The sequence below is a fragment of the Rathayibacter sp. AY1F3 genome (assembly GCF_002931975.1).
Taxonomy (GTDB): Bacteria; Actinomycetota; Actinomycetes; order Actinomycetales; family Microbacteriaceae; genus Rathayibacter.
This window is the reverse complement of record NZ_PSVF01000001.1, coordinates 56,619-113,189: the sequence shown is the minus strand read 5'-3', so window position 1 is coordinate 113,189 and position 56,571 is coordinate 56,619. Positions and strand designations below refer to the sequence as shown.

Here is a 56,571-nt window from a genome sequence, read left to right as displayed (position 1 = left end):
GGCCGAGGCGCTGCACCGCGGCGACCGGGTCCCCGCCCGCCGCGCCCTCGAGCGCAGCGGCGACCACGACGCGCTGGCCACCCTCGCCCGCCTGTTCCTCCTGGCCGATCCCGTCTCGGCCGACGACGCGGACGAGGCGTTCGGCGCTCTCGCGCTGGAGGGGGCGGTGGAGCTCGGCCTGGTGCGCGTCGAGGCCGGAGCCGTCGTCACCGCGGCCCTCGACCTGCGCCCCTACGACGTGGTCGACCAGCGCGGCGCTGCCTCCTGGTGGATCGCCTCCGACCTCGGGGAGCTCGCCCTCGGCCGCGCGCTCGACGAGGACCACGTGCTCGGCGTCGGCGGCGCGAGCCTCACGCTGACCGGCCTGATGATCCAGCGGCCCGTCGGCCGCGTGCTCGACCTGGGGACCGGCTGCGGGATCCAGGCGCTGCACGCCTCCCGCCACGCCGAGCAGGTGGTCGCCACCGACATCTCGGAGCGCGCGCTCGCGCTCGCCTCCTTCACCGCGGCGCTCAACGGGATCGAGAACATCGAGTTCCGCCTCGGCAGCCTCTACGAGCCGGTCGCGGGGGAGCGCTTCGACCAGATCGTCACGAACCCGCCGTTCGTCATCACGCCGCGAGCCGAGGGCGTCCCCTCCTACGAGTACCGCGACGGCGGGCTGGAGGGCGACGAGATCGTGCGCCGCGTGATCCTCGGAGCAGCCGAGCACCTGGTGCCCGGCGGTGTCGCGCAGCTCCTGGGGAACTGGGAGTACCGGGGGGGCGCGGACGCCTTCGACCGGATCGCGGACTGGCTCGCCGACGCCCGCAGCCCGCTGGAGCAGGCGCTCGAGGCGGGGCCCGAGGGGCTCGACGCCTGGATGGGCGGGACCGCCTCTCCGCTGGACGTCTGGGTCGTGGAGCGCGAGCGTCAGGATCCGGCGGTCTACGCCGAGACCTGGATCCGGGACGGCGGCACGACTCGCGGCCCCGCGTTCGACGCGCTGGTCGAGGCCTGGCTGACCGACTTCGAGCGGCGCGGGGTGACCGGCGTCGGCTTCGGCTACGTCACGCTCCGCCTGCCCGAGCAGCCCCGCCCGCCGATCCGCCGCCTCGAGCGCATCACCACGCCGGTCGCGACCGCGGGCCTGGGCGGCCACCTCGCCGCCTGCCTCGACGCGGCCGAGGCCCTCGCGTCGCTCGACGATCGCGCTCTGGCGGGTCTCGCCCTGGTCGTCGCCGGAGACGTCACGGAGGAGCGGCACTACTGGCCGGGCAACGACGATCCGACGGTGCTGCGGCTGCGGCAGGGCGGCGGCTTCGCCCGGGTCGAGGAGGTCGACACGGCGCTGGCCGCCGTGGTCGGCGCCTGCGACGGCGAGCTCTCCGTGGCGGCGATCGCGGCGGCGGTCGCCTCGCTCCTCCAGGTCGAGGAGGAGGCGGTGTCCGACTCGGTGCTGCCGCGGGTGCGCGAGCTGGTGGCGACGGGGCTGCTGCGGCTGCCCCAGGGGGAACGCGGCTAGAAGAGGGTGGCGGAGTCCTCGACGGGGGGCGCGGCGGCCGCGGCGGGCGCGGCGGCGGCCGTCGGCCATCCGGGTCCGGCGTCGACGGGCTGCCGGCGCTGGTAGGCGGTCGCGGCGCTCCGGGCGCGGACGTCGGCGGCCTCGTTCATCCGGTGGTTGGCGTGCCCCTTCACCCACTCGAAGGTGACGGCCCGGCCCTGCAGCTCCTCGTCGAGCGCCTTGATGATCTCGACGTTCATCACCGGCTTGCCGTCGGCCTTACGCCAGCCCTTCCGCTTCCAGCCCGGCAGCCACTCGGTGCAGGCCTTGATGGCGTACTGGCTGTCGCAGAGGATGTGCAGCGGCTCCTCCTCCTGCGCGGTCGCGCGCAGCAGCTCGAGCACCGCGGTGAGCTCGCCGATGTTGTTCGTGCCGTGCGACCAGCCGCCCGCGGCCCAGCGCTCGTCGTCGACGTACCAGGCCCAGCCGGCGGGGCCGGGGTTGCCCAGTGCGGACCCGTCTGCGGCGGCGATGATGCTCACGTGCGTCTCTCCTCGTGCTCTCGGTGCTCGCGCCGGTGCGGCGCCCTCCGAGGGTAGTCGGCGGGCGGGGCGGTCCGCGGCGCGCGGCGCGGAGTCAGGCGGAGGAGGAGCGGCGCGCGATCGTCACGCGCGTCGAGTACGGCATCGCGACGGTCCCGCTCCCGCCCGACTCCTCGTCCACCACGGCGTCGACCGCCGCGAGGACCGCGGCGCGCTCCTCCTCGGGCATCGCGATGATGTAGCTGCGGGACGCGAACATGTCCCGCACCCCGGCTCGGTCCAGCTCGAAGGACCACTCGAAGGCCGCGAACGCCACCCGCTCGAGAGCGGAGCCGAGCGGCGGCCGGAGCGTCTCGAAGCGCTCGGCGGTGGAGGCTCCGGCGACCTCGCCGAGCCGGCGCACCCAGGGGACCGACTCGTCGCGGATGTTCCACACCAGCGCGAGCACGCCCTCCGGCACCAGGACGCGGCCGACTTCGGCTCCCGCGCGCTCGGCGTCGACCCAGTGCCACGACTGCGCGGCGGTGACGAGCTCCGCGGAGGCGTCCGCGGCGGGGATCGCCTCGGCCGTCCCCTCCTCGGGGCGGACCCCCGGCAGATTCGAGGCGAGCCGCGCGAGCATCTCCGCGTCGGGCTCGACCGCGGTCACGGCGAGGCCGCGGGACGCGAGCGACGCGGTGAACTTGCCCGTTCCCGCGCCGAGGTCCAAGGCGCGCAGCCGATCGGAGGCGTCGGCTCCCGCCGCGCGGGCCCGCTCCGGGAGGAAGGCGCCCGCCACTCGCGCGGGGGCGTGCCCCACGATCCAGTCGACGGCGTCGTCGGGGTAGCCGGGCCGCCCGCGGTCGTAGGCGTCGACCGCGCTGCCGAAGGAGCGTCCGAGGCCGCTCATCGCTTCTCCGCCGCTCGCGCGAGCACGTCCACCGCGTAGCCGTAGCCGGCGATCCCCGCGCCGACGATCACGGCGATCGCGACGTCCGAGAGGTAGGAGTGCTGCCGGAACGGTTCGCGCCGGTGCACGTTGCTCACGTGGACCTCGACCATCGGCAGCTCGGTCGCGAGGACGGCGTCGCGGATCGCGATCGACGTGTGCGTGTACGCCCCGGCGTTGAGCACCACTCCCGAGACGGAGCCGCGAGCCGCGTGCAGCCGGTCGACGATCGCGCCCTCCGAGCTGCTCTGGAAGGTCTCGACCGTGAAGCCGTGCCGCTCGGCCGCCTCCGCCGCCAGCGCCTCGGCGTCGACGAGGGTGTCCGAGCCGTAGAGCTCGGGCTCGCGGGTGCCGAGCAGGTTCAGGTTCGGGCCGTTGAGGACGAGGATCGGCAGCTTCACGCTCCGACCCTAGCGCCGGCCGTCCCCGCGAGCGGGAGCGGCGGCAGCGCCGCGCGCAGGAGGATCAGCTCGCGCGCATGGGCGTCCAGACGCCGGTCCTCCTCGGTTCGCAGCTCGAGAGGCGGGACCGGCTCGGCCGCCCCGTCGGAGCCCCGCACCACGAAGACGCTCCGGCACTGCGTGGTCAGCTCCAGCTCGCCGGTCCGCGGGTCCCCGGAGCGCACGTGCACCGCCAGGTGCATGCTCCGGGCGCTCGTGTGGATGAGGCGCGCCTCCACCTCGACGAGGTGCCCGATGCTCACCGGACGGTAGAAGTGGATCCCGCCGGAGTAGACGGCCACCGCGTCGCGGCCGGTCCAGCGCTGCGCGACCGCGTCGGCCGCCTCGTCGATCCAGCGCATCACGATCCCGCCGTGGGCGTTGCCGCCCCAGTTGACGTCGCCCGGCGCCGCGAGGAAGCGGAACACGATCCGCGGACCGGTGCCCTCCTCGGTGTACTCCTGGGCGCGCATCACGTCGTGCAGCCGTCGGCGGCCCTCGATGCGCGCGGCGGCGCCCTCGGCGAGGGACAGGTCCTCGATCGAGCGGGGCCGCCACTCCGGGACCGACCGCGGCCTCTTCTCGTCGTCGACGGCCACGAACACGAGGAGGCAGTGCGTGGCGTCCTCGTAGAGGCCGGTCCGCGGATCCGCCTGCGCGACCTGCACCAGCACGTGCATGCTCGTGCGCCCGGTGTGGATGACGCGGGCGGTCGCCTCGATCAGGTTGCCGACCGAGATGGGCCGGGTGAAGTGGACGTTGCCGACGTACGCCGTCACGCAGTAGCCGCCGCTCCAGCCCACGGCGCAGGCGTAGCCGGCCTTGTCGATCCACTCGAGGACGCGGCCGGCCTGGGCGCTGCGGCCGTCGGCGGTGGCGTCCTGCGGGGCGGCGAGGAAGCGGAGCGTGATGCGGTCGGTCATAGTGCCCGTCGTCGTGGGAGCGGAAGGGGGGAGTGGACCCGCGGGGGTGCGAGGAAAGGGGGATGATCCGCCCGCGGGCCACAGGGGTGTCCGGCAGGAGCCGGCTCGGTCAGGGGGATCAGGCCGCCAGCGGCAGCTTCTCGGCGAGGAGCCGGAGCCGCAGGGCCTGGAGCTCGGCGGACAGCTCGGGCGGCAGCCGGTCGCCGAACCGCGTGAAGAACTCCTCCGTGAGCGCGCACTCCTCCAGCCACGCCTCCACCGGGACGGAGAACAGCTCCTCCTTCTGGGCCGCGGAGAGCAGGAGCCCGTGCGTGTTGATCGCGACCGGCAGGTCGCCGAGGGGGCTCCGCCGCGCCTCCGCCAGCCCCTCCAGGCGGCGGACGAGCCACTGCAGCACCCGCGCGTTCTCGCCGAAGCCGGGCCAGAGGAACTCGCCGTCCGCGTCCTTCCGGAACCAGTTGACCTGGAACACGGCCGGCGCCGCATCGCCGAGCTCGGCGCCGATCGCGAGCCAGTGCGCGAAGTAGTCGGCCATGTTGTAGCCGCAGAAGGGGAGCATCGCGAACGGATCGCGGCGCAGCTCCCCGACCGTGCCCTCCGCGGCCGCGGTCTTCTCGGAGGCGACGGTCGCACCCAGGAAGACGCCGTGCTGCCACGAGGTGGCCTGCGTGACCAGCGGGACGTTGCTCGCCCGTCGGCCACCGAAGACGATCGCGTCCAGCGGCACGCCCTCGTGGGCGTCCCAGTCGGCGGAGAGCGACGGGCACTGCGCGGCCGGCGCGGTGAAGCGGGAGTTGGGGTGCGCGGCGGGCGTGCCGGACGCCGGCGTCCACGGCTGCCCGCGCCAGTCGGTCAGCCGCTCCGGGACCTCGTCGGTCAGGCCCTCCCACCACACGTCGCCGTCCTCGCGGAGCGCGACGTTGGTGAAGATCGTGTTGCCCCAGAGCGTCTGCACGGCGTTCGGGTTCGAGCTCTCCCCGGTGCCGGGAGCGACGCCGAAGAAGCCCGTCTCGGGGTTCATCGCCCAGAGGCGTCCGTCCTCCCCGCGGCGCATCCAGGTGATGTCGTCGCCCAGCGTCTCGACCCGCCAGCCGGGGATCGCGGGCTGCATCATCGCGAGGTTGGTCTTGCCGCACGCGCTCGGGAAGGCGGCGGCGACGTGGTAGCGCCGTCCCTCGGGCGAGACGATGCGGATCAGCAGCATGTGCTCGGCGAGCCAGCCCTCCTCGCGCCCCATCGCCGAGGCGATGCGCAGGGCGAAGCACTTCTTCGCCAGCAGGGCGTTGCCGCCGTAGCCGGAGCCGTACGAGACGATCTCGCGCGTCTCCGGGAACTGGGTGATGTACTTCACGGGGCTGCACGGCCAGGCGACGTCCTCGCGGGTGACGCCGTCCGCGTCGCGGAGGGGCAGCCCCACGGTGTGCACGCCGCGGACGAACGGGGTCTCCTCGGTGAAGGCGGCGAGCGGCTCGGAGCCCACGCGCGCCATGATCCGCAGGTTCAGCACCGCGTAGGCCGAGTCGGTGACCTGGACGCCCAGCTGCGAGAGCGGACCGCCGACGGGCCCCATCGAGAACGGGACGACGTACATCGTCCGTCCGCGCATCGCTCCGTCGAGGAGGGGAGCGAGCTCGGCCCTCATCGCGGCGGGCTCGCGCCAGTTGTTGGTCGGTCCCGCGTCGGCCTCGTCGGTCGTGCAGATGAAGGTGCGGTCCTCGACCCGGGCGACGTCGTCCGGGTCGGTGCGGGCCAGGAACGAGCCGGGCCGCCACTCCGGATTGAGCGGGAGGAGCGTGCCGGAGGCGACGAGCCGCTCGGTCAGGCGGTACCACTCCGCGGGGGAGCCGTCGCTCCACTCGATCGCGTCGGGCTGGAGGATCGCGGCGGTCTCGCGCACCCAGCGGCGGAGGGCGAGGGGCGCCGGCGGCACGACGGGCGCGGGGACGGACGTCGGCGCGGTCATGGTGCTCGGCTCGAGTCGGACGGTGTTGCTGTAGATGCTCATGCTGGCTCCGCTTTCGGTGGTCGTCGTCGACGGGGGTGGGGAGTCGCCGGCCGCAGCCGGGAAGAGGCCGGCCGGGCCGGGAGGGGCGCTCAGTGGCGCCTGAAGCCAGCATGGAGGAGGATCAGGAGGTATTCCCGGCGCTCAGGCGGTCAAGAAACCGCCTTTTTGCGCTTCCGTCACAACCGACCGCTGGAGCTCGCCGTGACCGATCCCTCGACGCCCGCCCCGGGCTCCGACGCCGTGCTGCTCGGGCAGCGCCTGCGCCACTTCCGCACCCGGCGCGGACTGACCCTCGGGCAGCTCGCTGAGCGCGTCGACGTGTCGGGGAGCCAGCTCTCGCTGATCGAGACGGGGCGCCGCGAGCCGCGCCTCTCCCTCCTGCAGCGCCTCGCGGCCGCGCTCGGCGTCGAGCTGGCGGCGCTGCTCTCGGACGAGCCGCCGAGCGAGCGGGCCGCGCTCGAGATCGAGCTGGCGCGCGTGCAGAAGGGGTCGCTGTACCGCTCGCTCGGCCTGCCCGAGTTCAAGGTCAACAAGGGGCTGAGCACGCCCGTGCTGGAGGCGTTCCTCGGCGTCTACCGCGAGCTCGCCCGTCGCCGGAGCGAGGCGAGCGCCACGCCGGAGGAGGCACGCCGGGCCAACACCGCCCAGCGGCTCCAGCTGCGCGAGCGCAGCTCCTACCTGCCCGAGATCGAGGAGGTGGCGAGCGAGATGCTCCGCACCGTCGGGCACCGCGGAGGAGCACTGACCCACAGCTCCGTCTCGAAGATGGCCCGGCACCTCGGCTTCGAGATCATCCACGTCGGCGACCTGCCGCACTCCGCCCGCTCGGTGATCGACCTCGCGAACGGCAGGATCTACCTCCCGCCCGCCTCGATCCCCGGGGGCCACGGCCTGCGGGCGCTGGCGCTGCAGGCGATGGCGCACCGCCTCCTCGGGCACGAGCGGCCGGTGACCTACGCCGACTTCCTCCGTCAGCGCCTCGAGATCAACTACTTCGCCGCCGCGTGCCTGATGCCGCTGGAGCCGGCGGTCGCGTTCCTCCAGGAGGCGAAGCGCGAGCGGGACGTCTCGGTGGAGGACTTCCGCGACGGCTTCGGCGTCACCCACGAGGCCGCCGCCCTGCGCTTCACGAACCTGCTCACCTCGCACCTCGACATCCGGATGCACTTCCTGCGCGTGCTGGGGGACGGCTCCATCCAGAAGGCCTACGAGAACGACGGGCTGCCGCTGCCGACCGACGTCACCGGGGCCGTCGAGGGCCAGGTGGTCTGCCGCTACTGGTCGGCGCGCTCCGCGTTCACCCGGACCAACCGGACGACGGAGTACTACCAGTACGTCGACACCCCGGCGGGGACCTTCTGGTCGGCGTCGCAGACCGGCACGACCGCCACCGAGGAGTTCTCGATCACCGTGGGCGTCCCGTTCGCCGAGGCCCGCTTCTTCCGAGGCCGCGACACCGACCGCCGCGAGCTCTCCCGCTGCCCCGACGAGTCCTGCTGCCGACGCGCCCCGTCGGAGCTCGCCGCGCGCTGGGACGGCAACGCCTGGCCGAGCGCGCGCCTGCACGCGCACGTGCTCGCGCCGCTGCCGTCGGGGACCTTCCCCGGCATCGACGACGCCGAGGTCTACGAGTTCCTCGACGCGCACGCCCGCGAGTCCTGACCGCTCCCGCGAGACGCCGCTCCGGTGCGCCTGGGTCGGCGTGCCGCGTACCCGAGCGCGTCCCGCAAAAGGGCGGGAGTCGTCAGTCCGAGATGAGGGCGCGGGCCGTTCCCTCGTCGAGGATGAGGTCGGTGATGAGGCCGGCCGCCAGGGCGCCGCGCAGGCCCGGCAGCTTCGAGGCGCCCGACACGACGCAGATCCGGCGCGACGCGCGGCGCACCGTGGAGAGGTCCGGACCGCTTGCACGTTCGTTCATGGGGATGTCGTCCCAGCTGCCGTCGGACCGGTAGAACACCGTCGCGACGTCGCCGACGACCCCGGAGCCGCTGAGCGAGGTGAAGTCGCTCGGCTCCAGGTAGCCGCCGATGTAGACCTTCGAGGGGACCGCCGCGAACGGCGACCCGAGCCCGAACAGCGCCACGTCCATCCTCTGCTGCAGCTCCAGGACCCGTCGGGTGGAGCGCTCGCGCCACACCGCCTGCTTGGTGGTTGGGTCGTCGAAGAACGCCGGCACCGGGAACTGCTGGACCTTCGCCGCGTAGGCGTCACCGAAGCGGCGGAGGATCTCGCTCGAGTAGTTGATGCCCGTGGTCTCGGTGTTGCCGGCGCCGTTCAGCTGCACGATCTGCGTGTTGTGCGTCTCCTTGGCGATCAGGTGGCGGCTGATCGCGCTCATCGTGGAGCCCCAGGCGATGCCGACGATCATGTTCGAGTCGATGAACTGCCCGAGGATCCTCGCTGCGGACAGGGCGACCCGCTCGAGCCGGTCGATCTCGCTGGTGTGGTCCGGCACCGGCACGATGTGCGCCGTGATGTCGAAGTGGGACCGCACCTCGGCCGAGAGGGCGCTCGCCCGGTCGAGGGGGGAGCGGATCTGGATGTCGACCAGGCCGGTCGCGCGGGCGTGCGAGAGCAGGCGCGAGACGGAGGAGCGCGACGTGTGCAGCTCGTGCGCGATCGCGTCCATCGTCAGATCCTGCATGTAGTACAGCTGGGCCGCACGCAGCGCGTCCCGCGTCTTGTCGGGATGGGTCGCGTGGGTCGTCTCATCGAGTTCGACGACCGGTCTCACCGGGGTCATAGCGCTCCCTGCACGGATTTCCACCCGTCTTGACCGGATGTGTTGTCGGGTCAAGGATGACTGTATTCCTCCGCGAAATCAATCGGTCATCTCCCCGGTGCACGCTGGTGCGGAGGCCTCGACGACACCCCTACGACACGAAGGCGAGTACGAAGTGGCACAGTCCGACGGAACTCCCGGAAACTCCGCTCTGCGCGAGAGCGTCGCTGCTCTCCGCGACAACCCCCGCGCCACGGTCCTGGTCATCGGCGGTGGCATCAACGGCATCGGGACCTTCCGCGAGCTCGCGCTCAACGGCGTCGACGTCGCCCTCGTCGAGCGCGGCGACTACGTCTCCGGTGCCTCGAGCGCCTCGAGTCACATGATCCACGGCGGCATCCGCTACCTCGAGAACGGCGAGTTCCGACTCGTCAACGAGGGCGTGCACGAGCGCAACGGCCTGCTGAAGATCGCTCCCCATTACGTGAAGCCGCTGCAGACGACGATCCCGATCTACTCGACGTTCTCGGGCATCCTCGCGGCTCCGCTGCGCTTCCTGACCCACAAGTCGGGCAAGCCGCAGGAGCGCGGCGCGCTGCTGATCAAGGTCGGCCTCACGATGTACGACTTCTTCTCCCGCGACGGCGGCACGGTCCCGCGCCACCAGTTCCACGGACGCAAGCGCTCGCTGAACGAACTCCCCAAGCTCGACCCGAAGATCAAGTACACCGCCACCTACTTCGACGCCTCCGTGCACGAGCCCGAGCGCCTCGCGCTCGACGTGCTCCACGACGCGCTGATCGGCGGCAGGAAGGCCCGCGCGGCCAACTACGTCGAGGCCGTCGGCGCCGACGAGAAGGGTGTCGTCCTCCGCGACCGCGAGTCCGGCGAGGAGTTCACCTTCGCGGCGGACGTCGTCGTCAACGTCTCCGGACCGTGGACCGACTTCACCAACACGGCCCTCGGCACGACCACGAAATTCATGGGCGGCACCAAGGGCTCGCACATCGTGCTCGACAACCCCGAGCTGGTCGAGGCCTGCGAGGGACGCGAGATGTTCTTCGAGCACAGCGACGGACGCATCGTCCTCATCTACCCGCTCAAGGGCCGCGTGATGGTCGGCACGACCGACATCGACGCCGACCCCACGAAGCCGGCGGTGTGCACGGAGGAGGAGATCGACTACTTCTTCGAGCTCGTCAACCACGTCTTCCCGGCCATCCGCGTGGACCGTTCGCAGATCGTCTTCAAGTTCTCCGGCATCCGCCCGCTGCCCCGCCACGACGACGAGGCCCCGGGCTTCGTCTCCCGCGACTACCGCATCGAGCCCTCGACGCTCCCCGGCAACGGCTCGCCCGTGCTCAGCCTGGTCGGCGGCAAGTGGACGACGTTCCGCGCCCTGTCGGAGCACCTCTCGAACGAGGTCTTCAAGCGGATCGGCGTGACCCGTCGCGTCTCCACCGTGAAGACCCCCATCGGAGGCGGCAAGGGCTTCCCGCGCACCGACGCGTCCCGCGCGCAGTGGATCAGCCAGCACCGCTCCGGGCTCTCCTCGGCCCGCACGGGCCAGCTGCTCGAGCGCTACGGCACCCGCGCGCAAGAGGTCATCGAGGCCCTGGCCGACGGACACGACGAGGCGCTCGACTTCGACAAGGACTTCACCACCGGTGAGATCCGCTACCTCGCCCAGCGCGAGAGCGTGGTGCACCTCATCGACCTGGTGATGCGCCGCACCAACCACGCCTTCACGGGCGGCCTGAGCCGCGAGCTCCTCGAGGAGCTCGCCGAGCACACGGGCGCCGTGCTGGGCTGGGACGACGCCGCCCGCGCGTCGGAGGTCGACGCGACCATCGCGCACCTCAAGGAGTACAACGGCGTCGACGTCGGGGGCACCTCGGTGCAGACCCCGACGGCCGTGCCCGCCTCCTGATCGGCGATCAGGCGCGGATCGACGGAAGCCCCGGACCGAGGATCACCTCGACCGGGGCTTCCGTCGTGACAACGCACAAACGTGCACGCGCCGTTCCTTGTCGCTAGGACAGGGCGCCGATAACTTCACACCGTCGGGCATCGAAGCCCGCCGCGGACGCCTGTGCGCGTCCGTCTTACGAAAAGGAAAAGGTCAACGTGGACAATCTCGGAGTGGTCTTCCTCGCCGAAGTCGTGGGAACGGCCATGCTCGTGCTCCTCGGCTGCGGTGTCGTCGCCAACGTCGCGCTCGTGAAGAGCAAGGGTCTCAACGGCGGAACCCTCATGGTCAACATCGGCTGGGGCTTCGCGGTCTTCGCCGGTGTGATCGTCTCGTACAACTCGGGGGCGCACCTCAACCCCGCCGTCACCCTGGGCCTCGTCGCGAGCGGAGCGACCGAGTTCGGTTCCGGCGTGCCCGTCGACATCGTCTCGATCCTCGTCTACATCCTCGCCCAGATGATCGGTGCGATCCTCGGTGCCGTCTTCTGCTGGCTCGCCTACAAGCAGCACTTCGACGAGGAGCCCGACGCGGCCAACAAGCTCGGCGTCTTCTCGACCGGCCCGGCGATCCGCTCGTACGGCTGGAACTTCGTCACCGAGGTCATCGGCACCTTCGTCCTCGTCTTCGTCGTCATCGGCTTCGGCGGCGGACGTCAGGGCGACGGCGGTCTGGCCGCGCTCGGCGCGCTGCCCGTCGCCATCCTGGTGATCGCGATCGGCGCCTCCCTCGGCGGCCCGACCGGCTACGCCATCAACCCCGCCCGCGACCTCGGCCCCCGCATCGCGCACGCTCTGCTGCCGATCAAGGGCAAGGGCTCGAGCGACTGGAGCTACGCCTGGGTGCCCGTCGCCGGCCCGATCGTCGGTGGAGTGCTCGCGGGCCTCGCCTCGCTCGTGCTGCTCCCGGTCCTCTAGACCGCCGCGCTTCCTTTCACCCCCGTTACGAAGGAGTAATCATTCATGGCTGACTACGTCATCGCTATCGACCAGGGGACCACGTCGTCCCGCGCGATCATCTTCGACAAGAAGGGATCGATCGTCTCCACCGGCCAGAAGGAGCACGAGCAGATCTTCCCGCGCGCCGGCTGGGTCGAGCACGACCCGATCGAGATCTGGAACAACGTCCGCGAGGTGATCGGCCAGGCTCTCTCCCGCGCCGACCTGACCCGCCACGACATCGCCTCCGTCGGCATCACCAACCAGCGCGAGACCGCTGTCGTCTGGGACAGGACGACCGGCAAGCCCGTCTACAACGCGATCGTCTGGCAGGACACCCGCACCCAGTCGATCGTCGACCGCCTCGCCGGCGACGAGGGCGCGGACCGCTTCAAGTCGATCGTGGGCCTCCCGCTCGCGACCTACTTCTCCGGCACCAAGATCGTCTGGATCCTCGAGAACGTCGAGGGTGCTCGCGAGAAGGCCGAGGCGGGCGACCTGATCTTCGGCACGACGGACACCTGGGTCCTCTGGAACCTGACCGGCGGCATCGACGGCGGCGTCCACAAGACCGACGTCACCAACGCCTCCCGCACCCTGTTCCTCGACCTCGAGACCCTCGAGTGGCGCGACGACATCCTCGAGGCCTTCGGGGTCCCGAAGTCGATGCTCCCCGAGGTCTGCTCCTCCTCCGAGGTCTACGGCCACGTCGAGTCCTCGTCGCTGCTGCGCGAGGTCCCGATCGCCGGCATCCTCGGCGACCAGCAGGCCGCGACCTTCGGCCAGGCGGCGTTCGACCCGGGCGAGGCGAAGAACACCTACGGCACCGGCAACTTCCTGATCTTCAACACGGGCACCGAGATCGTCCACTCGAAGAACGGTCTGCTCACCACCATCGGCTACAAGCTCGGCGACGGCGAGGTGCACTACGCGCTCGAGGGCTCGATCGCGGTCTCCGGCTCGCTGATCCAGTGGCTGCGCGACAACCTGGGCCTCATCGGCTCGGCCCCCGAGGTCGAGGCGCTGGCCGCCACGGTCGAGGACAACGGAGGCGCGTACTTCGTCCCCGCCTTCTCGGGTCTGTTCGCCCCCTACTGGCGCTCCGACGCCCGCGGAGCCCTCGTCGGCCTCACCCGCTACGTCAACAAGGGCCACATCGCCCGGGCCGCGCTCGAGGCGACCGCCTTTCAGACCCGCGAGGTCCTGGACGCGGTCAACGCCGACTCCGGCGTCCCCCTGCAGGAGCTCAAGGTCGACGGCGGCATGATCGCCAACAACCTGCTCATGCAGTTCCAGGCCGACATCCTCGGCGTCCCGGTCGTCCGACCGGTCGTCGCGGAGACCACCGCGCTCGGAGCGGCCTACGCGGCCGGTCTCGCGGTCGGCTTCTGGGAGAACCTCGACGACCTGCGCCAGAACTGGCAGGAGGACTCGCGCTGGACCCCGCAGATGGACCAGGACGAGGCCGCCCGCCAGTACCGCCTCTGGAAGAAGGCCGTCACCAAGACCTTCGACTGGATCGACGAGGACGTGCAGTAGCCTCCTCCGCGGCAGTCCCTGCCTGCCGCGGCGCGGTCGGCTCATCGAGGTGGTCGCGTCTCGGGGAGCGGGTTCCGTCCGGTTAGGGGACAACGCTGACACGCGTTCTCCCCGTTCGCCTCGTGCGGCGAGCGGATGATGTGCGTCCGTTCACGGTGAAGCGCCCTGTCCGACCCTCGGGTCGGGTGGGGCGCTTCGTCGTTCCGATGACGGCGCAGCGAAGTTTCGCGATGGGGTGGTTCCGGGGAACCTCATGCTGGTTGCGTAGTCGCCGTAGGCGGCGTATCCAGACCCGGCTGTTCGGATCCGCATGCTGGTCGCGTAGTCGCTGCAGGCGCGTGACGTGACCCCACCCGGGCGGGGCCTCAGTCCGCCGACAGCCCGAGCTGCGCGTCCAGCTCGTCCAGGGAGCCGATCCGGCGCACGCCCAGCTCGACCGCCTCGGGCGGCAGCTCGCGGCCGTGCTCGGGACCGCCGACGCGGTCGAGCCAGACGCCGCGCAGGCCCGCAGCGGCCGCTCCGACGGCGTCGGTGCCGAGCCGGTCGCCGACGTAGAGGGCCTCCTCCGGAGAGACCCCGAACCGCTCGCAGGCGATCGCGAAGATCCGCGCGTCCGGCTTGGCGACGCCGACGTCGCCGGAGGCGATCACGTGCTCGAAGCGACCGGAGAGGCCCGTGCCCTCGATCTTCCCCCGCTGGAAGTCGAGCACGCCGTTGGTGATGACGCCGAGGCGGACTCCGGCGGCGTCGAGCCGGTCGAGGACGGGCAGCGCGTCGTCGTGGAGGGTCCAGGCGGCGACGTAGTGCTCGAGGTACCCGCGGAACCAGGAGCTCGCCTCCTCGGGAGTCAGCCCGACTCCGGCCTCCGCGGCGAAGTCCGTGGCGCGCGCCCGGCGCTGGCCCTCGTAGTCGAGCTCGCCCGCGAGGTAGCGGTGGTAGTGCTCCTCCTCGAGCAGGTGCCAGCGGCGCTGCACGTCGGCCGGCTCGCCGGCGTAGGCGGCGCCGAGCGAGGCGGCGTACGCGACGATCCCCTCCCGCACAGCGCGGGCATGGGCGAAGAGGGTGTCGTCGAGGTCGAAGAGCGCGAGCCGCAGCACGGCCGCCTCAGCGGACGCGGCGGAGGAGGCCGACGGAGTCGTAGACGGCGGCGAGCGTGCGCTCCGCGGTCTCGGACGCGCGGTCGGCGGCGAGGGAGAGGACCCGGTCGAGCTCGGCCGGGTCGGCGAGCAGCTCCGCGGTCCGCGCGCGGATCGGGTCGAAGGTGGCGGCGACCACCTCGACGAGGCCCTTCTTGAGGTCCCCGTAGCCGCGGCCCGCGTACTCCTGCTCCAGCGACTCGACGGAGCGGTCGGCGAGGACCGAGTAGATCGTCAGCAGGTTCGAGACGCCGGGCTTCGCCGCCCGGTCGAAACGCACCTCCGACTCGGTGTCCGTCACGGCGCGCATGATCTTCTTCGCGGTCGCATTCGGCTCGTCGAGCACGCTGAGCAGGCCCGCGTCCGACTCCGCCGACTTCGACATCTTGGCGCCCGGGTTCTGCAGGTCGAAGATCTTCGCGGTCTCGCGCACGATGTGGGGCTCCGGCACGGCGAAGGTCTCGCCGAAGCGCGAGTTGAAGCGCGCGGCGAGATCGCGGGTGAGCTCCAGGTGCTGGCGCTGGTCCTCGCCGACCGGCACCGCGTCCGTCTGGTACAGCAGGATGTCGGCCGCCATCAGGATCGGGTAGGTGAACAGGCCCACCGAGGCGGCCTCGGCGCCCTGCTTCGCCGACTTGTCCTTGAACTGCGTCATCCGGCTGGCCTCGCCGAAGCCGGTCAGGGTGTTGAGGACCCAGGCGAGCTCGGCGTGAGCGGGCACGTGGGACTGGATGAAGAGGGTCGAGCGCGCGGGGTCGATGCCCGCGGCGATGTACTGCGCGGCGGTCGCGCGGGTGCGCTCGCGGAGCTGCTGCGGGTCCTGCGGGACCGTGATCGCGTGCAGGTCGACGACGCAGAAGTAGGCGTCGAAGTCCTCCTGCATCGCGACCCACTGGGTCAGCGCGCCGATGTAGTTGCCGAGGTGCAGCGACCCGGAGGAGGGCTGCATGCCGGAGAAGATGACGGGCTTGGCGCCCGGGGTGCTGGGAGTCATGGGTGGCCTCGAGGGGTCGGTTCGCGGGGGAGAGGGTCAGAGCTCGTAGTCGACGACCACGGGGGAGTGGTCGGACCAGCGGGTGTCGTAGGAGGCGGCGCGGTCGACCTCGTAGCTGCGGGCGAGGTCGGCGAGCGCGGGCGTGGCGAGCTGGTAGTCGAGGCGCCAGCCGGTGTCGGTGTCGAAGGCCTGGCCGCGCTGCGACCACCACGTGTACGGTCCGGGCACCTCGCCCGCGAACCGGCGGCCGAGGTCGACCCAGCCCAGTCCGGCACCGGCGTTGTAGTCCGGGTCGCCCTCGGCGCCGACGAAGCGGTCGACGTAGGCGCGCTCCTCCGGGAGGAAGCCGGCCTTCTTGACGTTGCCCTTCCAGTTCTTGATGTCGAGCGTGCGGTGGCCGACGTTGAGGTCGCCCATCACCACGGCGAGCTCGCTGTGCGCCAGGATCTCGGGCAGGCGCGACTCCATCGCGTCGAGGAAGCGGTACTTCTCGACCTGCTTGGGAGTGCCGACCTCGCCGGAGTGGACGTAGGTGGAGACGACGGTGAGCGAGCGGCCGCCGACCTCGTAGTCGGCCTCGAGCCAGCGTCCGGCCGAGTCGAAGTCGTCGGCGCCGAACGTCACGCGGTGGATCGTGGCGCGCCTGCGCGAGGCGAGAGCGACTCCGGCGCGCCCCTTGGCGGTCGCCTCGTCGTGCAGCACGTCCCACTCGTCCCCGAGGAGCCCCGTGAGGTCGTCCGTGGAGGCGCGGACCTCCTGCAGGGCCAGGACGTCGACGTCGCGCGCGGCGAGCCAGTCGCCCATCCCCTTGCGGTAGGCGGCGCGGACGCCGTTCACGTTGACGGAGGCGATGCGGAGGGTGCTGCGAGTCACCGGAGCAGTCTATTCGGAGCCGCGGAGCGGGCCGCCCGGCCGCGCTCGCACCCCGGAACGCGGAAGCCGGCGGCCGCCTCGCGCCACTCCCTCGGAGAGGGGGAGGAGCGCGGAGGCGACCGCCGGCGGGACCGCTCAGGACGGTCGGTCGGAGGGGATCAGGCGGGGACGGCCTGCGCGGTGGCGGGCTCGGGCACCTCGGCGACCACTGGGGCGCGCTTGATGCTCTTCGCGATGATCACGCAGACGGCCGTGACGACCATGCCCACCAGAATGGCGACAAGGTAGAGGATCGGCTGCCCGACGAGCCCGGTGACCCAGACTCCGCCGTGCGGGGCGCGGAGGGTGGAGCCGAAGAGCGCGACGAGCGCACCCGTGACGGCCGAGCCGACCATGGCGGACGGGATCACGCGCAGCGGGTCGACCGCGGCGAACGGGATGGCACCCTCCGAGATGAAGGACGCGCCCAGCAGGTAGGCGGCCTTGCCGTTCTGGCGCTCGGCGTCGGTGAACAGGCGCTTGCGGAGCGTCGTGGCCAGGGCCAGACCCAGCGGCGGGGTCATGCCGGCGGCCATGACGATCGCCATCACCTTGAACTGCACGGAGTTCGGGTCGCCGTCGGCGGGGACGGAGGCGAGGCCGGTGGTCGCGAAGGCGTAGGCCACCTTGTTGACCGGACCGCCCATGTCGAACGCCATCATCAGGCCGAGGATGATCCCGAGGATGATCAGGTTGCCGCCCGAGAGGCCCGAGAGCCAGGACGACAGGCCCTCGCTCAGTGCGCGGAGCGGCGCTCCGAGCACCACGAACATCAGGAAGCCGGTGATGAAGGTGGCGATCAGGGGGATGATCACGACGGGCATCAGCGACTTGAACGCCGCGGGGAGCTTGATCCGCGAGATGTAGAGGGCCGCGTAGCCGGCGATGAAGCCGGAGGCGAGGCCGCCCAGGAAGCCCGCGCCGACGGTGACCGCGACCGCGCCGCCGAGGAAGCCCGGCGCGATGCCGGGACGGTCGGCGATGCCGAAGGCGATGAAGCCCGAGAGCACCGGCACCAGGAACGCGAAGGTCGCGCTTCCGATCAGGAACATCACTCCGGCCCAGTCGGTGATGTTCGCGACGTTGAAGCCGTCGTCGATGATCTGCTGGGCCGTGAAGTCGACGATCCGGTAGCCGCCGAACAGGAACGACAGCGCGATCAGCAGACCGCCCGCCGCGACGAACGGGATCATGTAGGAGACGCCGGTCATCAGGTTCTGGCGGATGCGCGTGCCGACGCCGACCTTCTTCGGCGCGGCGGGGGCCGCGGCCGGAGTCGAGCGGGCGGGGGCGGACGCGGCGGAGCCGGAGCCGCGGAGGGCCAGAGCGCGGTCGAGGACCTCGTCCGGCTTGGACAGGGCCTCGGCGACGCCCACCTGGAGGATCGGCTTGCCGGCGAAGCGGTCCTTGCCGCGGACCTCGAGGTCGGCGGCGAGGATGACGACGTCCGCGGCGGCGATGTCGGCCGCGGTCATCTCGTCCGAGCCGGCCGCGCCCTGGGTCTCGACGTGGATCGGGTAGCCGCGCTTCTTCGCGGCCTGCTCGAGCGCCTCCGCCGCCATGTACGTGTGGGCGATGCCCGCGATGCAGCTGGTCACGGCGACGAAGCGCGGGCCGGAGGCGGGGCTCGCGGCGGGCGCGTCCTGCACCTTCGCGACGGCGCGGTCGATGACGTCGGCCGCCTTCGCGAGCGCCTCCGACGTGCCCACCTCGAGGGTGGGCTTCCCGGCGAAGCGCTCCTTGCCGCGGACCTCGAGGTCGGCGGCGAGGATCACGACGTCGGCGTCGGCGATGGTCCGGTCCGACATGGGATCGGAGCCCGCGGCGCCCTGGGTCTCGACCTGGATCTCGTACCCCTTCTTCTTCGCGGCCTGCTCGAGGGCCTCGGCCGCCATGTAGGTGTGCGCGATGCCGGCGATGCAGCTGGTGACGGCGACGATCCTCATGAGACGACGACCTCTCGGGCGATGATGTCCGCGACCTCCTGGCCGCTGGCGGCGGCGCGGAGGGAACCGGTGAAGGACTCGTGGATCAGCTTGCGGGCGAGCTGGGCGAGGATCTTGAGGTGCGCCTGGTCGGCGCCGTCCGGAGCCGCGATCAGGAAGATCAGGTCGGCCGGGCCGTCGGGGGCGCCGAAGTCGACGCCCTGCTTCGCGATGCCGACCGCCACGCTGGGCGAGACGACGTGGGAGGAGCGGGCGTGGGGGATCCCGATGCCGCCGGGCATGCCGGTCGCCATCTGCGACTCGCGGTCGCGGACGTCGGCGAGGAAGCCGTCGAGGTCGGTGACGCGGCCGGCGTCGGCGAGCGTCTTCGCGAGCTGCGCGGTGGCCTCGTCCTTCGTGGCGGCGGTGAGGTCGACGATGACCGTCGACGCCTCGGTGAGAGCAGTCATGCGCTCAGTTCTCCAATCGGGAGGGTGGGGTCGGGGTTCTCGACGACGGAGACGTCGTCGAGGCGGAGGGAGTCGGGACCCGGGGCTTCGCTGCCCGGGAGCTGGACGGCGGCGGTACCCCACGCGACTGCTGTCGCGAGGCGCTCCGCCTCCGTGGCGTCGACGGCCGAGAGGTAGCCGGCGAGCGTGCTGTCGCCGGCGCCGACGGTGCTGAGGGGCACGACGGCGGGGGCGCCCGCCCACCACGACGCGTGCGCCGTGACGAGGAGGGCGCCGTGCTCTCCGAGACTGACGAGCGCTCGCGCGTCGGGCAGCTGCAGGAGTTCACGGGCTCCGGCGACGACGTCTCCGACCATCGTCAGGGAGCGGCCGAGGAGCTCCTCGAGCTCCTCGAGGTTGGGCTTCACCAGGGTGGCGGTGCCGGCCGCGATGATCGCGGTCAGGGGCGCTCCCGAGGTGTCGACGGCGAGGGGGACGCCGAAGTGCAGGGCGAGGCGGCCGAGGGCGGGGTAGAAGTCCGCTCCCAATCCCGGGGGGACGCTGCCGCAGGCGACGAGCCAGCGGGGCGAGGCCGAGACGTGCTCGCCGATCAGCTCGGAGAGGGCGTGAGCCTCCTCCTCCGTGACGGCGGGGCCGGGCTCGTTGATCTTGGTGGTGCGGCCCGTCCGGTCGTCGACCACGGTGATGTTGGTGCGGATCGGGTGGGCGATCGCCGCACTGGCCGAGCGGACTCCGGCGGCCCGGAGCATCGTGGACAGGTCGACGCCGGTGGAGGCGTCGGCCGGGTAGACCGCGGTCGCCTCGACGCCGTTGCGCGCGAGGGCACGGGCGACGTTGACGCCCTTGCCGGCCGGGTCGCGCCGCACGTCGTGCGCGCGGTTGACCTCGCCGACGGCGAAGCCGCTCGTGGAGAGGGTGACGTCGATGCTCGGGTTGGCGGTGACGGTGACGATCATGCGCGGACGACCTCCGGGCCGGCCGACTCGATGTCGTCGGCGAGCTCGTCGTCGACATCGGCGTCGGTGATGACGGTGTCGACCGCGGACAGCGGAGCGACGTGCCCGAAGTCCTGCCGGCCGAACTTCGAGTGGTCGGCGAGGACCACGACCCGGCGCGCGGAGGCGATGATCGCGGACTTGACGACGGCCTCGTCGAGATCGGGGGTGGTGAGCCCGCGCTCGAGGCTGAGGCCGTTCGTGCCGATGAAGGCGACGTCCACCGAGACCGTGGAGAGGGCCTGGGCGGCCCACGGTCCGACGGCGGCCTGCGTGACTCCGCGCAGGTGCCCGCCGATGAGGTGGAGGTCGATGTTGGGCCGGCCGACGAGCGCCATCGCGACGGGGAGGGAGTGGGTGACGACCGTCAGCCGGCGGTCCAGGGGGAGCAGCTCCGCCAGCCGCACCGTGGTGGTGCCGGCGTCGATGGCGATCGAGCCGCCGTCGGGCACCTCGGCGAGGGCCGCGGTGGCGATGCGGTCCTTCTCGCCGGCGAGGTGTCCCTCGCGGGCGGCGACCTCGGGCTCGATGCCCAGGCGCTCGACGGGGATGGCGCCGCCGTGCGCACGGCGCAGCAGGCCCCGCTTCTCGAGGCTGGTGAGATCGCGGCGGATCGTCTCCGGCGTCACGGCGAGGGAGAGGGCGAGGTCGCGGACCTCGACGCGCCCGTCGGTGCGCGCGCGGTCCAGGATCGCCTGGTGCCGCTCCGGTGCGTACATGTGGACTCCGTCGTCTCGCCGTGGGTGGTGCGCCGGATCCGCGGTGTCGTTGCCGACCTCGGATCTGCGTTTACCTCTTTTTAGACCCGTCCGGGAGGGAAGTCAACAGAAACGGACAGAATCGGCAGGCGGAACCGGGCGCGGCGTCACCGGGAGGGACGGGAAGAGGTCCGCCGAGTCAGGCGGCGAGCTGCTCGAGCTCCTCCTCGAGCTGCGCGAGCTGGCGCTCCAGGCGCCGTCGTTTGAGGAGGGACGCCTCCGGCAGCGCGGCGCGAAGCCGCTCGCGCTCGGCCTCGGCGAGGGTGCGGCGGGCGGTGCGCAGCTGCTCCTCCCGCTCCTTCTCGCGCTCCTCCGGCGTGAGCTTGCGCGCCGAGATCCCGGCGTCGCTCATCCCGACGGAGATCCACGACGCGGCGATCAGGATCACCTGGCAGACGAGGTTGAACCAGATCAGCAGACCGATGAGGACCGCGAACGAGGCGAGCAGCGGATTGCGGGAGGCACCGCCCAGCAGCTGCGTCCCGAGGACCTTGAGCGCGCCGAGCGCGATCCCGCCGAGCAGCGACCCCGCCCAGAGGTTCTTCCAGGGGATCGAGATGCCCGAGAGGATGCGGAAGGAGCCGGCGAGCGTGCCCGTGTCCAGGGCGAGCATGATCAGCAGGCCGACCGCGCTGCCGGCGAGACGGGCCGGCATCGACTCGCTGCCGATCCCGAGGAAGCCGAACGCCACGTCCACCAGCGAGGTCGAGAACACGGAGAGACCCGCCGAGACCAGCAGCACCGCCCCGAAGACCAGGGCGAGCCCCGCGTCCTTGAGCTTGAGCAGGACGAAGAGGGTCGTGGGTCCGGGGAGCGAGAAGAGCAGCCGGACCGCCTGGCGCAGGCTCCCCAGGAAGTTCAGCGCCGTCCAGAGCAGGCCGGCGGCCGCGATCGCACCCGTCCAGCCGAGGATCGACGAGTCGAGCAGGTCGTCCACCGACACGAGCGCGTTCTTCCCGCCGATCAGGCCGGGGACGGAGCGGGTCACCAGATCGAGGAGGGAGTCGCGCAGCACCGAGTCGTCGCGCACCCAGAAGCCGAAGACGGCGAAGAAGACGAAGAGCGCCGCGAAGACCGCGAACAGGGCCTGGAAGGCGAGTCCGGAGGCGAAGAGGGGCCCGCCGGTCTCGGAGTAGTGGAGCATCACCCGCACCGGCCGCGTCCGCATGACCCGCTCGAACAGGCCCGGGATCCCGCGGGGAGTGTCGGCCGCCTCGGTCATTCCTCCAGCGTACTGAGGCCTCGCGGCGCGCCCGTGCACGCGCCCGCCTGCACGCAGGAACGCGTCCGGCCCGCCGGATCCGAGGATCCCGGCGGGCCGGACGCGTTCGCGAGGGGGATCAGGCGCGGCCGCGGATGACGGCCTGCTTCACCTCGGCGATCGCCTGCGTGATCTGGATGCCGCGCGGGCACGCCTCCGTGCAGTTGAAGGTCGTGCGGCAGCGCCACACGCCCTCCTTGTCGTTGAGGATGTCCAGGCGCGCTCCACCGGCGTCGTCGCGCGAGTCGAAGATGAAGCGGTGGGCGTTCACGATCGCCGCGGGGCCGAAGTACTGCCCGTCGGTCCAGAACACGGGGCAGGACGACGTGCACGCGGCGCAGAGGATGCACTTCGTGGTGTCGTCGAAGCGGGCGCGGTCGGCGACCGACTGCACGCGCTCCTTGCCCTTGGGCGCCGGGGTGTTGGCGACCAGGAACGGCTGCACCTCGCGGTAGGAGGCGAAGAACGGCTCCATGTCGACGACGAGGTCCTTCTCGAGGGGCAGACCCTTGATCGCCTCGATGTAGATCGGCTGCGAGATGTCGAGATCCTTGATCAGCGTCTTGCACGCCAGGCGGTTGCGGCCGTTGATCCGCATCGCGTCGGATCCGCAGATGCCGTGCGCGCACGAGCGGCGGAAGGTCAGCGATCCGTCCTGGTCCCACTTGATGCGGTGCAGGGCGTCGAGGACGCGGTCGGTCGAGTACATCTCGACGTCGAAGTCCTGCCAGCGCGGCTCGGCGTCCACCTCGGGGTCGAAGCGGCGGATGATGAACGTGACGGTGAACGCCTCCGGGGCCGCGGGGGCGGCGGGCGGCTGCTCGAGGGTAGCGGTCGACATGGCTAGTACTTCCTCTCCATCGGCTGGTACCGGGTGATCACGACGGGCTTCCAGTCGAGCCGGATGTGGTCACCGGCGTCGGAGGAGTGGGCGTCACCGGAGAGGTACGCCATCGTGTGCTGCATGTAGTTCTCGTCGTCGCGCTTCGGGAAGTCGTCGCGCATGTGGCCGCCGCGGCTCTCCTTGCGGTTGCGCGCCGAGTAGACGACGACCTCGGCGAGGTCGAGCAGGAAGCCCAGCTCGACGGCCTCGAGGAGGTCGGTGTTGAAGCGCTTGCCCTTGTCCTGCACCGAGATGTTGCGGAACCGGTCGCGCAGGCGCTGGATGGTCCCGGTGACGGCCTCGAGGGACTCGTCGGTGCGGAACACCTGGGCGTTCTTGTCCATCTCGTCCTGCAGCTCCTTGCGGATCGAGGCGATCCGCTCGGTGCCGGTGGCGGAGCGGAGCGAGGCGAGCATGTCGCGGATCGCGCCGGCCGGGTCGGCGGGCAGGGGGGTGAAGTCGACCGTCTTGGCGTAGTCGGCGGCGTTGTTGCCGCTGCGCTTGCCGAAGACGTTGATGTCGAGGAGGGAGTTGGTGCCGAGGCGGTTGGAGCCGTGCACCGAGACGCACGCGCACTCGCCGGCGGCGTAGAGGCCGGGGACGACGGTCGTGTTGTCCGAGAGCACCTCGGCCTTGACGTTGGTCGGGATGCCGCCCATCGCATAGTGCGCGGTCGGCATGACGGGGACCGGCTCGACGACGGGGTCGACGCCCAGGTAGGTGCGGGCGAACTCGGTGATGTCGGGGAGCTTGGTCTCGAGGACCTCTGCGCCCAGGTGGGTGCAGTCCAGCAGCACGTAGTCCTTGTGCGGTCCGGCGCCGCGGCCCTCCGCCACCTCCTGGACCATGCAGCGGGCGACGATGTCGCGCGGCGCGAGGTCCTTGATGGTGGGGGCGTAGCGCTCCATGAAGCGCTCGCCCGAAGCGTTGCGGAGGATCGCACCCTCTCCTCGCGCTCCCTCGGTGAGGAGGATGCCGAGCCCGGCGAGGCCGGTCGGGTGGAACTGGAAGAACTCCATGTCCTCCAGGGGGAGGCCCTTGCGCCAGATGATGCCGACGCCGTCGCCGGTGAGGGTGTGCGCGTTGGAGGTGGTCTTGTAGATCTTGCCGAAGCCGCCGGTCGCGAAGATGATCGCCTTCGCCTGGAAGACGTGCAGCTCGCCCGTGGCCAGCTCGTAGGCGACGACGCCGGAGGGCTTGGCCACTCCGTCGACCTCGGTCATCACCAGGTCGAGGACGTAGAACTCGTTGTAGAAGTTGATGCCGAGCCGGACGCAGTTCTGGAACAGCGTCTGCAGGATCATGTGGCCGGTGCGGTCGGCCGCGTAGCAGGCCCGGCGGACGGGCGCCTTGCCGTGGTCGCGGGTGTGGCCGCCGAAGCGGCGCTGGTCGATCTTGCCCTCCTCGGTGCGGTTGAAGGGCAGGCCCATGTTCTCGAGGTCGATGACCGCGTCGATGGCCTCCTTCGCGAGGATCTCGGCCGCGTCCTGGTCGACGAGGTAGTCGCCGCCCTTGACGGTGTCGAAGGTGTGCCACTCCCAGCTGTCCTCCTCGACGTTCGCGAGGGCGGCGGCCATGCCGCCCTGCGCCGCTCCGGTGTGGGAGCGGGTCGGGTACAGCTTCGAGATCACGGCCGTCCTCGCCTTGGGGCCGGCCTCGATGGCCGCGCGCATCCCGGCACCGCCGGCGCCGACGATGACGACGTCGAACTGGTGGTAGTGGACGCCGTCGGGTCCGACGGTCTGCGCGAAGGCGCTCTGGTCGGCGCCGGTGTGGGAGTGGCCTGGTGTGCTCACGGGGTGGGTGCTCCGTCGTACGGGGATGGGAGGGGGAGGTGCCGGGACGTGATGCCGCGGACCGGAAGGGGCGCGGGCCCCTCTCCGATCCGCGGCACCGTGGTCACGCTGCGCAGAAGGAGGGCAGCAGGTCCGCGGCGGTGCCGGCGGGGCACGGGTCGAACGCGAAGACGACCCAGGTGCCGAGCGCGATCAGCGCGACGACGGCGACGAGGATGCCGCCCTTGAAGGCCTTGGCCAGCAGGGGCGAGGTCGCGTAGTCGTTGACCAGCGTGCGCATGCCGTTGCCGCCGTGGATCAGCGCGAGCCACAGCATGAGGACGTCCCACCACTGCCAGAACGGGTTCGCCAGCTTGCCGCCGACGAAGCCGAAGTCGATGGCCTTGATGCCGTCGCCCAGCAGCAGGTTGTAGATGAGGTGCCCGAAGATCAGGACGATCAGCACGACGCCGGAGGCGCGCATGTAGATCCAGCCCCACTTCTCCCAGTTGGTGCCGGAGGAGCGGGTCGGGGTGTGCGGGGTCCGCGGTGCGGCGACGGTGCTCAATGCGCACCCCCCTCGCTGAAGACGTTGATCAGGTGGCGCGGCGCGAAGCCGAGCATCAGCACGACCCAGAGGCCCATGACGACCCAGAAGAGGACGCGCTGGTTGCGGGTCGCCCAGCTCCAGAAGTCGACCAGGATGATCCGCAGGCCGTTCAGCGCGTGGAACGCGATGGCGCCCACGAGCCCGGTCTCGCCGAGTCCCATGATCGGGTTCTTGTACGTGCCGATGACCGCGTTGTACGCCTCGGGGCTCACGGCGATGAGAGCGGAGTCGAGGACGTGGACGAGGAGGAAGAAGAAGATGGCGACACCGGTGATCCGGTGGAGCACCCACGACCACATGCCTTCGCGACCGCGGTACAGGGTGCCGGCCGGACGCCGGATCTTCCCCTGCTTCCGGGGTGCGAGGGTTTGAGCAGCTTGAACTGACACGAACAACCCTCCCTGGTTGTGCTCCGACGGCCTGACCTGTTCCCACGTCGCGTGGACGGGGACGGGGCGGGGAGCGACGAGAAACTCGCCCTCCGATTCTAAGCGCGCTCGCAGGCGGGCGCGGCTTAGGCGAGCCTTAGCTGCGGGGCAGGGCGAGGGCGGGCGCCCCCGCGGTCGCGTAGTGCGCGAGGAGCTCGTCGGTGAGCGCGCTCCAGGTGCGGTGGAGCACGCGGCGGCGGCCCGCCTCGCCGAGCCGGGCGCGCAGTGCGGGATCTCGGACCAGGCGCTCCACCTGCCGGCGGAGGTCGGAGTCGCTCTCAGGCGCGTAGAGCAGGCCGTCCACGCCGTGCTCGATGAGGTCGGTGGGGCCGCCCGCGTGCGGCGCGACCACCGCGGTGCCGGACGCCTGCGCCTCCTGCACCGTCTGGCCGAACGTCTCCTCCGTTCCGGTGTGCACGAAGACGTCGAGCGCGGCGAAGACCGCCGGCAGCCGGTCGCCGTCGAGCCGGCCGAGCATCCGCGCCGCCGGGCCGAGGGCGGCGGCGACCCGGGCGGAGGAGGGGCCGTAGCCGCCCACGACCAGCTCCGCGTGCGGGAGGGAGGCGAGTGCCGCCATCCGCTCCACTCTCTTCTCGGGGGAGAGGCGCCCGATGTAGCCGACGAGCGCGTCGTCGGCGCCGAGTCCGGCCCGGACGGCCTGCGCGTAGGGGGAGGAGCGGCGGCGCGGGTGGAAGCGCTCGCTCTGCACGCCGCGGCCCCACAGCGCGGTGCGCTCGATGCCGGCGGCGGCGAGGTCGTCGAGGGCGCTGGTGGAGGGGGCGAGGGTCAGGTCCGCCCCGGCGTGGATCTGGCGGATCACCCGCCAGGCGAGGGCGCGGGCGCCGCGGATGCCGTAGCGGGCCGCGAATCGCGCGACGTCCGTCTGGTAGATCGCGACACTCGGCACGCCGAGCCGGCCGGCCGAGGCGATGGCGCGGGCGCCGAGGAGGAAGGGCGAGGCGATGTGCACCACGTCGGGCTCGAAGTCGGCCAGCTCCCGGGTGAGGGCCAGCGTGGGGATCCCGACCGGGAAGTCGCGGTAGGCGATCGCCGGGTGCTCCACGACGCGGTGACCCGCGTAGTGGCCCGGCGCCCCCGCGGCCGGACAGACGACGAGCGCCTCGATCCCGCGCTCCGCGAACTCGTCGAGCACCCGCAGGACGCTCGTGGTCACGCCGTTCAAGGACGGCAGGAAGCTCTCGGTGACGACCGCGACTCTCACGCCCCGGACGCTACGGCGGCGGGATGAACGGCGGCGCGCGCCCGGGTGAACGGACGGTCGCGCTCGGGCTCCCTTGTATCCTGCGGACATGACATCACCTGAGACCGATGGCCGCGCCCCGCTCGACCGCTTCTACAGCGTGATCCCCGCCGGCGGGATCGGCTCGAGGCTGTGGCCGCTCTCCCGGGCCGACGCCCCGAAGTTCCTGCACGATCTGACGGGGTCGGGACAGACCCTCCTCCGCGACACCTGGGACCGCCTCGCGCCCATCTCGGGCGCCGACCGGATCATGGTCGTGACCGGGCGCGCGCACCGCGCCGCCGTCGAGGAGCAGCTCGAGAGCCTCGAGGACCTCAACGTCGTCCTCGAGAGCGAGCCGCGGGACTCGTCCGCCGCGATCGGCCTGGCCGCCGCCATCCTCGAGCGCCGCCAGCCCGGCGTGATCATCGGCTCGTTCGCCGCCGACCACGTCATCAGCGGTCAGCAGCTGTTCCACGACGCGGTCGCCGAGGCCGTCGTCGCGGCGGACGCGGGCTACATCGCGACCATCGGCATCACGCCGACCGAGCCTGCCGTGGGCTTCGGCTACATCCGCACGGGGAAGCACCTCGGGATCGACGGGGCGACGCACACGCTCGCCGTCGACTCCTTCGTCGAGAAGCCCGACGCCGACACCGCGCGCGCCTACCTCTCCAGCGGTCAGTACCTCTGGAACGCGGGCATGTTCATCGCCCGCGCCGACCGCCTCCTCGAGGAGCTCGGCCGCGCGAAGCCGAAGCTGCTCGCCGGCCTGCTCGAGCTCGCCGCCGCGTGGGACACCCCGGAGCGCGGCGCGGTCGTCGACCGCATCTGGCCGGGCCTGGAGAAGATCGCGATCGACTACTCCGTCGCCGAGCCGGCCGCGGCCGCGGGCAAGCTGGCCGTCGTGCCGGGCCACTTCTCCTGGGACGACGTGGGCGACTTCGCGTCCATCGCGAAGCTGCACTCGAGCGGACTCCGCTCGGACCTCGCCATCCTCGGCGAGGACGCGCGTGTGCTCGCCGACTCCGCGACGGGCATCGTCGTCAGCGGCGGCAACCGCACCATCGCCCTCATCGGAGTGAAGGACATCGTCGTCGTGGACACCCCCGATGCGCTCCTGGTGACCACGACCGAGAACGCCCAGAAGGTCAAGGGCGTCGTCGACGCCCTGCGCCTCTCCGGCCGCACCGACGTCCTCTAGCCCTCCGTCCCACCCGTCGAAGCGCGGCCCTCCCCTCGGAGGCGCCGCGCTTCGCCGTTCCGCCCCTCGCCTCATGCGCGTGCGGCGGTCCCGATACGCCGTTCGCGCGGCCACTCGACCACCCTCGATGAGGGCCTCGGCCGTCGCCCTGGGTGCTGGTGGCTGGGTCTCGATACGCCGCTTCCGCGGCAACTCGACCACCATGGAGGAGCATCGCGTCGAGCCCGACCGCGCGCAGCGCGGAGCTCCTCCGAACGCCTTCGACGTCCGGCAGCAGGGGAGAGGGCCGCGAGCCGGAATCGCGTGCCAGCGATTCAGGCCAGCCCGACGCGACCCGCTCTGCGGAACGCACCCGTCGCGAAGCCGACCGCGCCGTGCCGCTCCGCGGCTCGGAATCGAGCCCAGCCGACCGCGCCGAGCCGCTCCGCGGCTCGGAATCGAGCCCAGCCGACCGCGCCGAGCCGCTCCGCGGCTCGGAATCGAGCACAGCCGCCCGCACCCCGCGACACGCTCCGCGTGTCGCGAAGATCAACACTGTGTAACGCTTCCTGAGGTCTACCGTCCGGGCGGCTGAGCGGCTTGTCACATTGGGTAACGTGTGGGAATCGACGCCCTGCTGCGCTCGTCGCGCGGGGCCGCATTCCTGGAGGACGACATCTTGACTATCACCTCGCGTAAGGCCGCGTTCGGCGGTCTCGCCGCCCTCGGCGTCACCGCGCTTCTCGCCGGTTGCGCCTCCGCCCCCGAGGAGAGCGGCTCCAGCGCCGCCGCCGGTGGCGACTTCCTGCCCTGCATGGTCTCCGACGCGGGCGGGTTCGACGACAAGTCGTTCAACGAGCTCGGCTACAACGGCCTCGTGAAGGCCTCGGAGGACCTCGGCGTCACGCCGAAGACCGTCACCTCGGAGTCCGAGACGGACTACGCCCCGAACCTGACCAGCCTCGTCGACCAGGGCTGCAACCTGATCATCACCGTCGGCTTCGCGCTGGCCGAGGCCACGTCGGCCGCGGCCGAGGCGAACACGGACATCGACTTCGCGATCATCGACGACGCGTCGATCGACCTGCCGAACGTCAAGCCGATCACCTTCGACACCTCGCAGGCTGCGTTCCTCGCCGGCTACACGGCCGCGTCGTACTCCAAGACCGGCGTCGTCGGCACCTACGGCGGCCAGCAGTTCCCGACCGTCACGATCTTCATGGACGGTTACGCCGACGGCGTGAAGTACTACAACGAGCAGAAGGGGAAGGACGTCAAGGTCGTCGGCTGGGACGTCGACGCGCAGACCGGCTCCTTCACCGGCGGCTTCGCGGCGGGCGTCGAGGCCAAGTCGGCCGCGCAGTCGCTGATCGACCAGAACGCGGACGTCATCCTCCCCGTCGGCGGTCCGATCTTCCAGTCGGCGATCGAGGCGATCCGCGACTCCGGCAAGGACATCGCGATGGTCGGCGTGGACGCGGACCTGTACGAGACCTACCCCGACGGCGCCGACCTGTACCTGACCTCGATCCTCAAGGGCATCGAGGCCGGCACGACCGACGTCACCAGCTCCGCCGGAGCCGACGACTTCGACCCCACTCCCTTCGTGGGCACCCTCGAGAACGACGGAGTCGGCATCGCGCCGTTCCACGACTTCGAGTCGAAGGTCTCGGGCGACCTGCAGGGCGAGCTCGACACCATCAAGGCGGGCATCATCGACGGCTCCATCACCGTCACCTCCCCGTCCGCTCCCGCGGCGTCCTAGCCGCTTCCTCGAAGAGGCCGGCGGGCCCGAGCACACCTCGGGACCGCCGGCCTCTTCGTCGGTCCGGCGGGCGGATCGGCTCCGCTGCGTCCCTCGATCCCGGCCGACGGCGCATCGTGGCGCGAACCGAAAGTTAGATTGGTCCCATGAAGCTCGAACTGCGTGGCATCACGAAGCGCTTCGGCGCGCTCGTGGCCAACGACCACATCGATCTCACCGTCGAACCCGGTGAGATCCACTGCCTCCTCGGCGAGAACGGCGCGGGCAAGTCGACGCTCATGAACGTGCTCTACGGCCTGTACCAGGCCGAGGAGGGGGAGATCCTGCTGGACGACGCGGTCCAGCACTTCTCCGGTCCGGGTGACGCCATGAAGGCGGGCATCGGGATGGTCCACCAGCACTTCATGCTCGTCCCCGTGTTCACCGTCGCCGAGAACGTCATGCTGGGCCACGAGGAGACGAAGGCCGGCGGGCGCCTGGACCTCGCCGCCGCGCGTGCCCGGGTGCGCGAGATCTCGGACCGCTTCGGCTTCGACGTGGATCCCGACGCCCTGGTCGAGGACCTCCCTGTCGGCGTCCAGCAGCGGGTCGAGATCATCAAGGCGCTCTCCCGCGACGCCCGGGTGCTCGTGTTCGACGAGCCGACCGCGGTGCTGACCCCGCAGGAGACCGACGAGCTGATCGCGATCATGCGCCAGCTGCGCGCGGCCGGGACCGCCATCGTCTTCATCACGCACAAGCTCCGCGAGGTGCGCGAGGTCGGAGACCGCATCACGGTCATCCGCCTCGGCAGAGTCGTGGGGGAGGCGTCGCCGACGGCGAGCAACGCCGAGCTCGCCTCGCTGATGGTGGGCCGCGCCGTCGAGCTGACGGTGCAGAAGGAGCAGGCGGTGCCGGGCGACGAGGCCCTCGTCGTCTCGAACCTCACCGTGCGCGACGCCAACGGCCAGGCCGTCGTCGACGACGTCTCCTTCGAGGTCCGCCGCGGCGAGATCCTCGCGATCGCGGGCGTGCAGGGCAACGGCCAGACCGAGCTCACCGAGGCGATCATGGGCCTGCAGGAGCGGGTCGAGGGCTCGGTGACCCTGGACGGGCGCCGCCTCGACGGGCTGTCCGTGCGCCGCGTCCTCGAGTCGGGGGTCGGCTTCGTCCCCGAGGACCGCACCGAGGACGGTCTGGTCGCCGAGTTCACGATCGCCGAGAACCTCATGCTCGACCGCAGCGACCGCGGTCCGTTCGTGAAGGGACTGGGCCTGCGGCTGAAGGAGCTCGAGCGCTTCGCCGAGGAGCGGGTGCGCGAGTTCGACGTGCGCGCCCAGGGGATCGGCACCCACGTCGGCCGCCTCTCCGGAGGCAACCAGCAGAAGGTGGTGCTCGCGCGCGAGCTCAGCCGGGAGCTGCGGCTGTTCATCGCGGCGCAGCCCACCCGCGGCATCGACGTCGGCTCCATCGAGTTCGTCCACAAGCGCATCGTCGAGACGCGCGACACCGGGGTCCCCGTGATCGTGGTGTCGACGGAGCTCGACGAGGTCGCGGCGCTCGCCGACCGCATCGCGGTCATGTACAAGGGCGGGATCATCGGCATCGTCCCCGCCGACACGCCCCGCGAGGTCCTGGGGCTCATGATGGCCGGGCAGACGCCCGCCGAGAAGGGAGCGGCGGCGTGAGCGACGCGCAACTGCCCGCGGTCGATCCCGACGCGGAGACCGAGAAGGCGTCCGGGCTCGAGCCCGGCCAGAAGCCGGATCAGGAGGTGCGCCCCGGCCCGCTCGAGAGCGGTGCCTCGCGTGTCCTGCGCGAGATCCTCTCCGGCACCGCGCTGATGTCGGTGCTCGCCGTGCTGCTCTCCCTCATCGCGGGCGGCGTGCTGATCGCCGCGACCGACAAGGACGTCCAGGCGGCGTCGGGCTACTTCTTCGCCCGGCCGCTCGACACCCTGCAGGCGATCTGGCAGTCCGTCTCCGGTGCCTACTCCTCGCTCTTCCAGGGCTCGGTCTACAACTTCCGCCGCGAGGGCTTCGCCAACGGCATCAAGCCGCTGACGGACACCCTGGCCTTCGCGACTCCGCTGATCGCCGGCGGGCTCGGAGTGGCGCTGGCCTTCCGCGTCGGCCTGTTCAACATCGGCGGCCGCGGCCAGATGCTGATCGCCGCCGCCTGCGCGGGCTGGGTCGGCTTCTCCTTCGACCTCCCGTGGGGCGTGCACCTGATCGTCGCGCTCGCCGCCGGAATCCTGGGCGGCGCGCTCTGGGGCGGACTCGTGGGACTGCTCAAGGCCCGCACCGGCGCGCACGAGGTGATCCTCACGATCATGCTCAACTACGTCGCGTTCTACCTGATCTCCTACCTCCTGCGGACGCCCGGCGCGCTGCAGGCGCCCGGCTCGAACAACCCGAAGTCGCCCGGGATGAAGGAGACCGCGGTCTTCCCGGCGCTCCTCGGCCCCGGATACTCGCTCACGCTCGGCTTCGTCTTCGCGGTCCTCGCGACCGTGTTCGTCTGGTGGCTCCTGAACCGCTCGACGATCGGCTTCAAGTTCCGCGCGGTGGGGGAGAACCCGCACGCGGCACGGGTCGCGGGCATCGACGTGAAGAACAGCTACGTGTACGCGATGCTGCTCTCCGGCGGCCTGCTCGGCCTCGCCGGCAGCGCCCAGGTGATGGGGACGGTCACGACCGGCTTCACCTCGGGGATCGACGCGGGCATCGGCTTCGACGCGATCACGGTCGCGCTGCTGGGCCGCTCCCGACCCTGGGGCGTGTTCTTCGCCGGCATCCTCTTCGGCGCCTTCAAGGCGGGCGGCTACTCGATGCAGGCCGCCGAGGGCGTGCCGATCGACGTGGTCCTCGTCGTGCAGTCGCTGATCGTCCTCTTCATCGCCGCACCGCCGCTGGTGCGCGCGATCTTCCGCCTCCCGACGCCCGGGGCCGCCCTGAAGCGCCGCACCCGCCGCACCTCGGAGGTGTCCGCATGAGCACCGCCGTCGCCACCGCCCCCGACCGCGTCGTGATCCGCAGCTGGAAGGCGCCGATCGCGTTCGGCGTCTTCGCGCTGCTCGCCGTCGTCCTCTTCGTGGCCCTCGGCCGCGACGGGACGAGCTCGTTCCGCCTCGCCGCGGGGACCGACTTCTTCGCGCTGCCGGACATCCCGTTCCCGACGCGGGGGACGGGCGTGGTCGTCGCGATCCTCCTGGTCGCCCTGGCCGTCGCGTCGGCCGCGCTCACCCGCGCCGGCCGCCGGATCCCGCTCTGGCTCTCGGCGGTCTTCGCCCTGGTCTTCCTGATCGGGTTCCTCGTCTGGGCGTCGGCCGGTGCCGCGCTGCCCGTCTCGGGGCTGCTGCTCGGGACCGTCGGGCTCGCCACTCCGCTGATCTTCGGCTCGCTCGGCGGCGTCATCTCCGAGCGGGTCGGAGTCGTCAACGTCGCGATCGAGGGGCAGCTGCTCGCCGGCGCCTTCACCGCGGCGATGGTCGGCTCCCTCACCCGCCAGCCGGTGCTCGGCCTGCTCGCGGCGATGGTCGCGAGCGTTCTGGTGTCGTTCGTGCTGGCCGCCTTCGCGATCAAGTACCTGGTCGACCAGGTGATCGTCGGAGTCGTGCTGAACGTGCTGGTGACCGGCCTGACGAGCTTCCTCTACTCCCAGGTCCTCTCCGCCGACGCGTCGACGTTCAACTCGCCGGTGAAGTTCGACCGCCTCCCGATCCCGGTGCTCAGCCAGGTGCCGATCGTGGGCGCCGTCCTGTTCAACCAGACGGTGATCGTCTACCTGATGTACTTCGCGATCTTCGCGGTGTGGTGGGGCCTGTTCAAGACCAAGTGGGGCCTCCGCCTGCGCGCAGTGGGCGAGCACCCGCAGGCCGCGGACACCGTGGGCATCGATGTCGCCCGCACGCGCTTCTGGAACGTCTCCCTCGCCGGGGCGATCGCCGGAGTCGGCGGCGCGTACTACACGCTCGACGCGGTCGGCGCGTTCGGCAAGGAGATGACCGCGGGTGCGGGCTTCATCGCCCTGGCCGCCGTCATCTTCGGCCGCTGGGACCCGATCAAGGCGACGCTCGCGTCGCTCCTGTTCGGCTTCGCGACCAACCTGCAGAACGTGCTCGGCGTCATCGGCTCGCCCGTGCCCAGCGAGTTCATGCTGATGCTGCCGTACGTCGTGACGATCTTCGCGGTGGCCGGTCTCGTCGGCCAGTCCCGCGGACCGGCCGCCGCCGGCAAGCCGTACCTGAAGTCCTGAGAGGAGCCGTCGTGACCGACATCGACTGGGAGGCGCTGCGCGAGGCCGCCCTGGAGGCCATGAGCCACGCCTACGTCCCGTACTCGAAGTTCCCCGTCGGGGTCGCCGCGCTCGTGGACGACGGCCGGACGATCTCGGGCTGCAACGTCGAGAACGCCTCCTACGGGCTCACGCTCTGCGCCGAGTGCGCGCTGGTGTCCTCTCTGCACATGACGGGCGGCGGCCGGCTCGTCGCCTTCACCTGCGTCGACGGGAAGGGCGGCGTCCTGATGCCCTGCGGGCGCTGCCGCCAGCTGCTCTTCGAGCACTCGGCCGAGGGCATGCTCCTCCAGACCGTGTCGGGCGTGAAGACGATCGACGAGGTCATCCCCGACGCCTTCGGCCCGCGCACGCTCGAGGCCTACGCCGCCTCCTAGCGCCGCCGTCACCGCTCCCACTCCCGAACCGAGGACCCCGCATGACCCGCACCACCCCCGTCGAGGACTTCGACGCCGTCGACATCATCCGCACCAAGCGCGACCGCGGCACGCTCTCGACCGCGCAGATCGACTGGCTGATCGACGCCTACACCCGCGGCTACGTCGCCGACGAGCAGATGGCGGCCTTCGCGATGGCGGTCCTGCTGAACGGGATGGAGCGCGACGAGATCCGCGACCTCACCCTGGCGATGATCGCCAGCGGCGAGCGCATGCGGTTCGACGGACTCGGCAAGCGCACGGTCGACAAGCACTCCACGGGCGGGGTCGGCGACAAGATCACGCTGCCGCTGATGCCGCTGGTCGCCTCCTTCGGCGTGGCGGTGCCCCAGCTCTCGGGACGCGGGCTCGGCCACACGGGCGGAACGCTCGACAAGCTGGAGTCGATCCCGGGCTGGCGGGCCGACCTCGGCAACGAGGAGATGCTGGAGCAGCTGCGGACGGTCGGCGGCGTGATCTGCGCCGCGGGCTCGGGTCTGGCCCCCGCCGACAAGAAGCTCTACGCGCTCCGGGACATCACCGGAACCGTCGAGGCGATCCCGCTGATCGCGTCCTCGATCATGTCGAAGAAGATCGCCGAGGGGACCGACGCCCTGGTGCTCGACGTGAAGTTCGGCTCCGGCGCGTTCATGGTCGACATCGAGCGCTCGCGGGAGCTGGCACGGGCGATGGTCGACCTCGGCTACGACGCGGGGGTGCGGACCACCGCGCTGCTGACCAACATGAACGTGCCGCTCGGTCTGGCCATCGGCAACGCGAACGAGGTGCGGGAGTCGGTCGAGGTGCTCGCCGGCGGCGGCCCCTCGGACGTCCGGGAGCTGACGCTGGCCCTGGCCCGCGAGATGCTGGCCCTCGCCGGGCAGCCGGACGCGGACGTCGAGCGCGCCCTCGACGGCGGCGCGGCGATGGACACCTGGCGCGCGGTCATCCGCGCTCAGGGAGGGGATCCGGATGCGGCGCTCCCCGAGGCCCGCGAGACCCACGTCGTGGTCGCCGAGCGCGACGGCGTCCTGGTGGAGCAGCAGGCGCTGCCGTTCGGCATCGCCGCCTGGCGCCTGGGCGCCGGACGCGCCCGCCAGTCCGACGCGGTGCAGCACGCGGCGGGGATCGACCTGCACGCGAAGCCGGGCGACCGCGTCCGCGCGGGCCGGCCCCTGCTCACGCTGTCGGCCGACGAGCCGGAGCGCTTCGCCCGGGCGCTCGAGGCGCTCGACGGTGCCTACCGGATCGGCGACGAGGGCGACGAGGTGCTCGACGGCGGCCCCCTCGTGGCGGAGCGCGTCTCCTAGCCCCGCGCCGCCCGGCACGGAGGAGGCGCCGCCCGGCGAGCCGCTTCCGCCGACCCTCTAGGGTGGTCGGCGAACCACCGCCGACCTGCGAGGAGCACCGTGACCGATCAGACCGAGGAGTACCTCCTCCCGGGCGAGGGCGTCCTCATCGACGAGCTCCCCAAGGTGTCGCTGCACGACCACCTCGACGGAGGCCTGCGGCCCGGGACGGTCCTCGAGATCGCCCGCGAGACGGGCGTACCGCTCCCGGCCGAGGAGCCGGACGCGCTCGCCGAGTGGTTCCGTGCCACGGCCGACTCCGGCTCCCTCACCGACTACATCGCCACCTTCGAGACGACGGTCGCCGTGATGCAGACCGCGCCGGCGCTCGAGCGCGTGGCCCGCGAGTTCGTGCTCGACCTCGCCGCCGACGGAGTCGTGCACGGCGAGGTGCGCTGGGCGCCGGAGCAGCACCAGCGCGCCGGGCTCTCGCTCGACGCGGCTGTCGAAGCGGTCCAGGAGGGGCTGCAGCAGGGCGTGCAGGAGGCGGCGGCGCAGGGACACAGAATCCGCGTCGGCCAGCTGATCACCGCGATGCGGCACGCCGACCGCTCGCTCGAGGTCGCCGAGCTGGCGCTGCGCCACCGCGAGCGCGGTGCGATCGGCTTCGACATCGCCGGAGCCGAGGCGGGCTTCCCCGCCTCGCGGCACCGTCACGCCTTCGAGCTGCTCGCGGCGGCTCACTTCCCGACCACGGTCCACGCGGGGGAGGCGGACGGCCTCGACAGCATCCGCTCGGCCCTGCTCGACGGCCGCGCGCTGCGCCTGGGCCACGGCGTCCGGATCGCGGAGGACATCCGCATCGAGCGCCAGGACGACGACGCGAGCTACGTGACCCTCGGCGAGCTCTCGGAGTGGGTGAAGGACCGCGAGATCGCCCTCGAGCTCAGCCCCTCCTCCAACCTGCAGACCGGAGCCGTCGCAGCGTGGGGTGCCGAGCTCGCCGACCACCCCTTCGACCTGCTCTACCAGTTGGGCTTCCGCGTCACGGTGAACACCGACAACCGCCTGATGAGCGCGACGACCCTCAGCCGCGAGCTCGCCCTCCTGTCCGACGCTTTCGGGTACGACCTCGACGACTTCGAGGCCTTCCAGCTGAACGCGGCTCACGCCGCCTTCCTGCCGCTCGACGAGCGCCGCGAGCTCGTCGAGACGATCAGCGCCGGCTTCGAGGCGGCCTGACGGTGCCGCTCGACGCGCTCCCCGAGGAGGCGGTGGCCCTCCGCCACTCCGCCGGATCATGGCGGGAGGCCGTCCTCGAGGCGGGCCGTGCCCTCGAGCGGACCGGCGCGGTGGACGCCGCCTACTCCCGGCGCATGGTCGAGCAGGTCGACGTGCTCGGGCCGTACATCGTCATCGCGCCCGGGCTCGCCCTCGCGCACGCCCGGCCCGGCAACGACGTCCTCGCGGACGGCCTCTCCGTCGTCACGCTGGCCGAGCCCGTCGCCTTCGGCCACAGCACCAACGACCCGGTGTCGGTCGTCATCGGGATCGCCGCCACCCAGGCGCACGGACACGTCGGCTTCGTCTCCGGGCTCGCCGACGTGCTCAGCCGTCCGGACGCGGTCGGCGCCCTCGCCGCCGCCCGCACCGTCCGCAGCATCAACGCCGTCCTCACCGACAGCACCCCGCACCACCCGCACCACGGAAGAAGCGCATGAAGATCGTCACCCTCTGCGGCGCCGGAATCGGCACCTCCGCCATCCTCAAGCTCGGCGCCGAGCGCGCCCTCGAGACCCTCGACCTCGAGGCCGAGGTGATCGCCTCCGACCTGGCCTCCGTCGACGCGCTCGCCGCCGACGCGCAGGTCATCCTCACCTCCGGCGAGCTCGTCGACCGCATCGGCCGCACCTTCGCCGAGGTCGTCGTCATCGACAACTACCTCGACCAGAACGAGATCACGGAGAAGATCGAGCGAGCGCTGGGCTGAGTCCGTTTCTGAGCCGCTCCCTGCGCGGCTCAGCGCGGTCGGCCTCCCGACGGGGCGCGTTCCGCAGAGCGTATTCCGTCGGGCTGCCTCGAATCGCTGCCACGCGATTCTCGGACGCGCCCTCCACCTTGCGGTGAGAGGGCGCTCCCTCCTCCTGCTGGTCGAGTAGCCGCAGAGCGGCGTATCAAGACTCCCATTTCCAGGGCGCGATGTGTCTACCGTGCGGTGGGAGGGCGTCCGTCGTCCGCCCCTGCTGGTCGAGTGGCCGCGGAGCGGCGTGCCGAGAGCCGGGTTCCCGCGCGGACGGCTGCTCGGGTCTTGGGGGGTCAGCGGGCGGCGAGCTGCTCGAGGACGGTGCCGATCAGGCGGCGGGCGCGGGCGGGGGAGAGGCGGGCGGGCCGCTCGGCCGCGCGGGAGACCGCGATGCCGTCGAGGACTGCGAGGAGAAGCGCCGCGTCGTCGGCGCCGAACGACGCCGCGGGATGCGCGGCGCGCAGCAGCTCCAGGACGAGGTCCTCCGTTCGCGACCAGCCGGCGGTGTGGATCGCGCGGATCTCCGGATCGGTGCCGGCGCGGGAGGCGAAGGCGGTCCACACGATCGCGTCGGGGACGTCCTCGTCCGCGACGCACGCGATCTCGTCGCAGAAGACGCGCAGCCGCACCTCGGCCGAGGGTTCGGCCTCCAGGCGGCTCCGCATCCGCTCGCGGAAGCGCTCCTCGACCCGGGCCATCGCGCCGGCCAGCAGCGCCTGCTTCGTCGGGAAGTGGTGCTGGACGGCCCCCACTGAGACGCCGGCCTCGGCCGCGACGGTGCGGATGCTGAGGTGCTCCGCCCCGCGGGTCGAGAGGACGGCGACGACCGCCGAGAGGATGTCGCTCCTGCTCTCGCGCCGATCCGGCATGGCGTCCCTCTCGTTCGACTGCTCGAGCAGGCTACGCTCTCGGACATGACCAATACGACCGTATTGCCGCCCCGTGCCGGAGCCGGCCGCCGCATCGCGACCCTGGACGTCGTCCGCGGTGTCGCGATCATCGGGACCCTCGGCACGAACATCTGGATCTTCTCCCACCCCTGGGGGATGCTCGGACTGCTCTCCGTCCCGGTGACGCCGGAGACCTCCTCCTCCGCCGGGACTGCGCAGCTCCTGCTGATGGCGCTGGCGCAGGGCAAGTTCCTCGCCCTCCTCTCCCTCGCCTTCGGGGTGGGCCTCGCGATCCAGCACGCGTCCGCGGTCCGGCGCGGGACGCGCTGGCCGGGCCGCTACCTCTGGCGCGCGACGCTCCTCCTCCTGGACGGCGCGGTCAACTACGTGCTGATCGCGGAGTTCGACGTCCTCATGGGATACGCCGTCACCGGAGCGGTCGTCGCCTGGCTGCTGCTCACCCGGCCGACGACGCAGCGCCGCGTGATCCTCGTCTGCGGCGCTCTGCACGTCGTCCTGATCTCGGCGCTCGTGGCGCTCGTGGCGGCGAGCCCGGACGGTGCCGGACAGGGGCCGACCGGCCGGAGCCCCTACGCGGACGCGTCGTTCCTCGGCCTCGCCCTCTTCCGGCTGCAGAACGCGGGCGTCTTCCGTGCGGAGCCGGTGCTCATCGGGCTCCTCAGCCTCGCGATGTTCCTCCTCGGCGCGCGCCTCCATCGGGCGGGGGTCCTCGCCGCCGAGGGCGCGTCACTCCGCCGTCGCATGATGGTCCTCGGCGCCCTCGCCCTCCCCGTCGACCTCGCGCTGGGCATCGGGGGGAGCGCCGCCGGTCTGCTCGCCGAGCGCTACCTCGTCGCGCCCCTGGTCGGGCTCGGCCTGCTCGCGGCCCTCGCCGAGGCCTGCCTCCGCCGGGGCGCCGAAAGCTGGGCGGCACGCCGGGCGCGGGAGGTCGGCCGGGTCGCCCTGAGCGCCTACCTCCTGCAGAACCTGCTCGGCGGCGCCCTCTTCTACGGCTGGGGCCTCGGGCTGGCGGTGACCGCCGCGCAGTGGCGCGTCCCGGCGACCGTCGGAGCGTTCCTGCTCATCGCGGCGGTCGTCGTGCTCGCGGCGCACCTGTGGCTGCGCCGGTTCGAGCTCGGTCCGGTGGAGTGGCTCTGGAAGCGGGGCGAGCGGATCGGTGTCCGCGCGCCCCGCTGACCGGAGGGGGACCTACGCGAGGAGCTCCGCGGCGCCGGTGCGCAGGGCGGCGAGGCGGGACGAGACGGCCGACCGGCGGGCGTCGGCGTCGGAGTCGTGCGACCAGGCGTCGAGGTAGAGCTTGACCTTCGGCTCCGTGCCGCTCGGGCGCGCGATGAGACGGGCACCGTCCAGGGAGAAGCGGAGCGCGTCGGTCGGAGGCAGCGCGCCGCCCTCGGCGAGCAGGTCCTCGCTCCGCTCGACGGCGAGCCCGCCGATCGCGGTCGGAGGCGTCGCGCGCAGTCCGGCCATGATCCGGCCGATCTCGGAGAGGTCGGTGACGCGGAGCGAGATCTGCTCCGATCCGAAGAGCCCGAACCGCTCGGCGAACGACTCCAGCTCGTCGTCGATCGTGCGCTCCTCGGCGGCGAGCCCGCTCGCGAGGGAGAGGAAGGCGAGCGCGGCCGAGACGCCGTCCTTGTCGCGGACCGTCCCGGGGTTCACCAGGTAGCCGAGCGCCTCCTCGTAGCCGAAGACGAGGTCGGGGACGCGCGAGATCCACTTGAAGCCCGTGAGCGTCTCGGCGAAGTCGAGGCCGTAGTCGGCCGCCACAGCACCGAGGGCGGGGGAGGAGACGATCGAGCAGGCGAGCGCTCCTCCGGTGCGGCCCTCGCGGCAGGCCTGCTCGGCGGCGCGCCAGCCGAGCAGCGCTCCGACCTCGTTGCCGGTGAGGCGCCGGAAGCCCTCCGGGGCGGAGGCGTCGGGCACGGCGGCGGCGAAGCGGTCGGCGTCCGGGTCGTTCGCCACGATCAGCTGCGCGCGACCGGAGCGCGCGGTCGAGAAAGCGAGGTCGAGGGCGCCCGCCTCCTCCGGGTTGGGGAACGCGACCGTGGGGAACGCCGCGTCGGGCTCGATCTGCTCGACCACGACGGCCGGCTCGTCGAATCCCGCCGCGGAGAGCACCCGGTGCGCCGTCTCCCAGCCGACCCCGTGCATCGCCGTGTAGACGACGCGCAGCGGAGCGGACTGGCGGCCGACGGCGGCCGTCGCCTCGATGTAGGCGGCGACCACGGACTCGTCCGCGAGCCGGTACTCGCCGCGCGGCAGCTCCGGAACGCGCCGGTCCCGCGCGACCGCGAGGATCCGCTCGGCGATCTCGGAGTCGACCGGCGGCACGATCTGCGAGCCCTCGTCGGCGCCGCCGAGGTACACCTTGTAGCCGTTGTCCTGCGGCGGGTTGTGGCTCGCCGTGACCATCACTCCGGCGTCGGCGCCGAGGTGGCGCACGGCGAAGGCCAGCACGGGGGTGGGCAGGAGCCGGGGCAGCAGCACCGCGTCCACGCCGGCGCCCGCCATCAGCGCGGCGGAGTCCTCGGCGAAGACGCGCGAGTTCTTCCGGCCGTCGTAGCCGATCACGACCACGGGCCGCTGGACGCCCTGCGCCAGCAGGAAGTCGGCCAGGCCGACGGCGGCCTGCGAGACCAGCACGCGGTTCATCCGGTTGGATCCCGCCGCGATGGCGCCGCGCAGGCCCGCGGTGCCGAACGCCAGGCGGGCGCCGAAGCGGTCCTCGAGCTCGGCGCGGGCGGAGGCGTCCCCCGAGTCGGAGGCGGTCAGCAGGCCGACCAGCTCCTCCCGCGTCTCCGGGTCGGGGTCCTGGGCGAGCCAGGCCTCGGCGAGCTCCCGGACGTCGGCGCTCACAGGGCGCCCGTGATCCCCGCGAGCAGGCGGGCGAGGTCGTCCTCGGCGTCGCGGCCGGCCTCGAGCACCTCCTCGTGGCTGAGGGGGGTCTTCTGGATGCCGGCGGCGAGGTTCGTGATGAGCGACATGCCCAGCACCTCCATGCCCGCCTCGCGTGCGGCGATGGCCTCGAGGGCGGTCGACATGCCGACGATGTGGCCGCCGATGATCCTCGCCATCTGCACCTCGGCCGGGCTCTCGTAGTGCGGCCCGCGGAACTGCACGTACACGCCCTCGTCCAGCTCAGGACGCGTCCCCCGGGCGAGGTCGCGCAGGCGCGAGGAGTAGAGGTCGGTGAGGTCGACGAAGGTCGCGCCCTCGAGCGGCGAGTCGGCGGTGAGGTTGATGTGGTCGCTGATCAGCACGGGGGTCCCGGGCGTCCAGTGCTCCTTGATGCCGCCCGCGCCGTTGGTGAGGATCATCACCGTCGCGCCCGTCGCGGCGGCGGTGCGGACGCTGTGCGCGACGCGGCGCACGCCGTAGCCCTCGTAGTAGTGGGTGCGGGCGCCGATGATCAGCGCGCGCCTGCCGGTGGGGAGCAGGACGGAGCGCAGGGTGCCGCCGTGCCCGTGCACGGCCGGCTTGGAGAAGCCGAGGATCTCGGTGGCCTCCACCGTCGCGGTCGTCTCGCCGATCGCGTCGGCGGCCTTGCCCCAGCCGCTGCCGAGGGTGAGGGCGATGTCGTGCTTCTCGACCCCTGTCGCCTCGGCGATCTGAGCGGCCGCGCGGGCCGCGATCTCGAAGGGATCGGCGTCGGGGGCGTCGAGCGGGTGCAGGGTCTGGTCGGACATCCTCCCACCCTACCGACGGGCTGCGCGGCGGCGGAGGGCGACTCCCGCGGCCGATCCGACACCCCGCGATTGGGCGAACACTCAGTGAGAGAGGACAATGGGAAGCATGGCTTACGAGTTCGAGCGCGCGCAGAGGATCGCTGTACTCGGAGGGGGGCCGGGCGGCTACGAAGCCGCCATCGCGGGAGCGCAGCTCGGCGCTGAGGTCACCCTGGTCGAGCGGGTCGGAGTGGGCGGCTCGGCCGTCATCACCGACGTCGTCCCGTCGAAGTCGCTCATCGCGACGGCGGAGGCCACCAACGCCATCGGCGAGGCCGCCGACCTGGGCGTGCAGTTCTTCACCCGCTCGGAGCAGAACAAGCCGGTGCGCCCGGACGTGGCGGTCAACCTGGCGACGGTGAACAAGCGCCTGCTCGGGCTCGCGCGCCAGCAGTCCGAGGACATGCGCGCGAACCTGGTGCACCACGGCGTGCGCATCGTCCAGGGGGACGGGCGCCTGGACGGCTCGAACGCCCTGATCGTCTCGACGGCTGCCGGCGGCGAGGGCATGGACTTCGACCGCATCGAGGCGGACACGATCGTGGTCTCGGTGGGGGCCAGCCCCCGTGTGCTCCCGACCGCGGCTCCCGACGGCGAGCGCATCCTCAGCTGGACCCAGCTCTACAACCTCAAGTCCGTCCCCGAGCACCTGGTCGTGGTGGGCTCCGGCGTGACCGGCGCGGAGTTCGCCTCCGCCTACCGTGCGCTCGGCGCCCGCGTGACCCTCATCTCCTCCCGCGACCAGGTGCTGCCCGGCGAGGACGCCGACGCGGCCGCCGTGATCGAGAACGTCTTCAAGCGCAACGGCATGGTCGTGCTCTCGAAGTCGCGCGCCGACCGCGTCGAGCGGACCGAGAAGGGCGTGCAGGCCGTGCTCTCGGACGGACGCGTCGTCGAGGGCTCGCACTGCCTGATGGCCGTCGGCTCCGTGCCGAACACGGCGGGCATCGGCCTCGAGGACGCGGGGGTGCAGCTGACGGAGTCGGGGCACATCCGCGTCAACCGCGTCGCCCGCACCAGCGTCCCCTCGATCTACGCGGCCGGGGACTGCACCACGTTCCTCCCGCTCGCCTCCGTCGCCGCCATGCAGGGCCGCACCGGCGTGTTCCACGCCATGGGCGACGCCGTGAACCCGACCGAGGTGCGCAACGTCGCGGCGAACATCTTCACGCAGCCCGAGATCGCGACCGTCGGGTGGAGCCAGCGCGAGATCGAGGAGGGCATCGCGCAGGGCGAGATCTACAAGCTCCCGCTCGCCGCGAACCCGCGGGCGAAGATGATGGGCATCCGCGACGGCTTCGTGAAGCTGTTCGCGCGCACCGGCTCCGGCACCGTCATCGGAGGCGTCATCGTCGCTCCGAAGGCGAGCGAGCTGATCTTCCCGCTCGCCCTCGCCGTGGAGCACCGCCTGACCGTCGACCAGGTCGCGCGGGCCTTCACCGTCTACCCGAGCCTCACCGGCTCGATCTCGGACGCCGCGCGCGCCATGCACATCGTCACCTGACGCGCCCCTCCGCCGGGCCGCGCGGGGTGCGGCCCTTCATCGCCAGAGCGCGCGACCGGGAATCGCGTGCGAAGCGATTGACGGCAGCGCGATGCGACCCGCTCTGCGGTACCCCTCACGTCGAGGAGCCGACCGCGCCGGGCCGCGCGGGGAGCGGCCCGGAACAAGCTCAGACGATCTGGAGGAGCACGTGTCCCGCGGGGACGGTCGCTCCGGCCGTCGCGTCGAGGCCCTTCACGACGCCGTCCTTGTGGGCGGTGAGCGGCTGCTCCATCTTCATCGCCTCGAGGACGACGACCAGGTCGCCGGTGACGACCGTGTCGCCCTCGGCGACGGCGACCTTGACGATGGTGGCCTGCATGGGCGAGGCGACGGTGTCGCCCGTGACGGTGCTGACGGAGGAGGAGCCGCGGCGCTTCGGGGAGGCGGCAGCGGCCCCGCGGGCGGGTCCCGAGCCGACCAGGTCGCCGGGGAGCGTGACCTCGACGCGGCGCCCGTCGACCTCGACGACCACGTTCCGGCGGGCCGCCGGCTCGTCGGTCGCTCCGGGCTCGCCGCTCCAGGCCGGGATCGTGTTCTCGAACTCGGTCTCGATCCAGCGGGTGTAGATCGTGAAGGGCGCGCCGCCCTCGGGGGCGAAGGCCGGGTCCTCGACGATCGCGCGGTGGAAGGGGAGGACGGTCGGCAGTCCGGTGACCTCGAACTCGGCGAGGGCGCGGCGCGAGCGCTCCAGCGCCTGCTCGCGGCTGTCGCCGGTGACGATCAGCTTCGCGAGGAGCGAGTCGAAGGAGCCGGAGATCACGTCGCCGGCGACGACGCCCGAGTCGACGCGGACGCCGGGTCCGCCGGGGGCCTTGAAGACGTGCACCGGGCCCGGAGCGGGGAGGAAGCCGCGGCCCGCGTCCTCGCCGTTGATGCGGAACTCGAAGGAGTGGCCGCGGGGCGCCGGGTCGTCGTAGTCGAGCACGCCGCCCTCGGCGAGGCGGAACTGCTCGCGCACGAGGTCGATGCCGGTGATCTCCTCCGACACGGGGTGCTCGACCTGGAGGCGGGTGTTCACCTCGAGGAAGGAAACCGTGCCGTCCTTGCCGATCAGGAACTCGCAGGTCCCGGCGCCGAGGTAGCCGACCTCCTGCAGGATCGCCTTCGAGGCGCGGTAGAGCTCGGTGTTCTGCGCGTCCGTCAGGAACGGCGCGGGCGCCTCCTCGACGAGCTTCTGGTGGCGGCGCTGGAGGGAGCAGTCGCGGGTGGAGACCACGACGACGTTGCCGTGCGCGTCGGCCAGGCACTGGGTCTCGACGTGGCGCGGCTGGTCGAGGTACTTCTCGACGAAGCACTCGCCGCGGCCGAAGGCGGCGACGGCCTCGCGCGTGGCGGAGGCGAACAGCTCCTCGACCTCGTCGCGCTCGCGGGCGACCTTGAGGCCGCGACCGCCGCCGCCGAAGGCCGCCTTGATCGCGACGGGGAGGCCGTACTGGTCCACGAACTCGAGCACCTCGGCGGCGCCGGAGACGGGGTTGAGGGTTCCCGGGGCGAGCGGCGCGCCGACCTTCTCGGCGACGTGGCGGGCCGAGACCTTGTCGCCGAGGCGCTCGATGGCCTCGGGGCCGGGGCCGATCCAGATCAGGCCGGCGTCGATGACGGCGCGGGCGAAGTCGGCGTTCTCGGCGAGGAAGCCGTAGCCGGGGTGCACGGCGTCGGCACCGGAGCGGCGCGCCACCGAGAGCAGCTTGTCGATGACGAGGTAGGTCTCGGCGCTGGTCGTCCCGCCGAGGGCGTAGGCCTCGTCGGCGAGGCGGCTGTGCACGGCGTCGCGGTCCTGGTCGGCGTAGACGGCCACGGAGGCGATCCCGCTGTCGCGGGCGGCGCGGATGACTCGGACGGCGATCTCGCCCCGGTTGGCGACGAGCACCTTCGTAATCTTCGGCATGGTCCCCAACCCTAGGGGGCGGCTCCGCCCGGCCCGGCGCGGCTCACCACAAAGAAGCGGAGGGCCTTCGTCGGTTCCTCACAAGGGCGGGACGGGCCTCAGCGGTTCCAGAGCGCGGTCCAGTCGACGCCGAGGCTCCGCACCAGAGTGCGGAGGGTCGGCACCGACATCCCGATCACCGTCGAGGGGTCGCCCTCGATCGCGGTGATGAAGCCGGCGCCGCGGCCGTCGATGGTGAAGGCGCCGGCCACCTCGAGGGGCTCGCCGGTGGCGACGTAGGCGTCGATCTCGGCGTCGTCGATGTCGTCGGCGAACGTGACGGCGGCGGAGGTGACCGCTCCGGCCTCGGCGACGATCCTCCCGCCGCGGTGGTCGACGAGCCAGTGGCCGGAGTGGAGGCGGCCGGTGCGTCCGCGCTGGGCGCGCCAGCGCTCCCGGGCCCGCTCGGGCTCGTGCGGCTTGCCGTGGACGACGCCGTCGAGGACGAACGCGGAGTCGCCGCCGAGCACCAGACCGTCGATGTCCAAGCGCAGGACGGCGTGCGCCTTGGCGCGGGCGAGCAGCGAGACGGTGGCGTCCGCGTCCAGCGCCGCGCCCCGCTCCTGCTCGGCCCGGGCGACGGCCGCGGGCTCGTCCACCTCGGAGGGGACGACGACGGGCTCGATCCCGGAGGCCCGCAGCAGCGCGAGGCGCGCGGGGGAGGTGGAGGCGAGGTAGAGGCGCACGAGGGCTCCCTGCGGCCGGTCCCACGCTGTGGGATGCTCGACGGATGGCACAGACCCCGTCCCCCGCATCCGCCCGCCCCGACGGGGCCGACGACGCACTCGGGACCGAGATCGAGCTCGACATTAGCAACGTCGCCCACGGCGGCGTGTTCGTCGCCCGGCACGAGGGCCGCGTCGTCTTCGTCCCGGACGTCCTCCCCGGCGAGCGCGTGCGGGCGCGGATCAGCGAGGTCCGGCACGACAGCTTCTGGCGTGCCGAGGCGCTCGAGGTGCTCGAGGCGTCCGAGCACCGGGTGGAGCACGTCTGGCCCGAGGCCGCCCTCGACCGCCGCCCGGAGGAGCGCGTCGGCGGCGCCGAGCTCGGCCACGCCGACCTGGCCTACCAGCGCGAGCTGAAGCGCCTCGTGCTCGTCGACTCCTTCTCCCGCTTCGCCCGTCGCGAGATCGAGGTGGAGGTCTCGCCGATCGGCGGGGACGACGCGTCCGGCGGCCTCGGCTGGCGCACGCGGAACCGCCTCCACGTCGACGACGACGGACGGGTCGGCCCCTACGCGGCACGCAGCCACCACGTCGTCACCGTGGAGTCGCTGCCCCTCGCGACCGCCGATTCCTCCCTGGCCGCACCGCTCGGCGAGCGCCTCGCTCCCGGCTCGGTGGTCGACCTCGTCGACGCGGCCGGGTCCGAGGGAGCCGCGGTGCTCGTGCACGACCCCTCCGACAAGCGCGCCCGCCGCGACCGCACGGTGGTGAGCGAGTTCGTCGCCGACCGCACCTTCCGGGTCGACCGCACCGGCTTCTGGCAGGTGCACCGCGGAGCCGCCGCCGCGCTCTTCGAGGCCGTGCAGGCCGCCGTCGACGCGGACGAGGCGGACCCGTCGGCCGCCAACCACGACCTCTACGGCGGGGTGGGCCTGCTCGCCGCGGCGCTGGCCGACCGCCTCGGCGCCGGAGTGCGCGTGACCAGCGTCGAGAGCGACTCCCGCGCCACCGAGCACGCGCTCGAGAACCTGGCCGACCAGGTCGGCGCCCGCGCGGTGACCGCCCGCGTCGACCGCTACCTCCGCGAAGTCGTCGCCCAGGCCGATGCGCGCGAGCGGGCGCGGTGGCGCGCGGCGACCGTGGTCCTCGACCCGCCGCGCTCGGGCGCCGGCCGAGCGGTCACCGACGCTCTGGCGGAGCTGCGGCCGGCGCAGCTCGTCTACGTCGCCTGCGACCCGGTCGCGCTCGCCCGCGACGTGGGCGCCCTGACCGGGGCCGGCTACGAGCTGGAGCGCCTCGAGGGCTTCGACCTCTTCCCGCACACCTCCCACGTGGAGGCCGTTGCGCGACTGGTCCGCCGAGAGGACTGACCGCGGGCCCGCGCCTGCGTACCATGGGCGGGATGGAGCCCCACGTCGACGCAGCCGAGGCCCCGCGCGTGCGCGTGGCGATCGTGGACGACCACGAGTCGGTGCGCCTGGGCGTGGCCGCCGCCGTCGAGAGCGCGGGGATGCAGGTGGTCGCCGCCGCCGAGACCGTCCAGGCCCTCGAGAGCACGATCGGCGGCGCCGAGATCGAGGTGCTCGTCCTCGACCTGTCCCTGAACGACGGCTCGAGCATCACCAGCAACGTCAAGTGGGGGCAGGTGCGCGGCTCCGCCGTCCTCGTCCACAGCATCGCCGACCGCGTCGTGGCCGTGCGGGAGGCGCTCGCCGCGGGAGCGGCCGGCGTCATCCCGAAGTCCTCGCCCATGTCGACGGTCGTCGCCGCCATCCGCACCGTCGCCCGCGGCGAGGTCCTCAACAATCTGGAGTGGGCCTCGGCCATCGACGCCGACGACGACTTCGCGCGGGCCGTGCTCGGTCGTCGCGAGCGCGACGTCCTGCACCTCTACGCCTCGGGGCTGCCGCTGAAGCTGGTGGCCGAGCGGCTGCAGATCTCGGTGTCGACGGCGAAGGAGTACCTCGACCGGATCCGCGACAAGTACGTCGAGATCGGCCGTCCCGCCCCGACGAAGGTCGATCTGCTGCGGCGCGCGGTGGAGGACGGCATCCTGCCGGGCATCGACCCGGACGACGGCGATGGCGGGCGCTGAGGCGCCGATCGCCCGCCGCAACGCCGGGCGCGAGCGGATCGACCGGATCATCAGCACGGTCGTGTCGTTCTTCGGCTTCGGCTTCGGCGTGCAGACCGTCCCGCCGATCCTCGCCCAGCTGCCCCTGCTGCGCCCCGAGGTGGCCTGGCCGGTGCTGGTGCTGGTCTTCGGATCGCTCACCGCCGCCGTGGTCACCGCCGTGCTGCGGCGGGGCACGCGGATCACGGCGGTCCTGGTCGCGGTCGGTGTCCTCGTCGCCCTCCTGACCTGGCCGGCCGCCGTCGCCACCGGGGGCGCGGACCGCGAGACCCCGTGGATCTGGTACCTGCTGACCATCGGCACCGCCTTCTGCACGATCGCGGCTCCCCTCCGGATCGCGATCGCGTACGTGTCGGTGACGACCGTGCTGTTCGGGCTGCTGCGCGTCCTCCCCTCCGGCGGCGGGGCGGAGCCGACCCGCGCGATCCTCGACGCCGCCTACGTGGGCATCGTCGGCTTCGTGATGCTGGTGCTGATCACCGTGCTCCGGCAGTCGGCCGACCAGATCGATCGCGCGCAGACGACGGCCATGGAGCAGTACGAGGCGGCGATGCGCCAGCACGCCGGCGAGGTGGAGCGGGTCGAGGTCGACGCCCTGGTGCACGACAACGTGCTCGCGACGCTGCTCTCCGCCGCCTCCGCCGAGTCGCCGGCCGAGCGTGCGCTGGTCTCCTCGATGGCGCAGCGCACCCTCGCCGTGCTGCTGCCCGACCACGAGCCGGAGCCGCCCGAGGGGCTGGTCCCGCTCGAGCTCCTGCAGCGCCAGCTCGCCCACGCGGCGTCCACCTTCGGGACCGAGATCGCGGTCGCGACGGCCGCCGGAGTGGATCCGCGCGCGACGACGCTGCCGCGCCCGGTGGCCGAGGCGCTGCTCGGCGCGGTCTGGCAGGCGCTCGCCAACAGCGTCCAGCACGCGGGTCCGAGCGGCAGCGTCCACCGCGCCGTGCACGGGCTGCTGGGCGACGGCGCGGTGGAGGTCGTGGTGGAGGACGACGGCCGCGGCTTCCGGCTCGCCGACGTCCCGCGCGAGCGGCTGGGCATCCGGCTCTCCATCCTCGAGCGGGTGCACAACGCGCGGGGATCGGCGCGGGTCGACTCGACTCCGGGCGAGGGCACCCGAGTCGTCCTCTCCTGGCGGGCGGACGCGGGAGGAGGGCCGTGATCGCCTACCCGCGCCCCCTGCTCCAGGCGCTCGGCGCCGGCTTCTCGCTGTACCACGTGGTGCTCGCCTTCTTCTCCTTCCGCATCTCCCCGGCCACGCCGGCCGACCTCGTCGCGGTCGCGCTGTACGTCGCGGCGACCGTCGTCGCCCTCTGGCCGGGAGCGACGACCCGGCTCGCCCTGCCCGTCGCGGTCGGGATGACCGCGGTCGCCGTCGCGCTGCCGCTGCTGGTCGCGCCGTCGCTCGATCCGGGCGCCTCCAACGGCTACTCCACCTGGTACATCGCCGCGGTCGGCACCCTCATGACGATCGTGTGCGCCCGCCGGCGCGCGGCCTGCGCCTGGGTCGGCGTCGGCTTCCTGATCGTGCACACCGTGTTCTGGGCCGGCCCGGCCGCGCTGGCCACTCTCGGCGTCGTCGGGGGGATCGCCTGGGTCGCGATCGCGCAGCTGCTCATCGTCGAGCTCGGGCGCGCGGGCTCCGAGGCGCGCGTGCTCGAGGCGGCCGAGCGCGCGGCCGCGTCGTGGCGGGCCGCGGAGGAGGCGCACCTCACGGAGCGCGAGGTCCGGCTGGAGCAGACGCGCGCCCTCGCCGCCGACATGCTGCTGCGCATCGCCGAGCCGGGACCGGGCCTCACCGACGAGGAGCGGCGCGAGTGCCGGCTGCTCGAGGCGGCCGTGCGCGACGAGATCCGCGGCCGGCGGCTGCTGGACGACGAGGTGCGGCGTCTCGTGCTCGACGCGCGGCGGCGGGGCGTGACCGTGTCGGTGCTCGACGACGGCGGCCTCGACCGCACCTCCGAGGGCGAGAGCCGACGGGTGCTGGGGGAGCTCGCCCAGGCTCTGAGCGGGATCCGCGAGGAGGTCGACCGCGTGGTGGTGCGCACCGCGTCGGCCGACTCGGCGTCAGCCGTCACGGTCGTGGGCCTGCGGACGGCCGGCGACGGCAGCGCGGGCGCCCTCGGCTCCGACGACGCGGGTGACGAGGTCGACGCCTGGGTCGAGATCCGGCGCGACGGCGTCGGCGGACGGGACGTCTGAGCGGCGGAGAGCGCGCGGGACGGCGCGGCTGTCCGCATGCGCAGCGACCGGCGGCGACCCGCCCCGGAGGGCGTGCGGATGTCGGATCGGTGCCGCGGGCGGGACGCTCCGGCTCTCAGCACGGCTCAGGTCTCGGCGCGTCCGGTCTCTCGGCGCGGACCGATCGTGGGCGCGGCACGAGCGTGAGCAGAGCCGTCGGGAGCAGTGCCCGTCGAGCGCACAGCACGTGATGAGAAGAGCCCGTTAACGGAGTGCGGCGGGCCGTCCACTCCTCCGAAGAGGGGGCCCGGCCCGCCGTCAAACCCCGAGTGAGGGTAACAACCCGAATATTACCCTCACTCGCCCCCAACACACCCGCCTGCTTACCCTGGTCGGCGAGTGATTGGCGGTGCCCCTTCCGAAGGAGGAGCACCGTACGTCCACTAGTGTGCTCGCTCCGCCAGGAGGCGCATAGTCAGCACTTTAGGGGACTAATCGGGGGACAAATTTCACGTTCCGCGTCGCGGATCGCTCGTTCCCCGACGGGCTGCGTCTGCGAGTCCGCTCAGCCGGAGAAGGAGCGCCACGCTCCCGGTGCCGGCCGCAGCGGCCCGCGGACCGCCGCGGCGCGGTCGTTCCAGCCCCCGCTGAGCTCCTGCGGGGTCTCCGGCTCGGCCTCGGTGCGAGAGGTCAGTGCGGTGACGACGGCCGTGACGGCGGCGATCTCGGCGGCGTCGAGGCCGGGGGTGGAGATGACGACGGCGGGTGCGGAGTCGGAGGCGGTCATCCCGTGACGCTATCGCATGCCGTTCACGGCGCCGGTCGGCGGGGCATGGCTATGCTGACGCCGGATGCCGCCGGAGCGTCGTCCGTCCGTTGCGAACAGGAGCGTCCCCGCATGCCGACGTGGTTCCCGAGGAGCGGTGCCGCGGCGCTGCGCCCCCTGCGTCTGCTGGTCCGGAGGTCGCCCGCGGCCGTCTCGGTCGTCCTGGTCCTCCTGACCGCGAGCGCGATCACGGGGACGCTCGTCGCCCCCGCAGGAGCCGAGACGACGTCCTGGTGGGCGGCGGGCCCGATGACGACCCTCGACGGCCGTCCGTGGACAGCGGTGACCGCCCTCCTGATCGCGGCGGACCCGCTGCAGCTGCTCCTGGACGTCGTGCTGGTGCTCCCGATGCTCCTCGCCGCGGAGCGCCGCCTCGGCTCGGCTCGCACCCTCCTCGCCTTCCTCGTGACCGGCGCCGTCGGGATCGTCGTCGGGTCCTCCGTGCAGTCGATCGGCGCTCTCGTCGGGGAGTGGTGGGCGGGCGACACCGTCGGCGACCACACCTTCGACCCGCTGATCGGCGCGGTCGGCGCCCTCATCGCCTCGACCGCCTTCATGGGCGCTCTGTGGCGTCGCCGGCTCCGGGTGACCGTCTTCGCCGTCGTGCTGATGTTCGTTCTCTACGCGGGCGACTCCGCCGACGCGTACCGGCTCCTCGCGGGCGGCGCGGGGCTCGTGCTCGGCGCGGTGCTCGCGCGGGGAGCGGCGGGGCTGCGTCCGCAGCGTCCGGCCCCGAGCTCGCACCGCGAGTCCCGGGGGCTGCTGGCGGCGGTCGTCGTCGTCACCGCGATCGGTCCGCTCGTCGCCGTCCTCTCGGACTCGGGCTACGGTCCGTTCTCGTTCCTCGGCCGACTGCTGCAGAGCGCCTTCACGGGGACGACGGACCTCGAGGACCCGTGCAGCCGCGCCCTCCGGCACTGCGCGCACCACGTGAAGCTGAGCCTGGTCGCCCCCGGGCCGATCCTGCTGACGTTCGTCCCGCTCCTCCTCCTGCTCGTCGCCGCCTACGGCCTGCGCTCCGGGCGCCGCCTGGGCCTGCTGCTGGCGGTCGGGGTGAACATCGCGATCGCGATCCTGGAGGTCTTCTCCCTCCAGCGCGCCGCCCGTCACCCCGAGTTCCTGTACTACGCCGAGTACCTGCTCTGGGTGGCGACGACGGTGCTGGTGCCGCTGGCCGTCGTGGCGATGCTCGTGATCGGGAGGAGGCACTTCCGCATCCGCGCGCCCCGTGCCGCTGCGAGGCTCTGGACGCGGGTCGTCGCCATCGCCTTCGTCGTGTCCCTCGGCGGCTACCTGGCGCTCTCGGCCGGCGTGCGCACGAGCTTCGAGCCGCTCCTGGGCCTCGGGAGGCTCCTCCTGGACGGGCTGCTGCGCTTCGTCCCGGTGAGCTTCCTCGGCGGCGCCGGACTGCTCGCCGTGCCGCGGGAGCCCGTTGCGCGGATCGTCTTCGAGTGGGTCGGCCCGGTGTTCTGGCTCGTGGTCGTCGTGGCGGTGGTCGCTCTGCTCCGGGCCACCGACGTGCAGCGGAACCGCGGCGACGAGGCGCGGTACCGCGCGCTCCTGTCCCTGCACGGCGCCGGCAGCCTCGGCCACCAGGGGACCTGGGAGGGCAACGCGCACTGGATCTCGGCCGACGGGACCGGCGGAGTCGCCTACCGGGTGATCGGCGGCGTGGCGATCACCCTCTCCGACCCCGCCTGCGCTCCCGAGCGGCGGGAGGACGTCGTGGCCGAGTTCGTGCGGTTCTGCGACGAGCGCAGCTGGACGCCCGTGTTCTACAGCATCCACGACGAGCTGCTCCCCGTCTTCGACCGGCTCGGCTGGTCGCGCCTCTCGGTCGGCGAGGAGACGATCATCGAGCTCTCCTCCTTCGAGCTCACCGGCAAGCGGTGGCAGAAGGTGCGCTACCCGCTCACGCGCGGCATCAAGCTGGGCATCGAGGCGCAGTGGACCAGCTGGCCCGAGCTCTCCCTCGGCATGGCCAACCAGATCGTCGACCTGTCGGAGCGCTGGGTCGCCGAGAAGGCGCTGCCCGAGATGGGCTTCACCCTCGGCGGCATCGACGAGGTCCGCGATCCCGACGTCGCCCTCCTGCTCGCGGTCGGACCGGACGGCGTGCTGCAGGGGGTGACGAGCTGGCTGCCCGTGCATCGGGAGGGTCGCGTGGTCGGCTGGACCCTCGACTTCATGCGCCGCTCCGACGACTCGATGCCCGGCATCATGGAGTTCCTCATCGCCTCCGCGGCGCTGCGCGTCAAGGAGGAGGGCGCCGAGTTCCTCTCGCTCTCGGGCGCACCGCTCGCCACCGCACCGGTCGAGGAGGGGGAGGAGCCTCCGGAGCCGACGGTCCTCTCGCGCCTGCTCGAGTTCCTCTCGCGGACGCTCGAGCCGGCCTACGGCTTCACGTCGCTGTTCCGCTTCAAGGCCAAGTTCCACCCGCGCTACGCGGGCCTCTGGATGACCTACCCCGACGCGCTGCAGCTGCCTCGGATCGGAGCCGCGCTGGGTCGCGCCTACCTGCCGGACCTCTCCGCCGCGCAGGCGCTGGCGTTCGCGCGGGTGGTCGGGGCGAAGCCGGAGGAGAAGCCGTCCGAGGCGCCCGCGGCGAAGCCGGATGCTCCGGCCGCGAAGGCAGGCGCTCCGGCGGTGAAGGCGGGTGCTCCGGCAGCCGAGCCGGACGGTCCTGCGGTGAAGGCGGGTGGTCCTGCGGTGAAGGCGGATGCCCGGGAAGCGAAGCCCGATTCCGCGACAGGGAAGCCGGATGCTCCGGCCGCGGAGCCGGACGCTCCCGTCGTGCGGCCCGATGCTCCCGCGGAGTCCGCTGCCCGACGGACCGGGCCCGGCTCCTCCGACTGATCGTTCCGCCCCTCCGCCCCGTGAGGAGGCGGTCGCAGCGGAACGCCGCGGCACGGACGGTCTCCCGTCTCCTGCCGCGGCGTCCGAGCGAGCCGGGTCAGAGCGGGATGTTGCCGTGCTTCTTCGCGGGCAGGTTGGCGCGCTTGGTGCGCAGCGCCCGCAGCGCCTTGATGACGGAGACACGCGTCGCCGAGGGCTCGATCACGCCGTCGAGCTCGCCGCGCTCGGCCGCGAGGAACGGGCTCGCGACGTTGTAGGTGTACTCGTTCGCCAGGCGCGTCCGGACGGCTGCGACGTCCTCGCCGGCCTCCTCCGCCTTGCGGATCTCGTTGCGGTAGAGGATGTTCACCGCGCCCTGGCCGCCCATGACGGCGATCTCGGCGGTGGGCCACGCGAGGTTGATGTCGGCTCCCAGCTGCTTGGACCCCATCACGATGTACGCGCCGCCGTACGCCTTGCGCAGGATGACCGTGACCAGCGGCACGGTCGCCTCGGCGTAGGCGTAGAGCAGCTTCGCGCCGCGGCGGATGACGCCGGTCCACTCCTGGTCGGTGCCGGGCAGGTAGCCCGGGACGTCGACCAGGGTCAGGATCGGCAGCGAGAACGCGTCGCAGAAGCGGACGAAGCGGGACGCCTTCTCGCCCGCCTCGATGTTCAGCGTGCCCGCCATGGCGCTCGGCTGGTTCGCGATGATGCCGACGGAGCGGCCCTCGACGCGGCCGAAGCCGATCACGATGTTCGGCGCGAACAGCGGCTGCACCTCGAGGAAGTCGCCCTCGTCGACGATGTGCTCGATGACCGCGCGCATGTCGTACGGCTGGTTCGGGCTGTCCGGGATGACCGTGTCGAGGAAACGGTCCGCGTCGGTCGTCTCGAGGTCGACCTCGGTCTCGAAGACGGGGACAGGCGACAGGTTGTTGTCCGGGAGGAAGGAGAGGAGCGTCCGCGCGTAGTCGAGCGCGTCGTTCTCGTCGCTCGCGAGGTAGTGCGAGACGCCCGAGATCTTGTTGTGGGTCAGCGCACCGCCGAGCTCCTCCATGCCGACGTCCTCGCCGGTGACGGTCTTGATCACGTCGGGCCCGGTGACGAACATCTGGCTGGTCTTGTCGACCATGATCACGAAGTCGGTCAGGGCGGGGGAGTAGACCGCGCCTCCCGCGGCAGGGCCGCAGATGATCGAGATCTGGGGGATCACGCCGCTCGCCGCGGTGTTGCGGCGGAAGATCTCGCCGTACTTGCCGAGGGCGACCACGCCCTCCTGGATCCGTGCTCCGCCGGAGTCGAGGATGCCGATGATCGGGACGCCGGTCTTCAGGGCGAGGTCCATCACCTTGATGATCTTCTCGCCGGCCACCTCGCCGAGCGAGCCGCCGAAGATCGTGAAGTCCTGCGAGTACACGGCGACTTGGCGGCCGTGGATGGTGCCGGTCCCGGTGACGACGGCGTCGCCGTAGGGGCGCTTCTTCTCCATGCCGAAGGCGTGGGTGCGGTGGCGCACGAACTCGTCCAGCTCGACGAACGAGCCCGGGTCGAGGAGGGTGTCGATCCGCTCCCGTGCGGTCATCTTGCCCTTGGCGTGCTGCTTCTCGATCGCCGCCTCACCACTGGCCGTGACGGCCTCGTGGTAGCGGTTCCTGAGGTCCGCGATCTTCCCCGCGGTCGTGTACAGATCGGGCGCGGGACGTTCGGTGTTCGCGGTCACCCGCTCACCCTACCGGCGGGGCGGACGCCTCCTCTTGTCGCACTCGCACAGGGAGGGCCGCTCCGAACGGGAGGATCCGGACAAGGGCGGGACGTCGCGAGCGGCGCTCGGAGCGGCCTCGCGGGAGCCGCCGCTACCGTGGCGGCATGCTCCTCCCGCTCTCCTCCGCCGTCTCCCCCCGCGTCCTCGCGCTCGAGTCGGCGGGGTCGACGAACGACGAGCTCCGCGAGCGGGCGGCCGCCGACCCCGCCGCGTGGCCGCACCTCTCCGT

Annotated in this window: 49 protein-coding genes (2 of these 49 running past the window's edge); 23 read left to right on the top strand and 26 right to left on the bottom strand. The window is 72.3% G+C overall.

Annotated features, from left to right (window positions below; genetic code table 11):
- Positions 1-1,504, top strand: the 3' portion of a protein-coding gene (locus tag C5C39_RS00495) for a methyltransferase (protein WP_258075747.1). The gene continues 110 nt to the left of window position 1, outside the view; 1,504 of the gene's 1,614 nt are visible here — the last part of the coding sequence; its start codon lies beyond the left edge, outside the window; the stop codon is at positions 1,502-1,504.
- Here the strand turns inward: C5C39_RS00495 and C5C39_RS00490 are convergent.
- The 5 genes from C5C39_RS00490 to C5C39_RS00470 all read right to left on the bottom strand — a co-directional run bounded on the left by C5C39_RS00490 (position 1,501) and on the right by C5C39_RS00470 (position 6,279).
- Positions 1,501-2,025: a ribonuclease H gene (locus tag C5C39_RS00490; protein WP_104223203.1), complete on the bottom strand. Its 525-nt coding sequence runs from the start codon at positions 2,023-2,025 to the stop codon at positions 1,501-1,503. The genes C5C39_RS00495 and C5C39_RS00490 overlap by 4 nt on opposite strands.
- A 94-nt stretch (positions 2,026-2,119) precedes the next feature.
- Positions 2,120-2,914 (bottom strand): class I SAM-dependent methyltransferase, encoded by a 795-nt coding sequence (locus C5C39_RS00485; protein ID WP_104352404.1) that lies wholly within the window; start codon positions 2,912-2,914, stop codon positions 2,120-2,122.
- Positions 2,911-3,354 (bottom strand): type II 3-dehydroquinate dehydratase, encoded by a 444-nt coding sequence (aroQ, locus tag C5C39_RS00480; RefSeq protein ID WP_104226430.1) that lies wholly within the window; start codon positions 3,352-3,354, stop codon positions 2,911-2,913. The genes C5C39_RS00485 and aroQ overlap by 4 nt, the downstream gene beginning before the upstream one ends.
- A complete protein-coding gene (locus tag C5C39_RS00475) occupies positions 3,351-4,316 on the bottom strand; it encodes an acyl-CoA thioesterase (protein WP_104295934.1) in 966 nt (321 codons plus the stop codon). The genes aroQ and C5C39_RS00475 overlap by 4 nt, the downstream gene beginning before the upstream one ends.
- Positions 4,317-4,434: 118 nt before the next feature.
- Positions 4,435-6,279 (bottom strand): phosphoenolpyruvate carboxykinase (GTP), encoded by a 1,845-nt coding sequence (locus C5C39_RS00470; protein ID WP_104352485.1) that lies wholly within the window; start codon positions 6,277-6,279, stop codon positions 4,435-4,437.
- A 243-nt stretch (positions 6,280-6,522) separates the two neighbouring features.
- On the opposite strand from C5C39_RS00470, the gene C5C39_RS00465 reads away from it, so the two are divergent.
- On the top strand, positions 6,523-7,983 hold the full coding sequence (locus C5C39_RS00465; RefSeq protein WP_104295935.1) for a helix-turn-helix domain-containing protein: 1,461 nt from the start codon (positions 6,523-6,525) through the stop codon (positions 7,981-7,983).
- Between the two features lie 82 nt (positions 7,984-8,065).
- Here the strand turns inward: C5C39_RS00465 and C5C39_RS00460 are convergent, their stop codons facing one another.
- On the bottom strand, positions 8,066-9,064 hold the full coding sequence (locus C5C39_RS00460; protein ID WP_104223198.1) for a sugar-binding transcriptional regulator: 999 nt from the start codon (positions 9,062-9,064) through the stop codon (positions 8,066-8,068).
- Positions 9,065-9,218: 154 nt separating this feature from the next.
- Between C5C39_RS00460 and C5C39_RS00455 the strand changes: the two genes are divergently transcribed.
- The 3 genes from C5C39_RS00455 (at position 9,219) to glpK (ending at position 13,489) form a co-directional block, all read left to right on the top strand.
- Positions 9,219-10,973: a glycerol-3-phosphate dehydrogenase/oxidase gene (locus tag C5C39_RS00455; RefSeq protein WP_258066312.1), complete on the top strand. Its 1,755-nt coding sequence runs from the start codon at positions 9,219-9,221 to the stop codon at positions 10,971-10,973.
- Positions 10,974-11,218: 245 nt separating this feature from the next.
- A complete protein-coding gene (locus C5C39_RS00450) occupies positions 11,219-11,929 on the top strand; it encodes an MIP/aquaporin family protein (RefSeq protein ID WP_244230707.1) in 711 nt (236 codons plus the stop codon).
- 45 nt (positions 11,930-11,974) lie between these two features.
- Positions 11,975-13,489 carry a glycerol kinase GlpK gene (gene glpK / locus C5C39_RS00445; RefSeq protein WP_104226427.1) on the top strand — a complete coding sequence of 505 codons (1,515 nt, stop codon included), beginning with the start codon at positions 11,975-11,977 and terminating at the stop codon, positions 13,487-13,489.
- A gap of 365 nt (positions 13,490-13,854) precedes the next feature.
- On the opposite strand, the gene C5C39_RS00440 is transcribed toward glpK, so the two are convergent.
- The 13 genes from C5C39_RS00440 to C5C39_RS00375 form a co-directional block, all read right to left on the bottom strand.
- On the bottom strand, positions 13,855-14,586 hold the full coding sequence (locus C5C39_RS00440; RefSeq protein WP_104261093.1) for an HAD family hydrolase: 732 nt from the start codon (positions 14,584-14,586) through the stop codon (positions 13,855-13,857).
- Positions 14,587-14,593: 7 nt separating this feature from the next.
- Positions 14,594-15,619 (bottom strand): tryptophan--tRNA ligase, encoded by a 1,026-nt coding sequence (trpS, locus tag C5C39_RS00435; protein ID WP_104352402.1) that lies wholly within the window; start codon positions 15,617-15,619, stop codon positions 14,594-14,596.
- Positions 15,620-15,655: 36 nt separating this feature from the next.
- Positions 15,656-16,492 (bottom strand): exodeoxyribonuclease III, encoded by an 837-nt coding sequence (locus C5C39_RS00430; RefSeq protein WP_104352401.1) that lies wholly within the window; start codon positions 16,490-16,492, stop codon positions 15,656-15,658.
- A 158-nt stretch (positions 16,493-16,650) separates the two neighbouring features.
- The gene (locus C5C39_RS00425) at positions 16,651-18,477 is read right to left on the bottom strand and encodes a PTS fructose-like transporter subunit IIB (protein WP_104232839.1); all 1,827 of its coding nucleotides are present in this window, start codon (positions 18,475-18,477) and stop codon (positions 16,651-16,653) included.
- The gene (locus C5C39_RS00415) at positions 18,474-18,926 is read right to left on the bottom strand and encodes a PTS sugar transporter subunit IIA (RefSeq protein WP_097166616.1); all 453 of its coding nucleotides are present in this window, start codon (positions 18,924-18,926) and stop codon (positions 18,474-18,476) included. The genes C5C39_RS00425 and C5C39_RS00415 overlap by 4 nt, the downstream gene beginning before the upstream one ends.
- Positions 18,923-19,882, bottom strand: a complete 960-nt coding sequence (locus C5C39_RS00410) for a 1-phosphofructokinase family hexose kinase (RefSeq protein ID WP_104352400.1) — start codon at positions 19,880-19,882, stop codon at positions 18,923-18,925. The genes C5C39_RS00415 and C5C39_RS00410 overlap by 4 nt, the downstream gene beginning before the upstream one ends.
- Entirely contained in the window at positions 19,879-20,640 is a 762-nt protein-coding gene (locus tag C5C39_RS00405) for a DeoR/GlpR family DNA-binding transcription regulator (RefSeq protein ID WP_104226423.1), read from the bottom strand. Before C5C39_RS00405 ends, C5C39_RS00410 begins: the two co-directional genes overlap by 4 nt.
- Positions 20,641-20,818: 178 nt before the next feature.
- Positions 20,819-21,901, bottom strand: coding sequence for a YhjD/YihY/BrkB family envelope integrity protein (locus C5C39_RS00400; protein WP_104223189.1), 1,083 nt, complete (start codon positions 21,899-21,901; stop codon positions 20,819-20,821).
- Positions 21,902-22,019: 118 nt separating this feature from the next.
- Positions 22,020-22,781, bottom strand: a complete 762-nt coding sequence (locus C5C39_RS00395) for a succinate dehydrogenase iron-sulfur subunit (RefSeq protein WP_068254543.1) — start codon at positions 22,779-22,781, stop codon at positions 22,020-22,022.
- A gap of 2 nt (positions 22,782-22,783) precedes the next feature.
- Positions 22,784-24,520 (bottom strand): succinate dehydrogenase flavoprotein subunit, encoded by a 1,737-nt coding sequence (sdhA, locus tag C5C39_RS00390; protein WP_244230709.1) that lies wholly within the window; start codon positions 24,518-24,520, stop codon positions 22,784-22,786.
- 202 nt (positions 24,521-24,722) lie between these two features.
- Positions 24,723-25,166, bottom strand: a complete 444-nt coding sequence (locus C5C39_RS00385; protein ID WP_104223187.1) for a succinate dehydrogenase hydrophobic membrane anchor subunit — start codon at positions 25,164-25,166, stop codon at positions 24,723-24,725.
- Positions 25,163-25,597: a succinate dehydrogenase, cytochrome b556 subunit gene (gene sdhC, locus C5C39_RS00380; RefSeq protein ID WP_374952907.1), complete on the bottom strand. Its 435-nt coding sequence runs from the start codon at positions 25,595-25,597 to the stop codon at positions 25,163-25,165. The genes C5C39_RS00385 and sdhC overlap by 4 nt, the downstream gene beginning before the upstream one ends.
- Before the next feature lie 136 nt (positions 25,598-25,733).
- Positions 25,734-26,858, bottom strand: coding sequence for a glycosyltransferase family 1 protein (locus C5C39_RS00375; RefSeq protein WP_181134817.1), 1,125 nt, complete (start codon positions 26,856-26,858; stop codon positions 25,734-25,736).
- An 88-nt stretch (positions 26,859-26,946) separates the two neighbouring features.
- Here C5C39_RS00375 and C5C39_RS00370 point away from each other — a divergent pair, with 88 nt between their 5' ends.
- From C5C39_RS00370 to C5C39_RS00325, 10 genes are all read left to right on the top strand, one after another.
- A complete protein-coding gene (locus tag C5C39_RS00370; RefSeq protein ID WP_104223184.1) occupies positions 26,947-28,080 on the top strand; it encodes a mannose-1-phosphate guanylyltransferase in 1,134 nt (377 codons plus the stop codon).
- 658 nt (positions 28,081-28,738) lie between these two features.
- Positions 28,739-29,824: a BMP family protein gene (locus C5C39_RS00365; protein ID WP_104232890.1), complete on the top strand. Its 1,086-nt coding sequence runs from the start codon at positions 28,739-28,741 to the stop codon at positions 29,822-29,824.
- A 146-nt stretch (positions 29,825-29,970) separates the two neighbouring features.
- On the top strand, positions 29,971-31,491 hold the full coding sequence (locus C5C39_RS00360; protein WP_104223182.1) for an ABC transporter ATP-binding protein: 1,521 nt from the start codon (positions 29,971-29,973) through the stop codon (positions 31,489-31,491).
- Positions 31,488-32,798 (top strand): ABC transporter permease, encoded by a 1,311-nt coding sequence (locus C5C39_RS00355; RefSeq protein ID WP_219813302.1) that lies wholly within the window; start codon positions 31,488-31,490, stop codon positions 32,796-32,798. Before C5C39_RS00360 ends, C5C39_RS00355 begins: the two co-directional genes overlap by 4 nt.
- On the top strand, positions 32,795-34,060 hold the full coding sequence (locus tag C5C39_RS00350; RefSeq protein WP_104232837.1) for an ABC transporter permease: 1,266 nt from the start codon (positions 32,795-32,797) through the stop codon (positions 34,058-34,060). Before C5C39_RS00355 ends, C5C39_RS00350 begins: the two co-directional genes overlap by 4 nt.
- An 11-nt stretch (positions 34,061-34,071) precedes the next feature.
- Complete coding sequence (locus C5C39_RS00345; RefSeq protein ID WP_104223180.1) at positions 34,072-34,476, top strand: cytidine deaminase; 405 nt, start codon at positions 34,072-34,074, stop codon at positions 34,474-34,476.
- Positions 34,477-34,517: 41 nt separating this feature from the next.
- Entirely contained in the window at positions 34,518-35,825 is a 1,308-nt protein-coding gene (locus tag C5C39_RS00340) for a thymidine phosphorylase (protein WP_104352398.1), read from the top strand.
- Positions 35,826-35,924: 99 nt separating this feature from the next.
- Positions 35,925-37,046, top strand: coding sequence for an adenosine deaminase (locus C5C39_RS00335; RefSeq protein ID WP_104255399.1), 1,122 nt, complete (start codon positions 35,925-35,927; stop codon positions 37,044-37,046).
- A gap of 2 nt (positions 37,047-37,048) precedes the next feature.
- Positions 37,049-37,525 carry a PTS sugar transporter subunit IIA gene (locus C5C39_RS00330; RefSeq protein WP_104255398.1) on the top strand — a complete coding sequence of 159 codons (477 nt, stop codon included), beginning with the start codon at positions 37,049-37,051 and terminating at the stop codon, positions 37,523-37,525.
- On the top strand, positions 37,522-37,794 hold the full coding sequence (locus C5C39_RS00325) for a PTS sugar transporter subunit IIB (protein ID WP_104226416.1): 273 nt from the start codon (positions 37,522-37,524) through the stop codon (positions 37,792-37,794). The genes C5C39_RS00330 and C5C39_RS00325 overlap by 4 nt, the downstream gene beginning before the upstream one ends.
- Before the next feature lie 326 nt (positions 37,795-38,120).
- Here the strand turns inward: C5C39_RS00325 and C5C39_RS00320 are convergent, their stop codons facing one another.
- Positions 38,121-38,696: a TetR/AcrR family transcriptional regulator gene (locus C5C39_RS00320; protein ID WP_104352397.1), complete on the bottom strand. Its 576-nt coding sequence runs from the start codon at positions 38,694-38,696 to the stop codon at positions 38,121-38,123.
- Positions 38,697-38,741: 45 nt separating this feature from the next.
- On the opposite strand from C5C39_RS00320, the gene C5C39_RS00315 reads away from it, so the two are divergent.
- On the top strand, positions 38,742-39,914 hold the full coding sequence (locus C5C39_RS00315; protein ID WP_104352396.1) for a DUF418 domain-containing protein: 1,173 nt from the start codon (positions 38,742-38,744) through the stop codon (positions 39,912-39,914).
- A gap of 12 nt (positions 39,915-39,926) precedes the next feature.
- Here the strand turns inward: C5C39_RS00315 and C5C39_RS00310 are convergent, their stop codons facing one another.
- On the bottom strand, positions 39,927-41,594 hold the full coding sequence (locus tag C5C39_RS00310) for a phospho-sugar mutase (protein WP_104352395.1): 1,668 nt from the start codon (positions 41,592-41,594) through the stop codon (positions 39,927-39,929).
- A complete protein-coding gene (locus tag C5C39_RS00305; RefSeq protein ID WP_104232831.1) occupies positions 41,591-42,424 on the bottom strand; it encodes a purine-nucleoside phosphorylase in 834 nt (277 codons plus the stop codon). The genes C5C39_RS00310 and C5C39_RS00305 overlap by 4 nt, the downstream gene beginning before the upstream one ends.
- Positions 42,425-42,530: 106 nt before the next feature.
- Here C5C39_RS00305 and C5C39_RS00300 point away from each other — a divergent pair, with 106 nt between their 5' ends.
- A complete protein-coding gene (locus tag C5C39_RS00300) occupies positions 42,531-43,967 on the top strand; it encodes an NAD(P)H-quinone dehydrogenase (RefSeq protein ID WP_104352394.1) in 1,437 nt (478 codons plus the stop codon).
- A gap of 169 nt (positions 43,968-44,136) precedes the next feature.
- Here C5C39_RS00300 and C5C39_RS00295 read toward each other — a convergent pair whose 3' ends face one another.
- Both C5C39_RS00295 and C5C39_RS00290 read right to left on the bottom strand, forming a co-directional pair.
- Positions 44,137-45,897, bottom strand: coding sequence for a biotin carboxylase N-terminal domain-containing protein (locus tag C5C39_RS00295; RefSeq protein WP_104249484.1), 1,761 nt, complete (start codon positions 45,895-45,897; stop codon positions 44,137-44,139).
- Positions 45,898-45,995: 98 nt separating this feature from the next.
- Positions 45,996-46,622, bottom strand: coding sequence for a nucleoside triphosphate pyrophosphatase (locus C5C39_RS00290; protein ID WP_181136288.1), 627 nt, complete (start codon positions 46,620-46,622; stop codon positions 45,996-45,998).
- A 44-nt stretch (positions 46,623-46,666) separates the two neighbouring features.
- On the opposite strand from C5C39_RS00290, the gene C5C39_RS00285 reads away from it, so the two are divergent.
- The 4 genes from C5C39_RS00285 to C5C39_RS00270 are packed head-to-tail and all read left to right on the top strand — an operon-like array spanning position 46,667 to position 50,937.
- A complete protein-coding gene (locus C5C39_RS00285) occupies positions 46,667-47,971 on the top strand; it encodes a class I SAM-dependent RNA methyltransferase (RefSeq protein ID WP_146083858.1) in 1,305 nt (434 codons plus the stop codon).
- A gap of 23 nt (positions 47,972-47,994) precedes the next feature.
- Entirely contained in the window at positions 47,995-48,696 is a 702-nt protein-coding gene (locus tag C5C39_RS00280; RefSeq protein ID WP_104223169.1) for a response regulator transcription factor, read from the top strand.
- Positions 48,683-49,897, top strand: coding sequence for a sensor histidine kinase (locus tag C5C39_RS00275; RefSeq protein ID WP_104352393.1), 1,215 nt, complete (start codon positions 48,683-48,685; stop codon positions 49,895-49,897). Before C5C39_RS00280 ends, C5C39_RS00275 begins: the two co-directional genes overlap by 14 nt.
- Complete coding sequence (locus C5C39_RS00270) at positions 49,894-50,937, top strand: hypothetical protein (protein ID WP_104225461.1); 1,044 nt, start codon at positions 49,894-49,896, stop codon at positions 50,935-50,937. The genes C5C39_RS00275 and C5C39_RS00270 overlap by 4 nt, the downstream gene beginning before the upstream one ends.
- A 544-nt stretch (positions 50,938-51,481) precedes the next feature.
- On the opposite strand, the gene C5C39_RS00265 is transcribed toward C5C39_RS00270, so the two are convergent.
- Entirely contained in the window at positions 51,482-51,703 is a 222-nt protein-coding gene (locus C5C39_RS00265; protein WP_104223166.1) for an acyl-CoA carboxylase subunit epsilon, read from the bottom strand.
- Between the two features lie 111 nt (positions 51,704-51,814).
- Between C5C39_RS00265 and C5C39_RS00260 the strand changes: the two genes are divergently transcribed.
- The gene (locus C5C39_RS00260; RefSeq protein ID WP_181136287.1) at positions 51,815-54,598 is read left to right on the top strand and encodes a bifunctional lysylphosphatidylglycerol flippase/synthetase MprF; all 2,784 of its coding nucleotides are present in this window, start codon (positions 51,815-51,817) and stop codon (positions 54,596-54,598) included.
- 97 nt (positions 54,599-54,695) lie between these two features.
- Here C5C39_RS00260 and C5C39_RS00255 read toward each other — a convergent pair whose 3' ends face one another.
- Positions 54,696-56,300, bottom strand: coding sequence for an acyl-CoA carboxylase subunit beta (locus tag C5C39_RS00255; protein ID WP_104223164.1), 1,605 nt, complete (start codon positions 56,298-56,300; stop codon positions 54,696-54,698).
- 146 nt (positions 56,301-56,446) lie between these two features.
- On the opposite strand from C5C39_RS00255, the gene C5C39_RS00250 reads away from it, so the two are divergent.
- Positions 56,447-56,571: the beginning of a biotin--[acetyl-CoA-carboxylase] ligase gene (locus C5C39_RS00250; RefSeq protein WP_104352391.1), read on the top strand. It continues 643 nt past the right edge of the window; 125 of the gene's 768 nt are visible here — the first part of the coding sequence; the start codon lies at positions 56,447-56,449; its stop codon lies off the right edge, out of view.

What these genes read in the sequence shown, in the direction of transcription:
- C5C39_RS00485 (WP_104352404.1), bottom strand. Translation starts at nt 2,914, where the DNA reads ATGAGCGGCCTCGGACGCTCCTTCGGCAGCGCGGTCGACGCCTACGAC.
- C5C39_RS00475 (WP_104295934.1), bottom strand. Translation starts at nt 4,316, where the DNA reads ATGACCGACCGCATCACGCTCCGCTTCCTCGCCGCCCCGCAGGACGCC.
- C5C39_RS00470 (WP_104352485.1), bottom strand. Translation starts at nt 6,279, where the DNA reads ATGACCGCGCCGACGTCCGTCCCCGCGCCCGTCGTGCCGCCGGCGCCC.
- C5C39_RS00460 (WP_104223198.1), bottom strand. Translation starts at nt 9,064, where the DNA reads ATGACCCCGGTGAGACCGGTCGTCGAACTCGATGAGACGACCCACGCG.
- C5C39_RS00450 (WP_244230707.1), top strand. Translation starts at nt 11,219, where the DNA reads ATGCTCGTGCTCCTCGGCTGCGGTGTCGTCGCCAACGTCGCGCTCGTG.
- glpK (WP_104226427.1), top strand. Translation starts at nt 11,975, where the DNA reads ATGGCTGACTACGTCATCGCTATCGACCAGGGGACCACGTCGTCCCGC.
- trpS (WP_104352402.1), bottom strand. Translation starts at nt 15,619, where the DNA reads ATGACTCCCAGCACCCCGGGCGCCAAGCCCGTCATCTTCTCCGGCATG.
- C5C39_RS00425 (WP_104232839.1), bottom strand. Translation starts at nt 18,477, where the DNA reads ATGAGGATCGTCGCCGTCACCAGCTGCATCGCCGGCATCGCGCACACC.
- C5C39_RS00415 (WP_097166616.1), bottom strand. Translation starts at nt 18,926, where the DNA reads ATGACTGCTCTCACCGAGGCGTCGACGGTCATCGTCGACCTCACCGCC.
- C5C39_RS00410 (WP_104352400.1), bottom strand. Translation starts at nt 19,882, where the DNA reads ATGATCGTCACCGTCACCGCCAACCCGAGCATCGACGTCACCCTCTCC.
- C5C39_RS00405 (WP_104226423.1), bottom strand. Translation starts at nt 20,640, where the DNA reads ATGTACGCACCGGAGCGGCACCAGGCGATCCTGGACCGCGCGCGCACC.
- C5C39_RS00400 (WP_104223189.1), bottom strand. Translation starts at nt 21,901, where the DNA reads ATGACCGAGGCGGCCGACACTCCCCGCGGGATCCCGGGCCTGTTCGAG.
- C5C39_RS00395 (WP_068254543.1), bottom strand. Translation starts at nt 22,781, where the DNA reads ATGTCGACCGCTACCCTCGAGCAGCCGCCCGCCGCCCCCGCGGCCCCG.
- C5C39_RS00370 (WP_104223184.1), top strand. Translation starts at nt 26,947, where the DNA reads ATGACATCACCTGAGACCGATGGCCGCGCCCCGCTCGACCGCTTCTAC.
- C5C39_RS00360 (WP_104223182.1), top strand. Translation starts at nt 29,971, where the DNA reads ATGAAGCTCGAACTGCGTGGCATCACGAAGCGCTTCGGCGCGCTCGTG.
- C5C39_RS00350 (WP_104232837.1), top strand. Translation starts at nt 32,795, where the DNA reads ATGAGCACCGCCGTCGCCACCGCCCCCGACCGCGTCGTGATCCGCAGC.
- C5C39_RS00340 (WP_104352398.1), top strand. Translation starts at nt 34,518, where the DNA reads ATGACCCGCACCACCCCCGTCGAGGACTTCGACGCCGTCGACATCATC.
- C5C39_RS00325 (WP_104226416.1), top strand. Translation starts at nt 37,522, where the DNA reads ATGAAGATCGTCACCCTCTGCGGCGCCGGAATCGGCACCTCCGCCATC.
- C5C39_RS00320 (WP_104352397.1), bottom strand. Translation starts at nt 38,696, where the DNA reads ATGCCGGATCGGCGCGAGAGCAGGAGCGACATCCTCTCGGCGGTCGTC.
- C5C39_RS00315 (WP_104352396.1), top strand. Translation starts at nt 38,742, where the DNA reads ATGACCAATACGACCGTATTGCCGCCCCGTGCCGGAGCCGGCCGCCGC.
- C5C39_RS00305 (WP_104232831.1), bottom strand. Translation starts at nt 42,424, where the DNA reads ATGTCCGACCAGACCCTGCACCCGCTCGACGCCCCCGACGCCGATCCC.
- C5C39_RS00300 (WP_104352394.1), top strand. Translation starts at nt 42,531, where the DNA reads ATGGCTTACGAGTTCGAGCGCGCGCAGAGGATCGCTGTACTCGGAGGG.
- C5C39_RS00295 (WP_104249484.1), bottom strand. Translation starts at nt 45,897, where the DNA reads ATGCCGAAGATTACGAAGGTGCTCGTCGCCAACCGGGGCGAGATCGCC.
- C5C39_RS00285 (WP_146083858.1), top strand. Translation starts at nt 46,667, where the DNA reads ATGGCACAGACCCCGTCCCCCGCATCCGCCCGCCCCGACGGGGCCGAC.
- C5C39_RS00280 (WP_104223169.1), top strand. Translation starts at nt 47,995, where the DNA reads ATGGGCGGGATGGAGCCCCACGTCGACGCAGCCGAGGCCCCGCGCGTG.
- C5C39_RS00275 (WP_104352393.1), top strand. Translation starts at nt 48,683, where the DNA reads ATGGCGGGCGCTGAGGCGCCGATCGCCCGCCGCAACGCCGGGCGCGAG.
- C5C39_RS00265 (WP_104223166.1), bottom strand. Translation starts at nt 51,703, where the DNA reads ATGACCGCCTCCGACTCCGCACCCGCCGTCGTCATCTCCACCCCCGGC.
- C5C39_RS00260 (WP_181136287.1), top strand. Translation starts at nt 51,815, where the DNA reads ATGCCGACGTGGTTCCCGAGGAGCGGTGCCGCGGCGCTGCGCCCCCTG.